Source organism: Geoanaerobacter pelophilus, from assembly GCF_018476885.1.
Taxonomy (GTDB): domain Bacteria; phylum Desulfobacterota; class Desulfuromonadia; order Geobacterales; family DSM-12255; genus Geoanaerobacter; species Geoanaerobacter pelophilus.
Genome location: NZ_JAHCVJ010000008.1, coordinates 1 through 56,722, shown reverse-complemented (window position 1 = coordinate 56,722; position 56,722 = coordinate 1). Strand labels below are relative to the sequence as shown.

Sequence of the window (56,722 nt, the reverse complement as noted above, 5' to 3'; positions counted from 1 at the left end):
ACTGGCTCTCGATAATCACGGTGTCGGACTTCTTCGCCCCCAGCAGCTTGCGCACCTGCCACAGTACTGCCGACCAGATCTCGCCGTCACGATGCTCCTCCCCCTCCATATCCGCCGGGTACATCTTGGGGCTTTCCAGTTTGCGCAGGTACTCCTGCGGCGGCTTGTATCCCTTGGCGTCCCATTCCCCGAGCTTCACCTTGCGGGAAGCCTTCTTGTACTTGTAGTAGAAGGTCCCGGCAAGGTAGTCGCCGAACCCTTCCCCCATGGCCCTTCCTTCGGTCTTCTGGCCGTAACCCGGCACAATGGCGTCCTGAATGGCATGGCCGTACTCATGAACGATGATCTCGGCATCCTCGGCATCGTCCACCCCGCCGGTACCAAAGGTGATATCCTTGCGGCCGGGTGACGGGTCGTAAAACGAATTGTCCTCAAAGGTGCCGCGGGTATTGACCCGGATCGGCCGGTTCAGGGCCCCCTTAGTCCCGGTGAACCCGAGCGACTGGATGTAGCGCTGGATACTGTCGATGTGGTAGTAGGCCATCACCTCTTCGAAATGGTCGTCAAACCTGTTGAACAGGAACTCCAGGCTCGTTGACTGCGCCGAATTCTTGGTCTTGGTGATATCGACGTACGCCCCCTTGAGAAAACCGGAACCATCCAGCTCCTGCAGCTGTACCGTCTTGTACGCCGGAGCCAACACCGGCTGGTCGCTGTCCTTCAGGTCGAGCAGGTCGTCGCGGTCGAGCGTCACCACCGGATTGGGGAGAAACACCTTTCCCTTGCCGGTCGCCTTGTGCAGCACGTTCCGCTCGTCGATGACATGGCCGTTCACCCGGTCAATGAACAGGATCCAGGAACCGGCCGGTTTCTCGGTGCCGAACTTCACCTTGCACACCGGCCGGAAGGTCCCTTTCATGGCATAAACCATGTTCTCCTTGCCGATCTCGGTGGCCAGGGTGCCGTACTCGGCGGCTTTTTTGGCGATAATGGCGTCAATCTCCTTGTCGGAGAGAAAGTCAGCGGCCTTGCGCTTGCCCAGCTTCTTTTCCAGGGTCGGCGCCGGCACCGTATCGTTCATCACCATGAAGATCCGCTTGGCATTGTTGATATGGATGGCGACCCAGGCGCCATGGATCGGCGTCCCCTCGAAATGCTGCTGGAACAGCACCGCCTTACCTCCCAGGCTCTCGGTCACCTGCTCGAACTGCAGATCAGCGAGCGCTGCCGAGATCTTCAGCACCGCCAGGTTTTCTTTCAGGAACGCCTCAGCAACCTTGCGCGGGTCACCCGCCAGCGGTTCGGTCTCAAAATCGTAAACCTTCTTCGGCACGTAGTTGTCCCGGTCCCAGCGGACCTTGCATTTGGTCAGATCGAGCTTCATATCCCCTCCTTCATGATTTCAGAGACTTGAACGCGTTCACATACCCCTCGATCCTCGCCCCGTACACCGGCGTCTGTCCCGAGCCGTTGTAGTAGGAGGCAAAGCGGGTGTAATCCTTCAGTTGCAAGGCATCGATCATCTTCGAGGTGCTGCCTGCGCCGCGGAGAAAATCAAACAACCCCAGCACCTGATAGCGGATGTCGCTGCTGAAGTTGGCAAACATCTCCTGCACCGAACCGTAGCCGAGCGCCGAGCAGTTGAACCCCATGACCTGCGGCCCCCCCATGCTGATGGCGTTCATGGCGGCGTTTTCGCTCAGCTTGCGGGCAAAGTCGAACACCAGCCATTCGTTGTCCTGCTTGCCGTGGAAATCGAGCCAGGCGGCGTTGCTATCCTGCCGGAACTTGTGGCCCAGCCATTTTTTCTGGGCATTGAAGGCAAAATGGGCGTTAAAGGTGTCGTGGTTTTTCTGCCCCCACAGGTTCCAGAAGATATGGTTCTCAAAGCGGATGATCATCCGGTTGTTGGCGTCAAACCCGGCGCCGCCCGACTCCACGCAGAGCACTGCCACTGCCGCGGCCGGTTCCACTTCGATGATGCCACAGAGGATCTCCAGCAGCCCCCCCTGGTCGTTCCAGACCTTGGCCGCCATTTTCTGGCTGGCATTATGCTTGGCCAGCACCGGGATCACCTTGCTCTCCGGCGGCGCCAGTTGCGCGGTGCGCAGCAGCTCCATCTCCCAAAGGTAATCGGCCGTCGGCGTGTTATCCACGACAGTGACGTAATCGCCGGAGACATAGCCGGAAAGGCTGCCTGACTTGATCCGGTACCACCCCTCCAGCTTCTCCAGTATTTCGACCTTTGTCCCCCGCGTCAGCGCGCCCAGCGCCGGTTTGGCAGTGGACGGTTCAGGGCGGACATTAAGGCTGGCAGCGTTGACCAGACCGGTTTTGTTAGCCATTACCACACCTCCATTCAGTTGGTTCTACGGATGTGCAAGCAATTTATCACCACGAAATCATTGCGCAAGTGCGCTATCGGCTATTTATTTCATTAGAGAATAAACTAGTACTGAAGAGCTATCGGTTGTCGATGAAAGTAGTAGCGATAATTAGTGACTTGCGATCTGCCGGGAACGTGAGCTTTTTTCAGAAAACCATGTATACTTGGTTCCGGATATATCTATTGCCATACTCCCTCACCGAAAGAGGCTGACGTGCAGATCCTGGACGTGCGCACCATCGTGTTCGCCGACACCATCAACTTCATCGTATGCACCTGTTTCGTGGCAGCCCTCTGGCGGCAGAACCGCACCCGTTTTGCCGGCCTGCAGTTCCTGGTTGCAGCTTTCTCCTGCCAGACCGTGGCAGTGTTTCTCATCATGCTGCGAGGCGTGATCCCCGACCTGGTTTCGATCTCTTTCGCCAACGCCCTGGTATTTACCACATCCATACTTGCCCTGATGGGATTGGAGCGCTTTGTCGGCAAAGTGCGCTCCCAGTGGCTTAATTTCACCCTGCTCGGGATCTACTCCGTTATTTTCATCTCTTTTGCCATAAACCCGGTAAGCCTGGGCATCCGCAATTATGCAGTTACCATCGGCCTGCTCCTGATCTGGGCACAGCCGATGTGGCTGATGCTGGTCCGCACCGATCGGGAGCTGCGACCGGTCACCTTCAGCGTGGGGCTGGTCTATGCCGGGTTCTGCCTGACCAACCTCATCCGGCTCGGCCACTACCTGACCTCACCGATGGCACAGGGCGACTACATGAAGGCCGGGGCGTTTGAGGTGATTGCCTTGCTGGCATACGATGTGCTGACCGTTGCCCTGACCATAGCCCTGGTAATGATGGTCAACAAGCGACTGGCCATGGAATTGAAAAGCCGGGAGGAGACCTTTTCAGCAGCGTTCCGAGCGGCCCCGTATGGGCTGACGCTCACCAGCCTTGAGGACGGAACCATCTTCGAGGTCAATGAGGGGTTTACGGATCTGACCGGATATACCCGCGAAGAGGTGTTGGGACGATCAACCTTGGAGTTATCGCTCTGGCAGGACAGTGAGCACCGTCAGGAGATTGTTGATGAACTGCTGCAACACGGCAAGATCCGCGATCGTGAGCAGCGGTTCCGCAGGAAATCAGGCGAGATGCAAACCGGGGTGTTTTGTGCCGACATCATCACCATCGGCAACCGTCGCTGCATCCTTACCGGACTCAGCGATATCAGCCGGCGCAAGCAGATGGAAGATGAGATCCGGAACATGTCCCTGCGTGATTCTTTGACCGGACTTCTCAACCGTCGCGGTTTTTTCGTGATGACTGAACAGAAATTCAAGGAGGCAAACCGGACGGGAACCAAGCTGCAGCTGGTTTATATCGACGCCAATGATCTGAAGAAAATCAATGACAGTTTCGGTCATGACGAGGGGGACCGTGCCCTCCAGGATCTTGCCCAGGTACTGACAGCAACATTTCGCGAAATGGATATCGTCGCCAGAATGGGTGGCGACGAATTCACCGTCTGCTTCACCGAACCGCAGGACACCCACCCCGAAAAGGCCCTGGAGCGGCTGCAACACAATATTGCCGATATCAACGAGCAACATGCCAGGCCCTACCATTTGGCCATCAGCTTCGGCACCTCAACCTATGACCCGCTGAACCCACGTTCCATCGACGAGCTGCTGTCACAGGCCGACAAAGAGATGTATCGCCACAAACAGAGCAAGAGTGGCTGATTGCGGCTAGCTCAGCTCGAAAGCCATTAGCGGAAATTTCTTTAACCTACCGGAATCTTTATCCTTGCGGAAGGCCGTGAAAGGCGTTAAAACAAACCAATATTCACGAGGCTCCTCGGTGCAGAAACAGCAAAAACGCCTGAAAACAGCGATTGCTCTACATATAGAAACCTATCAAAACATCATTGAGTCGCATAAGTTTATAGATGTAGAAACAAGTTTCTACATCTATAAACTAATTTCTACATTTAGAAACCGGCTCTAACCGGTCAATAAGTGGTTATGTCGTAGAAATGAAGAAGAACAAATCAGTGGAGTGTCACCGATGAAAAGAAGCTTTATCGCTCGGCAGTACACCTCCCATGGCATGGGACGGAGTTATTATGAAGAAGCTATATTTGAGACGTACGAAGCAGCTAACTCCTTCATTCAGGAAATTAGCGAAGAAGATGATGATTGTTTCTTAAGCGAAATTGTTTCATACCCAACCAACAGCACGGAACCATGGGACGATACCCAGATATGGACGTTTGATAGAAAGGGAAGCCTTCTCCATTTTTATGATGCACGTAAGGAAGAGGCTGAATGCAAGGTCATTGAGGAAGACGGCTGTAAAATAATTCTCCGTGAGCCCCGGCCGCAAACCTACACAGGAAAATATGAAGTCGGTAACATAGTTATTATAAGAGCGTTTCCATGGAATGAAGTATCACCAGTAACAGAGGATACTATAGGCGTAATCGCCACGACCCCGAATCATTTTGAGGAGTGGCTCTCAAAAGGCAAAGATAGGTACGATTGGGATAATTCCTACGTGGTCTATTGTATTCGGTCCGGTTATGTGGACCATATTCATGTAGAAGAGCGTGGAATCGAATTGTACACCAACGAAGTACCCGAAAGACTCACATTTTTAGATGATTTAGCTGAATATTTTAGGGGGAAAGAAATTTTGAAGAAAGAAGTCATGGAGGAAGTATTTGCGGGCAATATCTTTGTTGAAAAGGTGCGCCGCCTTAAAAAATCCGACTACTGTACGTAAAGAGGACATAACCAGAAAAATGCACCTGACCAAAAGGCCGCCAGGTGATTTTCCGAGCCGTTGATCGAATGATAAATATGATTAAAACGAAATTGCTTGTACTGTCTTAGTTCCTAATAACAGGCTGCAGTGCATAAAGGAGTTCACCATGTCATCCATTATCGACGAAGTCAGCCAACGGGCAAACCTGGCGCTGTCAAACCAGATGGAGATGCTCACCTTCTACCTGTCCGATGATCAGCTGTACGGGATCAACGTCTTCAAGATTATCGAGATGGTGGAGAGCCCACGCACTTTCAGCCGGGTCCCCATGAGTCATCCGAGCATAATGGGGGTGATCGATTTTCGGGGCAAGCCGATAACGGTGATCGACCTCTCCATGGCGATAGAGCTGGAGCCGATAAACCCGGAACAGGATATCAGCTATATAATAATCTGCGAATACAACACCATGATTCACGGATTTCTGGTGAAACGTCCTGAACAGCTGCTTACCCGTGGCTGGGACGAGATAAAACGGCCGACCGGCCTCCTGACCCTGTCATCTTCCCTGGTGGCGATTGCCTACGGACCGGATGGCGAAGCGATACAGCTGCTGGATATTGAAAAGGTGCTGGCCGAAGTCCTGGGCATGGAGCACAAGGTCAGTGCAGACAATCCGGAACTCCTCGCGCAGAGCGTTGCCGGCAGTACGGTCCTGGTCGTGGATGATTCGAGGACTGCACGTTCCCTGATATGCATGGTGCTGGACCAGATGGGAATAACGGCAGTTGCCCTGGATTCGGCTCCCAAGGCGTTGTCGTATCTCGGCAAGCTTGTCGAGACGGATGACGTCGCAAGCATCGGGATGGTCATCAGCGATGTCGAGATGCCGGACATGGACGGCTTTACCTTTACCCGCAAGCTCAAAGCCGACCCGGCGCTTGCTGGGCTGCATGTCATGCTGCACACCTCGATGAGCAACCCGTCAAACAAGCAGAAGGCCGACCAGGTAGGTGCCAATGATTTTCTATCCAAATTCTCGCCCGACGAACTGGTGAGGCGGGTTACTGCTGCCCTGTCAAAGGAATAGCCGTTGAGCAATATCGGAATAGAAATGTTCCATTCGCACAGGCTTTGGGCCAGGTCTTGAAAAGTAAGTTTTTTGAGGAGTTGTTGATTGAAAAGTGATTTTTCAAGACTTGACCCTCAGCACCATATAAATTTCTCGAAATTGACAGCAGTTCTCAAATTTGCTAACCTCTCCACATGAACTACACCATCGAATATTTCCATACTCGGGTTCTGGCTGAGATTCAATCCTGGCCTAATGGTATTCTTGCCGACTACGCGCGAATCATTGAACTTCTTATGGAATTCGGGCCAAATCTTCGCATGCCACATTCTCGGGCAATGGGTGGTGGAATTTTTGAGGTACGGCCACGGGGCCGTGAGGGAATTGGTCGTGCATTCTATTGTTTCGTTGTCGGACAAAGGATCATCGTACTGCATGCGTTTGTAAAAAAATCTCAAGCAACCCCAGATCAAGAACTTAAAATAGCTCGAAAACGATTGAAGGAGGTCCAAAATGGCTAATTTGAAATATCAACCAGTAACCCATGACCATACAGCTTTTCTTGAAAAAGCCAAAAAGCGGGAAGAGTTCAAAAAGGCATATGAGGATTTGGAAGAAGAATATGCATTGGCAAAAGAAATGCTTGCAGCTCGTGCGCGAGTAGGCCTCTCACAGGAAGCCGTCGCTGAAATCATGGGAACAACAAAGAGCGCAATATCAAGACTGGAAGCAGCTGGTAAGCACGCCCCATCCTTAACCACCCTCAAAAAATATGCTCACGCCGTCGGCTGTCACCTTGAAATTAAATTTGTTCCAGAGCGTGCCCAACAAGGGAGTTGACAGGGCCTCATAAAACGTCCGATCAACTCCCGGTCCAAGCAAAACAAAAGAAAGGGACGTCATGATTTCATTCAAGGACTTTTCTGACTTGTTTCGCCCGCTCGTAAGAATATTAAATTCCTGGCCAATGTGCGTTCTGGCCATAGGTTTGTCTTGCGGACAGGTATTTGCTGCGGATGCTACACTCGGCCCAGAAGGCGCCAAAACCATCCCGATTGCGGACTCTCACGTTCATGTTTTGAAATGGATGAACGCTAAGACACTGCTGGAAAACATGGACCTTAACTCAATCCGATGGTGTGGAGGTGCCTGGAGCCCGAAACAGGGCGAGGCAAGTTCCGTTCTAGGCGATCGTTACATTGGAGCCACAGGGCAGCGTCAATTTGTTGCACTACACGACAACCTTGACACCGCCTCCTTCGAAAACCCAACTTCACCGCAAGTCAAGAATGCGCTTTCCAGCATTGAAGAAGACCTCCGCGACAAATCAACACGAGTTGTCGGTGAAATCATCGTGAACGCGCTTACGTCGACAAGACAACCTTCTTACCGGTTCAAGCTCAAGGCCGATTCTCCGACATTGAAGGCGTTGTTTGAGCTTGCCTCAAAGTACAAAAGACCAATGAATATCCATGCTCAGTGGGATTCTGATACCGCACAGGAAGTAGAGCGGCTCGCAGCGTCGAACCGCAATGGGCAACTCATTCTCTCCCATTGCGGCAGCACCACGACACCTTCCGATATACGTAGCCTTTTCGAGAGGAATGCAAATGTTTCATGCGACCTTTCAGCTCGCAGTATGCCACCGTTAAAAGGTCAAAAGAATGCCATATTCAATGACAACGGAATTCTCGGCGGTTGGAAGAAACTGATCGAAGACTTTCCCGAGCGATTTGTTGTCGGTCTTGATACTCTGGAGAATTGGGAACAGTACGAAGACTTCTTGCATAAAATACGTTTTGGACTTCTTGCTAATCTGTCACCGGAGACTGCGGAAAAAGTGGCGTACAAAAACGCTCAAGCCTTGTTCCAGCTGAAGTGAAGGGAACAACCGGATATGACGAAAGTATTTCGCAAAATATAGCCTTGACATTATATAACGCGCAAGCTATTTTTTTTATTTAAGGGATGAAATATGGCGTGGGATATCGTAACGGTTGAGCACTTCGATGATTGGTTTCTAAGCTTGGTTGCTTCGGAGCAACAAGATGTGTTGGCCGCCATATTGGTTCTTGAGCAATACGGTCCTACGTTAGGCAGGCCGCACGTTGATAGTCTCAAAGGGACTGACAAGGTAAAGAACCTGAAAGAACTCCGCATACAACACAAAGGCAAACCGTATCGGGTATTTTTCGCCTTTGATCCTCTCCGCCAGGCCGTGATGTTGTGTGGCGGTGACAAAACCGGGAATAAACATTTTTACGAAACAATGATCCCTATTGCAGAGCGTGAATTCCTGAACTATTTGCAAGAACTGGAGTAAGTTATGGCAAAGCAACTTTCTGAATTAATTAAAAAAGTCGACCCTGCTGTAGTCACAGCAGCGCGGGCTAAGGCGGATCAGGAAGTATTTGAACTCCGCCTTGCTCAGTTACGTCAAACGGTTGAGATGTCGCAACATGATCTGGCGGCTGCACTTGGAATATCGCAACCATCCGTCGCCAATCTGGAAAAACGCGGCCACGAAGTTAAAATTTCTTCTCTCAAACGCTACATTGAGGCACTTGGCGGTAAGTTGTCTCTGGACGTGGAACTGGCTGATGGTCGTCACATCGGCATTAACGTCTAGCGCTTGCAGATGGGAATAACAGGTTAAAAGGTCGTGAGTCAGTCTCAAATATTGAGGAAGGCAAACGACCTTTTCATTTTTGAAGGAAAAAGTCCAACGATGCGCAGCAGCGGTGCACCCGCTGTACTCTCTCTCGTTGTAACGAATACGCCTTATGGAAAACAACCTTAAGGGGAAAAGTGGGCGGCGGCTGTTGAATGCCTGCGGTTACTCCGTAGCAGGCATTGGCGCGGCATGGCGTCATGAAGCGGCGTTCCGGCAGGAGCTGCTGATGGCTGCCGTACTGATTCCCATTGCGCTGTTCTCTCAGAAGCCGGGGAGCGACAAAGCGCTGCTGATCGGTTCGGTGATGCTGGTGCTGATCGTCGAGCTATTGAATTCCGCTGTTGAGAGCCTGACTGATCGCGTTTCCCTGGAGATCCATCCCCTTGCCAAAAGGGCGAAAGACACAGGAAGCGCGGCCGTTATGCTCTCCCTGCTCACCATGGCAATTATCTGGGGTTTGATTTTCCTGTAAGCCTCAGCTCGAAATCCCCAACTTCACCGGGCAGTTGCGGCAAAAATCGGGCGGTTCGGCGCTGTTGACGGTTTTCCTGACGGACTGGTAGACATCGCTGTTCCATACCGCATCCAGCCCGTCCTTGGCCAGGTTGCCGGTCACCACCCCGGAACGGCAACAGAGCGAGCAGGTGCCGTCAGTAGAGACCAGCATGTTGCGCCATGGCTCGTAACAGGGGTTGAGCGCCACCGGCTCCTCACTGGCAGCAACTGCGGGTGAACCTCCGTATTTCTCCATCGCCAGATAGTCATGCTCGCCGTAAGGCAGGAAGGTCCCGACCGATATCCCTGCTGCTGCGGCGCGCTCTAACGCCTCGGCGAACAGCTCCCTGACCCGCCCCCCTTCGCTCCCCGCGGATAATGCGCCGAACGAGGCGTTGATATTCATCAAATCCATGAACTGCACATGGCAGGCGCCGAATTCCGCAGCCAGATCGACAAAGGCCGGGATCTCGTGCAGGTTCTCCCTGACCACGACAAAGGAGACGCTGTACTGGGCGCAGCCGCTGGCGCCGCTCCTGAGGCGGCGGCCGAAACCGCGCAGGTTTGTGGCCATCCGGCCGAACAGGTCTACCCCGGTGACCTGGCGGTAGGTGTCACGGCTGGCGGCATTCACCGAGACATTGAGCGAAAAGTTGCCGTAATCGAGAAACTTTCGCTGCCAGGCAGCATCGAAAAGGGTGCCGTTGCTGGAGACGTTGAGCTGGATCCCCGGATAGTTGGCGGTCACGTAATCGAAGATCGCGCCGTATTGCGGGTTGAGCAGCGGCTCGCCCCACCCCCAGAGCTGTACGGTGGAGGCAGTTTCCAGCCCCTGGGCCAGCGGCATGAACTCCTCCAGGCTGAGGTCCCGGTATGCCCCGGCCACAGCCGGGGTCCGGTCGGTGCAGAAGACACAGCGGAGATTGCAGCGGGTGCCGGTAGGGATCTGAACCATAAGCGGCGCCGAAACCAGCCGCTCTTTCTGGAAGATGGTCTCCATCCGGTTCAGTTCCAGGTTCATTGCCCGCAGCCTTGTCAACATGCCGGTGTCAGTCGTCACTTCATCTCCTGGTTGTTTTGCTGGTTCCCGCAATTGAGGTTTTCGTCGCTACTTTTTCAGGAGCTTTTGCCGGTTTATTAACAACTTCCGTAACCGCTAACTTTGGCTCGGCAATGACAGCCCTCGTTTCAGCGATAACCGCCTTCGGCTCGACTATTGCCAGTTTCGGCTCGGCAATGATCGCCTGCGGCTCGACCAGCTTAGGCTCCGTCACAACCAGCTTTGGTTCGGCAATAATCGGGCTTACCGCTAACGGCTGCGGTTCGGCAACAATTGGTTTGATCGTAAGCGGCTGCGGTTCCGCGATCACCGGCTGCGGATCAATCAGTTTCACGTCGATCGGCTTGATATCGATCGGCAAAACCCGGGGCTCGACCGGGATGATCGTGGGCTCGACGGCCACACTGAACGCTACCCCGGTGGGGCTTGCGGCAGTACCGGCCGGGGTCTTGACCGTGAAGCTCCTGGCGCCGGTCGCGGCATCAGCGGCGATGATGAGCGACACCGGGAGTTGTCCGGCAGTGCCGCCGGTCCTGATCTTGGCCGTTATGCCACTGCCGGAGAAGTCAACCGCCGTGGCGCCGGTAAGGTTGGTGCCGTTAATCACCGCATCGACCGTGTTGCCACGGATACCGGAAACCGGGTTAATGCCGGTGATCGTAGGAACCGCCACCTCTTTGCGCACCTCGATTACTATCTGGTCCGGCGCACTGCGCAAACCGGCGCTGTCTTCGACCACCAGTTCGAGGACGTGCCTCCCTACGGGGAGTGTTACCTCGATCTTCGGGTTCGTCGTCTCAATCGGAAATCTGGTGAGTGCCATATCTATTGCTCCTTTCATTTCTGCAGGTATGAAAATTTAAGACAAATTTGCGGGATAAAATGGCGCAGTCACTATTTCTTGTCCCAGATATATTTGACAATCGCTGCCCCAGCCGATGCCTGGGCCCCGGAAGCGTCGAGCAACACCGAGGTCTCGTCGCCGTTGGTGCTGATGGTGGCGCCGCTACCGGCATTGGCAACCGGCGCTGCGATGCTCTCTTTCAGGTTCCAGCGGTACAGGGCAATGGTGCGGCCACCAAAACCGTGCGATGCCGAAGCATCGAGCTTGACCACCCCGTCGTCCCCCACCACTGACACGGTCTGCGATCCGCCGGCCGCAGCCAACGGCACGGTCAGGACCACCTCGGACAGTTCCCGCGCCGCCTCTGCCACCTCGTCCTGCCGGGCGAGAATGTCGGCTGTCAAGCCGCTCAGCACGGCATCTTGCAGGCTGACCACGCTGTCGCTATACCCCTGCCATTCACTGGTGCCGGCCAGCCCCGCATAGATCGCGCCAAGCTCCTGGCCGGTGTCGTGCTCAACGTCAGCCAGCGAAGCAACCAGGGCGGCAAGCTCACCTTCACCCAGCAGTCCGGCGCGACCGAGCATCTCGATGGTGATTGCCGACTGGCGAACATCATCGCAAGAAGGCGACGGGAAGCGGAGGTTGAGAGCGGCAAAATCCTTGCGGGTCCTCCCCATAAGTTGCACCAGCCGCTCCTGCAGGTCCGGGGGGAGTCTCCCGGACGAAGCAGCAGTGGACACTGCACCGGAATAGAGGAGATAGCGGAGGTCGATCTGGTTCGCCCCCGGCGCGGCCGGATCAGCCGCATCAGCCACCGCCGCAGCTCCGGGCTGGAGATCTATCCGAGCCAGCTCAATCGCCGTCAGGTTGTCGGGGCAGCTCTCGGAAACGAAAACCTCCGGTGCCTCCTTGATCCGCTTGAAGCCGTTGTATTCCGGGTTCGCGGTATTGATCACCCGCTCATCCTCGGCCTCCCGGTATCGGAGCCCGACGTAGACCAGCCGCGCCGCGCCGGCAGGGGGCGTCACGCTAAGCAGTCGCGATTGCGGCAGGTAGAGTTCGTTGCCGTCGCCGTCGATTGCCGCTCCGGCCAGCACCTCCAGGTTGAGCCCCCCTGCTGCCCGGACCCGCAGGCATGAGGCGATCCCCCTGATTACGCCGGGGGTGTGGAGCCCCCGGTTGTGCAACCGGAGTTTTTCGCGGTGATAGTTCTGCTCCCCCTGCCAGTCATCCGCTGTGGTGAAGAACCCCTTAAAGTAATTCATCCGCTTGAATTCAGTGAAATCGGTCATAGCTGTCCCCTTCCGGTGATCATCCCAATATTGTCTCTATTTCAATCGTAGATCGTATCGCTATCTGCATCGGGGAGAGGACTCCCCGGATATCCAGGCTGTTCAGCCGCAGGTAGTACAAGGTATGGGCCGGCTTCTCCAGGTCGATAATCCCTTTGATCTTCTCGACCCGAACCTGCTCCAGAACGCTGGACGGCACGGTCACATCGACGATGAACCGGTACGGGATATCCCCCTCGTCCTCGATCAGCACAGTATCCCCGCTATAGACGCCGGACGCGGTTTCCGTGGCGCCGTACGGTATGCCGGTCAGGTCGTACGCCGTGTCGGCCAGCCCGTCGCGACGGGTCACGGTAGCGTTGTTGTGCTCTGTCTGGGTAAATTCGTAGTCACCCGGCTGCTTGTGGAACAGGGTGACCCTTCCGGCGTCGATATCGGCATCGACCCGCTCCACCAGGTCGGCGCGGTAGAGGTACTCGATTCCGCTGGCCAGCTCCGTGACCAGGTACCAGTCGGAGCGGGCCAGCCCCCGCCGCTCGGCGGCGAAAGAGGCAAACCCGGCCGGCGGCTCGAAACCACCGATCATGGAGGCAACGCCGATCTGCATCCCGGCTGGCCAGGCACATTCCCTGATCTCCGGGGTGTGGCCGGTATAGATTTTCAGATACTCTTTCAGCCCTTTGACCGTGCCGCGCAACCGGTACAGTTCCACAGCGCGGCTCAGCACCTCGCGCTGCTTCTGCTCGTCCCATTCTTCGTCCAGCTCCAGCGCCAGCCACCCGGCCAGCCACGGGAGAAACTCCGGGTCGGTGCGATACGAAGGATCGATCTTGTTCAGCGGTATGCAAAAACGGTCAATCTCGGCCAGCAGCTGTTCAAACCCGGCGAAAACCTCGCTGAACGGCCGGAGAAACTGTTCCAGCCAGGGGTCTTCCCGGTAGATGCCGGGGAGATGATCGAGAAGACGCTTCAAGACGCTGTCGCTCATTGGATCTCCTGCAGCAGTGAAGTCACCACGATCTTGCTGACTGCTTCAGAGAAGCGCACCAGGCTGTGGGCCGGTATAGTGATCATCCGCCCGGAGTCTTGCCATACCCCGCCAGCCATCTGACCCAGGGCAAGCGTTTCCAGGTGATCGACCCCGGCAACCCCCTCGATCAGGGCGCAGACCTCGGATTCGTACACCGGTTGACCGAACTCCCAGCCGGTCATGCCGCTGCCGTCCGGAGCAGCGGCAACCGGGGCAAAGAAGCTGCGCAGCGCCGCCATGATCCGTTCCCGGACTATTTCCGGCTGTGCCGCCGGAGTGCAGACCACGGTTACGGAGAGAGCGATGTCACTGAACGTCGGCCCCACGACATGGTGGCAGCAGGTAATCAGCCGCCGTTCGTCGAGAAACCGGTACACCTCATCGAGCAGCGCCGGAGACGGGGCCATCGCGCCGTCGCCATCAGGCTTCGGTACGATGATGACGCTGACATGGCCGATCCGCTCCTCATCCGGGCCGGAACTGTCGAGTGCCCGATCAGCCAGGCAGCATGCCCGGGCAACTGTCGGAAAGGCGCTGACCACCAGGGTCTCGAAATCCTGCGCCGTGACTGCCCGCCAGGGGGCCTGCAAGCCGTTAACGGTCGCGGCGACGGCATCATCAAGCGATCCGGACACCTCAGTGCCGAGCAGTTGCAGAAAGCGGCGGCGGCTCGCCTCAGGGATCCGGTTGGTCCGGTACATGATCCCCTCGGTTAGCCAGCAAAACAGCTCCAGCAGCGTGATGCCAGGGTCGGACAGGTTATGGTTGGTCCATTGCGGCGCCTCCCGGGGAATCAGCCCCCGCAGTTCCTCCATCAGGTCATCGAATGTCCGGTTGTCCAGATTAATGCGCGGTATTGTCATCGGCTCAATCTCCCAGGACCATTTCGATATCGTGACTCCCCGAACAGGCGAGATGCCCAGGGGGAATGGAAATTCGGTCGCGCCGCCGCGCCACGGACAGGACAGCCATGAACTCGAACTCGGGATAACGCTCCCCGCCGGTGACGATGCAGAGCCGGTCTCTCCCCGGCTGCATGGTTACGGTACGGGCCACGGTCACCCCCTCACCCTCCAGCCACTCCGTAAGCGGCAAGCGCACCGTGCCATCCGTTGAGAGGAGCGCCAGAGAATCGACCGGCGGCAAGTTCTCGGTCATATGAAACGGCATCCTGATCGTGACAGCATCGTTCTCCGGGGAGACCCCGATCACGGTCACCGCTTCCAGCAGGTTCCGGTTGGCACTGTCGACGACATGCACCGTTTCACCCACCCTGAAGCCGTAAAGCGAAACCTTCACGCTTCCGGTTGCCGTCGCACCCTGTGGCAACGGGGCAAGCGGATCGGCCAGCACCAACCTCAGCCGGTCGTCAATGGTGCCGACCCGGCTACCGCGCGGGGCGGTGTGGCTCAGGCACTGCCGCGGCAACAGCTCCAGCTCGAACTGCTGGAGCGAGCCATCCAGGGCCAGCTCGGCAACATGGTCCACGCCCGCTACCCCCTCCAGCTCGGCATAGACTTCCGAAAGGTAAACGTCGCGCCCCAGCTCCCAGCCGCTTCGTGCTGTGCCACCGGTGAGCGGGTGCAGGAACTCCTCCAACCGCTTGAGCGCTTTCAGCTTCACCTCATCACCCTTTTCCGGGAGGATCGGCACGATCGCAGCCGTCACCTGTATCTCGATGTAACGGGGACCGGTAACAAGGATATGCCGTTCGCTGGCCAGGTTAGTCAGCGCCCGGCTTTCCAGGTAGGCTTTGACATGGCGCAGCAACGGCGGACGAGGATACGGCCTGGTACCCGCCTCGCCAGGGACGATCACCACCGTCACCCACCCCTCGCTACCGTTGCCGTCCGGATCGCGCGTCGGCAGGCACCAGGCGGCAGCCACTTCACGGCCGGCATCGCGGGCCATCCAGGCGTAATCCTCGATCGTCACTGCCCGGCCCCGATGCTTGATGGTCCTTGGCCCCCGTTCGCGGACCTGCGCCACCGATTCCTGGTCGCCACCCCCCACCGCCAGCTCCAGGTTGGCGACCCGCTTGACCGCAGCGAGTTGACCGGCAGGGTTGCGCACCACTGTCACCGCCCCTGGCGGGACATTACCGGTCCCACCCTGGTGACTGCGGTACCAGGCGGTCTTGATATTGTCCCTGGCAATGGGAGGAATCATGCCCCGAGCCCCATCGCCGAACAGCACCCGTCCCGTGATCTGGTCCAGCACAAAATGCCGGTCCGCTGCGGTCGAGGAGTAAAAATTCTCCACCCGGCGCCAGAGTACCCATACCCCCTGCTCGCCGCTAACGGTCAGCGGAAATTGCTCGAACGGCACGGTGCCGTCTGGGGCCACATGTTCCCTGGCCAGGAGCGCAAGTTCTAGTGCCGGCGGCCGGTCGCACTCCCGGACATAGATCTTCAGCTCCGGCAGCACCGGGACCCGTCCCAGGGTAAAGGCCGCGCCTGGCTTGCCGTTGCCAGACCCGAGCAGCTCTTCGGCCATGCTCGTGCCGTTGACTGCCGGGACCGTATTGCACCGGATCCCCCGCAGATACGGGGTCGGCAGAGGGACGACCGCTTCGGGCAGCACCTTGCGCAGGATGTATTTGCCGATGGCAGCGCCGCCGGTATCGAGGGAGCCGGAGCAGTCGATGGTGACCGTTGCCGTGCCTCCGACTGCCGACACCACCAGGTCGGTGCCGGCCCGCGCAATCAGCCTGCTGGAAGAGACCAACCGCCACGAGTAGCGCACCGGATCGCGGCCGCTGGCGGCAGCAGTGGCTGAGGCGTCGAGCAGCACCTGCGCCTCGCTTGCCGTCGTGGCCACCTGGATATCGGCTCCCGCTTGAGCCTGATGCGGCTTCAGTCGCCAGTAATAGCGAACGAGCCGCTGACCGTCGGCTGCGGAAGAGCCGGAGGCGTCGAGACTTACCGTGGCCTGGTTGCCAGCACCGGGGCTGACGCTGATTCCAGCTGGGGCAACGGCCACCGGGAGCGCCACATGGGCCCTGGCACGCAGCCAGTAAAGCTCGCGGCCAAACTCCCTGCTTAAACTAAGATCGGGCGGCGCATTGAAGCCGAGATAACCCCGCCGGGTAAAACCGGCACTTTCGTCCGAGGCTGGCAGCGGTTGCCACTCCTCTGGCGCCGCACTCCGGTATTCCCAGATCATGAGCGGAAACTCCCGGTCTCCGTTGCGCTCCTCATCCACATCGAGCAGGATCTGGATCCATTCGTTCGCCGGGAACGGGGCGCTGAAGCCGAGATAGAGGGCAGGGAAATCGGCTTCGCCGCTGAACGGAGGGAATTGTCCTGCGGCATCGGCAAAGGAGTGGCGGTCGAGTCGGTTATCCAGGGAGCGGTACAGGGTTGCCAGTGGCCGCAAAGCGGCCGAACTGCTGAAACCGCCGTAAGAGAGTTTCAGGTTACCGATGCTCGGGGCAAGGACTGCAGGAGCGCTCCAGACCGTGGTTCCGGAAGGGTCGGTGCCATACCCCCCTGCCGTGACCCTGGCCCTGAGCCACAAGCCTTCCTGTTCAGCCACGCTGCACTTGGCCCAGAGCGGTCGCGCCCGGTCAGCGCCGGTAGGCACCGCGAAGCTGACCGTAACCCCCTTGCCGCCGGCGGTAAAGCCGAGGCTGTTATCGTCGAACCCGGATAGCGACTGCAGCACTGCTGTCCTGCTGCTCTCGCCGATGGTAATCCACCCCTGCGCCGAGCAATACTCCCAGATAACCCGGAGTTCGCTCAACTCCCGGCCAACTGCGGTCGCCGGCACCCCGGACAGATCGAAAGAGATCAGGACCTCGGCCCCCTGTTTGGCAAACGCCTCGTCACACTTCAGATAAAGGGAATCGAGCCGGCCGGGACGCTGCCCGAGCGGGAAGAACTCGCCCTCGGGTTCGAGCGGGATAAAGGCGGCGCCGCTATGAATGGCGCTGACCGCAGCCTCCACCGGCTTTGCTGGGGAGTTCGGGATCAGGATCTCCCGCCCGGCGGTTATTGTTGCCAGCACCGGCAGATGGTCCCGGCCGGTACCGCCGGTGAGGGAGCAGGCCAGCCAGGCGCCATGTTCCTTGTCGAACTCGAACCTGGCCATCTTCGGCAGGTTGCTGAACATTATCCGGCCATCGCGGGAGAGCGAGTCAGTAGCGTCGGCAACGACCGCGCCCCCCTCATCAACCAGATCGCGCCACTCCTTGCCGTCGTAATAGAGCCATTGCAGGGTCCAGCCGTCGCTATCGGCACTGCCGGCCACGTCAAGGGACACCTCGAGAATGACGGTTCCGTTCAGGCGGCTCGGGTCGTCAGGGAAGTCGAACAGGCCGTCATCGCCGAAATAGAGCAGCCGGGGGCGTTCGCTATCACCCTGACACACTGCGAATGACTCGGTCGCCAGGGCTGCCTGGTCGCCACTCAGGACGCTGATCCGGATCGGATCAATAACGATGCAGGTCTCAAGCCCCCCCTTGATGACGTTCAGGTCGCGCTCGGTTTCGAAGATTACCTCCGGCCGGCTGTCGCTCTTTTTCGCAGCCACCTGGGTGCCGCTTGGCACCCGAAGCGGCGACGGCGCATCCTTGGCTGGGTAAAAGGTGATCTCGCACCTCGCCGGCTGCGGCGGCAGCAGATCCACGCCGGCAGTCTCCAGAAAAGTGCGGAAATGGTTCTCCGGCGCCTGGTTAAGCCTGGTGATAACCAGGTCGGCCAACCGGCCGAACAGCCGCGTCATCCCGGTGCCGACGCCGGGCGTTCCCGGTTGCGGGTGCCACCCCTCCTGCTCCAGTTCGCTCTGCAGGAAAGCGACGACCTCTTCGCCGGAGCTCTTGCACAGCGGCGGAGCAGCGTTGGTCAGGCTGTTTGTTGTTTCCGAAGCTCCCATAGTCAGGCTCCCCTGGCCTTGGTCGTACTATGCACACCTTTGGTTCCGGTCAGATTCGGCTTGGCAGTAAAGACGCCGTACTGGTCACGGTGCTGGTGGTCGTTAAAGATATCGATCAGGCTCTCCTTGACGAGCGCCGCTGCCGCTGCCGCTCCCAGAGTGACCGTGTCGCCGGTTACCGTGACGTTCTTCCCCTGGAGCGTGATATTGTCACCTTCGATCCGGGTCGTGTCGCTCTTGATGGTGACCCCGTGCGGCGCGTTGATGGTGACATTGCCGCCGGTAACGGTTATGGCCACCCCCTGCTGCACATCAACGGTCAGGGTCCGGTTCCTGGCATCGAACACAATGGCGTCGCCCTGATCGTCGCCGATAGCAATGGTCATGGCGCTATCGTCCAGGGTGACGATATGGCCGGTGCTGTTCCTGATCTGCATCCGTCAGCTGCTCACGGCTCGCTACCCCGCTCCAGGTAAAACGGGTAGACCATGTTGAAGCGACTGTCCGTGGCCTTGACCCGGTAGGTGATACTTAGCAAGAGCAGTGACGGTTCGTCGGGAGCGGCCTCGGCGATTACCTCCTGCAGGTCGATGCGCGGCTCCCAGCGTCGCAGCGCCTCCTCCACATGAAAGCGGATCAGTCCGGCTGTCCGGACATTGTTCGGGGCAAAGAGATAATCGTGGATGTTGCAGCCGAAATCCGGGTGCATCAGTCGTTCGCCCGGCGAGGTGCCGAGGATGATCCGGATCGATTCGGCAATCGATTCCTCTTCTGCCGCCAGCGCTATTTCTTGGTCAGCACCCGGCTTGACCGGAAATTTCCAGCCGGTGCCGAGGAATTTGCTCCCCATGGTCAGGCCCCCTTGGTCATGACGGTACTCTGAACCCCCGGAATCGCCGGCACCGTGGGTGGCGACGTGGGAGCACCGAGGTTGCCCACATGGAAGTGGGTATTGAAGGCGGTCAGCATCGTCTCGTTGACCAGTGCCAGGGACGCGCCGGTCCCCAGCTTGACGCTGGCGCTGTCGAGGGTGATCCCGGACGGCGCCGACAGGGTGACAGTGCCGGTGACATTAATCTTCAGGTTGCCCCCCACGGTCTGATCGGTATTACCGCTGGTGCTGATGGTCAGCGAACTACTGGCAGCATCCAGTTCCAGCTTGTTGCCGCCGGAATCGCAGATGGTGATCTTCTGGCCGTCGTCGTCGAGCGTCACCTTGTGGCCGCCAGTGCTCTTCAGCTCGATCTTCCCCTTGGAGTTGGCATCGTCCAGGACGATTTCATGCCCCCCCTGGCTCTTGATGGTCACCTTGGCCTTCTGGTCGTCCTTGCTGTCGTCCATGGTGATAAGATGGCCACTGCGCGACTTGATGGTGCGCAGGTTGTTTTTCCCCTCGCCGTCCATGGTCTCGGGCGGCGTGTCGTCGCTGTTCCAGAGCATGCCGATCACAAACGGGCGGTTTGGATCGCCATGCTCGAACGCCACCAGCACTTCGTCACCCACCTCGGGGATGAAGAAACTCCCCCGCCCTTTGCCGGCCGCCATGGTGGCGATTCGCGCCCAGTTGGAGAGCGATTCCGCCACAGCGCCGATGGACGGGATCTCGACCTTGACCCGGCCGAGGTTGTCCGGGTCGGCGATGTCGTTGACGATCCCGGTAACAACGCCGTAGCGCCGCCCCTGGTCATTGCCTGCTCCGGTCATCAGGTCGCCAATGCTCATCGTCCGTTCCTCTTGACTTCAAAATCGCAGCGATAGCCGGAGCCATCAATGGTGTGGGTCGCTTGAGTGACGTAGTAGTTGCCGCTGAACCTTTGCCCCAGCCCTTTCAGCTCAATCACCGTCCGCGCCCGCAGCTGAGGATTGCCGGTGCAAGCGCCCCTGCCGGAGATCAACTCGATGGAACTCGCCTCCAGCTTTGCCAGCGCCACCTCCATCGCCTCTTCCTGGGAAGCTGCCAGGTGATCTTCGGCCAGCAGCCGGTTTTCACCACAGAGCCGCATGGCAATCTCCGAAGCGCTTTCTCTGCCGAGCTTGGCCCGCTCGTCGCCAGGTCCCGCCTCATGCGCCAGCGGTTCCTTCCCCCGGCCCAGGGTGGTCTGCGAGGCGCGCACCCGGACATGGGTCAGCTTGCGATAGGTGGAGAGCGCCGGGGAAAACGACCGGAGGCTTTTGCCCCATTCAAGGGTCAGCTTCGGTCCCCGCTCCACCAGGTAGCGCGGCTTCTCAAAACAGAGGGTCCGCTCCTTGACCACCACCTCGTAACCGATCCGGTTGGCCCGTTCCTGGAGGATGGCGGCATAGGTGCCGGTGCCTGACGACACCTGGCGATGCTCGGCCCTGGTGTCATCGACCCGCGCATCCAGGCCGACCAGGGTGGCAATCTCCCGGGCGATGCCGCTGTCGGTCTGCTCCCGGAACGGGCGGCTGTCGCACTGCACCAGCAGCTTGCAGTACAGCCCCTGGCCGCGGACCGTCAGGGTCGGCACGCCGCTTTCGGGAAAGGTGGGGTTGATGGCAGTGACCTGGCCGATGAATTTCATGGTGCAGTTCCCCAGGTAGCCGAGTTCGATCTCCACCTCTTTCCCCTCTTCAAAGGTGCCGCTGTCAAGCCACTGCAAGGTCCCGCCCGCCGGAAACCGCCCGCGCTCCGGGTGCCGCTCCCTGACGGTAAAGGTGAAGGAGTCACCCTGATTGCAGCTGTCAGTGACCGAGAGCGAAAGCACATCGAAGTTAAAGCCGTGCCTCAGCTCGGTGCCGTCGATCCTGATGACAAATGCAGGTACGTATTCCAGTGATGCGGGCATTAATTCATAACCTTTTGTAGATTTGTAGGGGCGCAGCTAGATGCGCCCTGCCCCCTAATCGGGGTTCTGAACCCATCATAAGCCAGGCGCATCCAGCTGCGCCCCTACTCTATTGCCGGGATGCTCAGGACCTGGCCCGGTTGCAACGCCAACGGATCATCCATACCGTTGGCCTCGGCAATGGGGCGCCAGTTCTTCGGGTCGCCGTACTCTTTTCCGGCAATACCGGCCAGGGTGTCGCCGCGTCGGACAGTATAACGTTTGTCGAAATTGGCGGAGCGGTGCTTGGCCATCCGAAGCCCGGTGTCGCTGAACTCTTTGAAGGTGACATCGACCGTGGCCCGCGCCGGAATGCCGCTCGGCAGGAACAGCGTAAACCGCTGCTCGGCCCGCTCCAGCACCCCCTGGAAATTGAAGGTGCCCCAGCTGAACAGGCAAACCGGCGGCGCATGCAGCTCCGGGTCGGTGTCGAGCAGCCCTGCAATCCTGCCGGTGTGCTCCCGGACGTCACTCCCCTGCTCATAGGTATCGAAAAAGAGCTGCATTGACAGGGTCCGGATGTTGCCCCGCACATACTGGATCGGCGGTGCCTCCAGGCCGGGAATGGCAATCTCGGCAAACTGGTTGGAAACCGAAAGCCGGTACTCATTCGGGTTAAACAGCACCTCGATGGTTTCCGGTATGCCGAGGATCTTCTGTATGGTCGCCTTTTCCAGTCTCATTTAAAGGCCTCTGCGTTCCTTTTCAATGGTCAGTCTTTGCTCAATGACCGTGTAGACCTGGTCTGCGAGCTGTGACAGCTCTTCCCGCGACAACCCTGTTTGCCGGGACGGCGTCGTGGTGTCGGCAGCTGGAGCGCTGACCGTTGCCGCGGTCGCCGGCTGCTGTTCCGGTGACCGGTTGAGAGCTGGCATCGCCGCCAGCTGCCCGCTTACCGGATACATGTCGGCGGCTGATGACTGCTGGACCAATCCGTGCGGCGCTTCGGCCATCACTGCGGCAGGCGCCGCAGCCGCCCGCCTGCCGATGCCTAACGGCAGGGAAGCTGCGGACAGCGGCACCCCGGCAGCGCCAGCAATAGAGCCCTCGACAGCAGTTACCTCCGGCTGTCGCCGGTTGCCGGTCATCCTGCGCGCCATCTCTGAACCAAAAGATGGCGACGGGGTTTCAGCCATGAGTTGTACCGGCTGGGCAGCGGCGACCTGACTTCCCTGGCTGCGAGCAATCGTAATTACCGGGAGTTCGTGGCTATCGATCCCCTTGACCGGCTCAAGCCCCGCTCCGTCCCGGCCGATGACCGGTGGAAATTGACTGCTTGCCTGTCCGCTATTATTAACCTGGCGGGATGTGCCGATAGGTAAGGCTGCCGGGGTATCACCATCGCGAACCCCTTCGCTACCGCCTGGCGCCAACTTCCTGAGCAGAACTGGGCGTTTCCCATGGCCCGCTTGGCCTGGGAACGACTCCAGCGAGACACTCTCTCCGGTCTTTGCGCTAACGCAACCCGGAGCGCCTGTTAACGGCAGCTCCGCGGTTTCCGGGCGCTCGGGAAGCCGGGTCACTACCGGAACCAACCGACTGGAGCCGCCTGCTTCGGCAACCGGCACAGTATCGCCGGAAAGCGGCGATTGCGAAGCTGCGGCAGCCATCTTCGGTGCATTCTTTACCGCCATCTCTGCCGCCAAGGGGGAAGAGTCACTGCGGCTAGCACCGCTCCGCGGGGCGACAAGTGGCGCGCCTTGTCCCAAAGGAGCATTGCTGTGGTGCGGGGCTTCTTCCAGATTTGTGATGACGTCTGGCGTAACCGGGGGGGAAACAGCGCGAGGCTCCTCAGGAGAAACAGTTTGCAGTTTGCTCAAAACAGCACTGGCCGCGGCGCGCTTTATGTTACCAGCCGGCCCCACCGCCGGGCTTCGAACACCGGCTGCAGAGAGAGACAGCTCGCTCCCGCCTGACGCAGCCGCATCCTGCCTGGCCCGCAGCCGCGGGAGCAGCCCGAAAACCTGTGGAGTAGCCGACCGGTCAACCTCTGAGGGTTCTTCCGCCACGGGGGCACTATCCTGTTCCGCACCGCAACGGGTCACCCCTGCGACAAACGGCAGTTGTTCGCGAGCGCCAGTTGCCTCCCGGCCCCAGCGGCCGAAGATCTCGGCGGCCAGCGTGCCCCGCGATTCTGCCATGGTGCAGAGCGACTCGCCCCGGCTCAGGATCTCCGCAGAACGGCTGAGCGGAGAGAGCTGGGCGTAACGCCCTGCGACGCAACGCTCCAGCGGCGCTTCAGCAGTATTATCAGCAGTTGTCAGGGTCTCGTTGTCAGTCATGGAACCCACAATGGACTAATTCCACCGCTTCAATCGCCACGGCATTGGCTTCGGCCCGCAGCTCAGGTCCGACCCAGCGCAGCGGATAGGCCCGCTCCAGATGCCAGTGCTGCACCGGCGCCCTGGTAGTATCGAGCAGAATGATGGAGACGTTCCGCCTTTGGATGACCCCCCGGCGCACCTCCTGGTGCCAGAGCCAGAGCGACGGGTCGTCGGTCAGGCCATGCCTCAGCACCAGGTTGGACGGGTAACGCGCCGGACCGGCCAGGCGGTGGATGTAGCTGTTCAAGCCGCCTTCACGGTAGTCATGCACCTCAACCTCAGCCTGGAGTCCGGTAACCTCCCGGAACCCGGCTGTCACCAGCCCCTCGATTTCTACCAGGAAATTGAAGCTGAGATATGGATCGCGCCGCTTGTCTAGTGCCATGTTTCACTCGTTTTCGTATGATATCTCAACCGGCGCAGCCCTGATTCACCCGCTCATTTATCCGGGCGATCTCATCCACCCAGCGCCGCCGCTCATGGTGCTCCATCCCCATGATCTCTTCATGGGGCCAGTGGAAGTGATAAGCGATATAGGCTACCTCCCCGGACAACTGCTCCGGGGGGCAGCCTATGCTTCCCCCGAGCCGTTCACCTCCACCTCGAACCGGCCTTCGCAGTGGGGACACCCCACCTCCATCCTGCTGGTGCCGTACTCGTTGATCCTTCGGTAGAAATCCTGGAGAAAGGCGAGGTCGGCCGAGAACAGCCCCTCGACCATCTTCGGGTTGAGGGAGGTGTGGCTGCCGAGCCGCGTTATCACCCGCGACAGCAGGATGATGACCAGATAGGCCGGGTTGGCCTGCACCCGCGGGTCTTTCATCGGAGCGATCTCGTCAAAGGCGGTGGCCAGCCGCATGCTCCCTTCCCGATGCAGGTTCCCTTCCTGATCCACATAGCCCCGCGGCAGGGTAAAGCTGAATTCGGTCTGCAGCGTCATGCCTTGGCTACCCCTTCATGGGCGATTTCCAGCGACTCGATGGCAACCTCGTTGCCGGAGGCGTTGAAGGTCGGGCCGGTCCACTTGTTCGGCCAGGCGTGGACAAAGTTCCAGCGGAGCTTTTCCGCACCGGTGTCATCAAGCAGGATGATGGAGCCGTTTTTCCGCTCAACCTTCCCCTCCATGGCGGTCTTGCGCCAGGCCCAGAGTTCCGCATCATCGGTAATGCCGCGTTTGAGAGTGATATTCGAGAACTTCACCATGCCGGGAAGCTTGCGCGCATGGAGCGGCTCACCCCCCTCACGGTACTCGATCGGGTCCTGGGTGGAATCCAGCCCGGAACACTCCTTGAAACCGGCCCGGGTGATGCCGTCGATCTCAACCAGGAAGTTATACGCGCGAAAAGGGTCTTTGCGATCTCCAGTTGCCATGATTCTCTCCTCCTTGAATTAACCGGCCAACCGGGTTACGGCTGCCGTGTCTTGTTTTTGTTGCGCACGCCTTCATAGGCGAAACAGGCGGCGAGCCGCTCCTGTTCATCGAGCAGATAAGCGGTGTCGCCGGTATTGTTCCAGAGTGGGGCGCGATGCCCCCAGTACAGGTCGTTCAGGGTATCTTCTCCCGGTTTGGTCCAGACCTTGACCTCGGCGCCGGGGTGAATCGTATAGTTAGGGAAGACATAGCGGTGTCCGGCAAGGTCGCGCAGCACCCAACCGGTCAGCTCCACCGCACTCCCCCCGCGGTTGCGCAGCGTGACAAACTCTCCGGCCAGGTCGGCGCCGGGCGGATCGGGATAGATGCTGACGATCTCCACCTCCGCGCCGTTACCCGCAGATGGCATGGACATGGAGGGAAGCAGCCCGGTGTCCGGGGTGACCGTCACCCCGCCGTCGGTCTGGACGATCCGGACAATGATGAATTCCGCCGGGGCTGCCATGGCCAGGCCGATCACCACCACCAGTTTCCCCTGGTCGCGGAGTTCGCTACTGTTGGTTTCGCTGTCGCACTTGACGAAATAGGCTTCTTCCGGCTTCTCTCCCTGAAACGCCCCCTTGCGGTGCAGGGAGCCGAGATAGCTGCCCAGTTCCCGCCTGATCCGCATCCAGAGCGTAGGGTCATTGGGTTCGAACACCAGCTCCGCCATCTTCTGCTCTATGGTCCGGCAGATCGCGAGGAAGAGCCTTCTGACATTGACATAGGTCCAGGCAGGATCGCGGCTGACGGTCCGTGCCCCCCAGACCCTGATCCCCCGCCCCGGAAAGGAGCGGAGGCAGCTGACGTTTTCCGGGTTCAATTCCCCCTGGCCCTGGTCATTCAACACTGTTTCGAGATCGATCGCCTCTTCGACGATCTCATTGGCCGGGGCCTTGTGCACCCCGTACATCTGGTCGCTGCGGGCGTAAATCCCGGCAATATGCCCGCAAGGGGGGACACAGCCGCCGCTGGCCACAGGGCCGTCGCTCACCCGGATCCAGGGATAGTAAAGGGCGCCGTCGTCACCGGTGAGCGCTTGGCGCTGCTGCAGCACGCCGACGGTATCAACCCCTTTGACCGAGTCGAGAATGGCGAAGAGATAGCCGCCGGCCTGACTGGCCCGGGCGCGGCAAAAATCGAGGACCTTCTGCTGCAGCGCCAAAGCCTGGGATGGGAAGAGCTGAATCTCGGGGACACAGATCAGATCGACCGCAGCAAGCAGCTCCCCTTTGGAGAGCTCATCAAAAAGGGCTTCAAGTGCCTGGCTAACCGCTATCCCCCGGTCGATGGCGCAGACATGACAGAGGGAGCCACCATTGGCGAAAAAGCCGCGCACACTATAGGCAAGGTAGCGGTCGGGCGCCGGGTCGCCGAAAACAGTGCGGAACTCGTCCCAACGGCCAACGGCCAAAGGCTCACGAGCCGCACCGTCCGCGGCATACCCGATGAACAGAGGTATCCCGGTCGCCAGCTCCCGTGCCGGAGCCACGGTCAGCTCTCGGATATACACTCCAGGTGTCCTGTATCTCCCCGGCATTGCCACTCCTATTTAGAAGGTCCGGCCCACTGGCTGATTCTGAAAATGACAAATTCAGCCGGCTTCACCACTGCCACGCCGATCTCGGTCACCACCTGGCCTAGGTCGCGGACCTCTGACGGGTTGGTTTCAGCATCGCACTTGACATAGAACGCCTGCTGTGGCGTGCTGCCGAAGAGCGCCCCGGCCCGCCAGACATTGGTAAGAAACGCCGTGATGTTCCGGTTGATCTTGGCCCAGAGCGCCATGTCGTTCGGCTCGAACACCACCCACTGGGTCCCTTCGTCAATCGACTCGCGGAGGTAGTTGATCAGGCGCCGGACGTTGATGTATTTCCATTCCGGATCGCCGTTCGGATCTGAAGCCAGGGTACGGGCGCCCCAGACCTTGATGGTGCCGTTGAATTCACGAATGCAGTTGACGGCAAGCGGATTGAGGCTTGCCTGGAGCGACTTGCTGACCCGGTACTTAAGCCCGAGGGCACCCATTACCACCTCGTTTGCCGGGGCCTTGTGGACGCCACGCTGCGCGTCGGACCTGGCATAGATCCCTGCCAGATGGCCGCTAGGCGGCACCGCTATCCTCGTGCCGGCGCTCTGCAGGGGATCAGCAACCTCGATCCAGGGGAAATAGAATGCCCCGTACCCTTTCGGGTTGGCCGCTGGGCGCCAGATGCCGGAGTCATCGGTTGAGATCACCAGATTGTCGCTGGCAATGTCGCGGGTGCAGTCGAGTATCGCCACCCGGTCCTCCAGTAGCTGGCAATGGGAAACCAGCTTGGAGTGAATGGCATTCAACGCATCCTGGTCGGTATCCGGCGGCAAAGGCGCAGCCACGATGGCGATTTCGTCAAGCTCGTTGAACTTGTCGATGGCGTCGCTGACATCATCCACGGACGCAACCCTGATAACCCAGCAACGGGTGCCGCCGTTATTGAAAAAGCCGTAGACGCTATGGGCCAGGTACTGGTTATCCTCGCAGAAATCGCCAAACTTTTTCCGGAACTCCTCCCAGCCATTGATCGGCTGCGCCACCCCTGCCGTGGCCTGGGTATAATTCCCGCCTGCCGGGTTCAGCGGCATGTCAGTGGCCGCTATGTCTGCGGCAACGCCAACGAATCCGGCCGTGCTCGTACCGACTCCGGCAATCGGCTTAACTGCAGAGGGCACCTCTTCCACATAGACTCCTGGTGCGAAATAATCAGCCATTTTGTCCTCCCCTTTGTGATGAATTAGGTTCCAGCCAGTATGTTAATGCGCGATAGCCAGTTGCATTTCCGCCACGGCCATTTGAATTCGCCCGTCACTGTTGCGGGTGACCGTCACCTGCTTGATCCCGTTGCCATATCCTGCGCCGGGCAGCGACGCCTCAACTTCGTAGGTGCCATTAGCCAGATCGAGAACATGGAAATGTCCGTCCGATTCCGCAGTCAGCTCCATTTTGCCATTTGTGCATGAAACGGAAATCCTGGCACCCGGCAGCGGCCTGCCGGTCACGACATCTGTGACTTTCCCGGCTATTGCCACCTGATGCCTTGTGATCTCCCACTCTCCCTGCGCCATGCGTCACCCCTCCTCAATGCCCTGCCTGAATTTGATAACCTTGTCGGTGACCAGTGGTCCGGTCTCTTCCGGTGCATGCGGCGCAACGCCGATGGTCACGGTATAGTTGAGCGCGGCCTTCGGCTTGCCGCCGAGCGCCTGCCAGAATTCTCCCATGCTTTGCAGCTGCCCCGGCTGCAGGGTCACGGCAGGCAGCCGCGGCTCCTGCCCCTTGAGCCCCCCCTGCAGCAAGGCTTCAGGAATCACCGGGTGGCGCAGCAGCACCTTCATAACCTCTCCCAGGAGCCGGTGTTCGTCAAAGGCAGGGGTGCTTGACGCGCCAGAAGCCCAGGCCGTGATCAGGTAAGAACAGTCCACCCGTACCGGTGGCGGTTTTTTACTGCCAGTTCCGTCGCTGCGCCGCTCCAGCAGCCACTCCTGATCGCGCAGGTCCCGGTTTTCCCGGACATCGTAGAGAAACAGGTCGATGGCCGGCAGCGTCACCGCTGACGGCGGGAAACTGCTGTCAGGCGGCGCAAAGCTGATGGCTACCTGGCTTGCCACGCCAGGCGGCAGACCGGTCTTGAGAAGCTCCTGCAGGGTTTTGTCCAGATCGTCAATCATCTGCTCTCCAGGTTACGTGCTGCGGGTTGTCAGTCGGCGTCTCTCAATCTCTCCAGGACAGCACCGGAAACAGCGTCCAGAGTGACCTGAACAAATCCGGAACCAAGGGTGAGCGGCGCAACCCTCAGGACGAATTTCACGACGTACCGGTTGTCCGTCAGCGAAACCTCTATCTGCGCCAGCTCATCGGCACTGAATGTTCCGTCAACGGCCTGCCGCGCAAGCTCAATTGCCTGCTCTTCTGTCAAGCGGCTCATAACCCTCCCTCCTGCCTACGGCATTATGCCTGTTCACGACCGCCGGGCAGGGCCGCAATCCCACAGCTTCGCTGCCGAGTCCAACGGATGCCCGGACTCGACCCTTCCTCCAACCCCGGTGTAGTCGTACACTACCCCCGGAACCCGCTGTGCATTATGATAGGTGGTATCGACTGCCGACGGTCCCACGTTGCGCTGATACCCCGCAGCCCAGCTAACCGTAGGGGTATGGGTGTGGAACAGACCGACAGTATAATCATTGCCGCTGTCCGCGGGTCTGGCGGCAGGGGCCACCGAGGCGCCTCCGGGCGGCGAGTTCTTGACCCTCGGTCCAACCGAGTGCCCGGTAGCGGAAAAAGCTTTGGTATCGGAATTCCACCGGATCCAGAACGCCTGTTCCCTCCGGTCCTGGGCGGTGTTCGCGGTTTTGGTTTCCTTCCAGGCTTTGTCAGCCTCGGTCTTGATGGTAGCGTCCGCAACAATATCGCTGTAGGTTGGGAACGTGACTCCGTTGCGCTGCACGGCATCGCCGGACTGCGCCAACGATGCCGCCCCCCCCTGTTGCACAACGTGGGTAAGCTCGTGGGCCAGCAGCCAGCGACCGGCGTCGGTGCCGGGGCTGAATCTCCCCTCGCCCATGTAGATATCGTTGCCGTGGGTAAACGCCTGCGCAGCAAGCTCATGATTCATCTGCGCGGCATCACTGCCGGTGTGCAGCCTGACGCCGCTGAAATCAACGCCGAAGCGAGGTTCCATGTAAGACCGGACTTCGTCGGGAAGTCTGCTGCCGCCACCCTTGGAGGCGTTGATCCGGCTCTCGGTCTGGCTGCTCACCTCTGCCCCGACCTCGCGTGCCGGCTCGACGGTCATGTCCGGAACACCGGCCATGTTGCCTTGAAAGATCTCTTCATCCTCGAAACGATGGATCGCCGGACCGGCCTCTCGGGCCGAACCGGTCACACTGTTCGCCATGCTGTCGGCTTCCCGCTCCAGCCGGTCACCCGGCGGGGTGACCGTAAGCTTTGCCTGGATCAGCCCGGCAACGGCACGGTTCCCCGCAAGCCTTTGCAGATTGAGCATGGCAGAGGCAGAGGCGAGAAGGGGGTTCTCGACAGCACGCTGCAACTCCGCAAAGGAACCGGTCGATGCGCAAGACCGGGAGCTGTCTGCAGAAACCGTACTCTGCCCGGGTAGGGACTGGTCTGCCTGCTTGCTGCTGAAATTCCTTGTCATGACTACCTCCTTGGCCGGTCGTCCGACCATTGCCTAGCCGTCATGCCGGTCAAAGTCGCCGTCGCCGACGATCTTGCCGATCTTCTGATATTCACGCCGAGTTGCCTGCATCAGGTGGGTCATGGCAACCCCTCCACCCTCACCTGCTGCCAGGAACGCCGCAGAGATTGCGATATTGCGGATATTCCCACCTGCTATTTCAAAGCGCCGGGCAATCAGCTCCAGGTCGAGCAGCTCGCCGCGCGGCACGTCCTCCGGCCAGATTTTCTGCCAGATCGCCAGCCGCTCCTGTTCCTGAGGAAACGGAAACTCGACGATGAACTGGATTCTCCGGACAAACGCCTCGTCCATATTCCCCCGGAGGTTGGTTGCCAGGATGGCAATCCCCTCGTATTCCTCCATCTTCTGCAGCAGATAGCCGGTCTCGATGTTGGCATAGCGGTCATGGGCGTCCTTGACCTCGGAACGCTTGCCGAACAGGGCATCGGCCTCGTCGAAAAAGAGGATGGCATTGCCGGTAGTTGCCTCGGTAAAGATCCGGTCCAGGTTTTTCTCGGTTTCGCCGATGTACTTGCTCACCACCTGGGAGAGATCGATCTTGTACAGGTCCAGCTGCAGGTCATTGGCGATCACCTCGGCGGCCATGGTTTTGCCGGTGCCGGGCGGGCCGGTAAAAAGGGCGCTCAGCCCCTTGCCGTAGGAGAGCTTCCGGTCAAAGCCCCATTCGCCGTAGACCACATGGCGATATTTGGAATGACGGCACAGCTCTTCCAGCTGGCTGATCCGGTCAGGCGGCAGCACCAGGTCATCCCAGCCGTATTTGGGAACGATCTTGCACGCCAGCTCGCTGAGCTTCGGGTTGGAGTGCCGGCGACAGGCGGTGTAGAGGTCGTCTTCTGTGATCTGCGGAGATTCGGGGTGCTGCCAGCCAGCAAGGTCTGCTGCGGCAGTAACCGCATGCCGGATCTGCCCCGGTGTGAAGCGGAACCTCCCGGCCAGCGCGCCATAATCAACCCCGGCGGCAACCCTAAGCCCCTTGGCGCCCTCACGCGACCAGAAATCCTTTCTCTGGCCGAGGTCTGGAGTTGGAAACTCGACCGAGAGGAAATGGGCGCCCCGGAACATCCCGACGACCTTCAATGGTGAATTGCCCAGGATAAAGGCCGGCTGTGAGACATTGCCCAGCGCTTCGACCAGGCAGCTCAACCGTCGGCGGTCAGCATCATCCGTCAGGAGCAGATCGAAATTATCGAGACAGAGGCCGGCACTCTGCAGCAGCGCCTCCCGCAAGATCGCAGCAACAGCCTCCTGGAAAGCACTTTCGGAGCTGGGCATCCTGGCAATATCAACCGCCAGCAGCGGAATGCCGAGGTCATGACAGATCCCTTTGGCCATGGCACTCCTGCCGGTGCCTTCCGGCCCGTGGAAATACAGCACCAGGCCTCGGCCATTGCCTTGTTTTCTGCGGGAATGCCGCCAGACATATTTGTGCAGCCGCTTCTGTTCAGCCTGCACCAGCGTGATCAGGTCAAGATTATGATCGTCGCGGCAGAGCTTGGCAAAGCCGCTGATCCGCTCATCCAGGCCTTCGCCACCAAGCAGGAAAGCGGCAATCCGGCCATCAATCCGGAGTGGCCGGGACAGTGACGAATGGCCGGCGTCATCCGGAGAGGCAACATGGGAGAGCAGCCGATGGCGGAACAGTGGCGAGTCAGCGGAGAACGCCTTGCGGCCAGCCAGCTTCTCATCCGGAGAAGCGCTGAGGAGATTGAGGATCAGGCCGGGGGTGGGGAGTTGCCGGGTTATGTCATCGTGGAGATAGCCGTACAGCCGCTGGTAACGGCTATCGACTTCTGGGGCCAGGCAGATGACCAGGGCGCCGACCTCGAACGGAGAAAGCCCGAACTCTGCGGCAATCCGGCATAAGGGTAACTCACTGCCATGACCGGCAGCTGTCGCTACCCTGGCAGCCACCCGCTGTTCCTGCTCGTCGAGCTCCCGAGCCAGCGCCTGGAGTTCCTCGTTCCCTGCCCGGTCATCAATCTCAGGGTCACCGGAGTGCACAGGACACGACAGGATCCGGCTGACCTCGTCATCGCTAATGACCAGCCCCTTGAACTGGCTGAGCTGATCAGATTCACCCCGGAATTTTCGTAACACCAACTGTCGCCGGATAAGCAGATCCAGGCGATTCAGTTCGTCGATGGCGTGTTCGTATGCCTGGCGATATGAAATTTTCTCTCGGGCTAACCCGGCAGGTTTTTTCAAGGATGAGTGACATGCCATATGAGCACCGATCAGGCCCGAACCTCAGATAATCTGAAAAAACGGGCGTGGATAAAAATACACTCATTGAGGTGATGGCACTTTAACATCCTACAATTATTATGCAATTGGGCTACTGGCTATTTATTTCGGCCCAAAACCACTTACTACTATTGAAGTAAAAAAGATAAATGAAAGCAGTAGGAGGGATAGGTAAAACAGCTCCACCCATACGGAGTGAATTGGTTGGGTAACCCTAAGGTTGTACGCAGAGATGGATCAAACGGATCAGAAGCGACGAATATTGATGACGCCGCCGCGCGACAGGCGGCTTTCCAGCCAGCGTCGGAGATACTGCTTTAGCAGGAAGCGTCCGGCAGGGATGATGAAGAAAAGCCCCAGAAAATCGGTAATAAAGCCGGGGGTGAGGAGCAGGATGCCGCCGACCAGGACCAGCAACCCGTCCAGCATCTCACCGGCCGGGATACGTCCGGCAGCGAGTTCGCCCTGGATGCGGGAGATGATGGCAAACCCCTGGTGCCGCACCAGCCAGGCACCGGCAAAACTGACCGCCAGGAGAATGGCGACGGTCTCCCAGGCGCCGATCAGTTTACCGACCTTGATCAGGACGTACAGCTCCAGGACCGGAACCACGGCAAAGATGATGAATAATCTGGCCAGCATTGATGGTAATACCTTTGGATGACTGTTTTGTAAAAGGGTTGGTCGGATATAGCGAGTTTTAGGGCCGTTGTCCAGTAAATTTCAGGATAAGCGGGTCGCTCGGATTGACCAATCTGTCCCAGTCTGATAGGAATAAGATACAATCATGCTCATTGTGACAATGGTCAGGAAAGGAAGACACCATGGATAAATTTTACGATGTGATTATTATCGGTGGCGGACCGGCCGGTGTTGCCGCCGCATATCTCTGTAACCGCGAAGGGCTTAGCTACCTGCTGCTGGAACAGGGCCAGGGGGTGTTCCAGGGAATCGCCAATACCTACCCGGCAGGAAAGAACGTCTATCCCTCCAAACCGAAGGACGAGCCGGAGCCGTTTCTGGTAGAGGAGCTGCGGCCGCCGGACAAACCGGTCACGGTTGAGAAGTACGTCCAGTACGTCCAGCATTTTGTGCAGCATGAAAAGCTGAACGTGCAGACCGATGTGGAATTTCAGGATATTCGCGACATCCGCAATGGTCTGACAGTCCAGACCTCGCGCGGCAACTACAGCGCCCGCAAAGTGATCCTTGCCTTCGGCAGCAGCATCCCCAAGGAGCTGAACGTCTATGGCGACGCCAAGATGGTGGCCAAATCGGTGGACGACCCCAAGAAGTATATCGGCGCCCGGACCCTGGTGATCGGCGGAGGCAACAGCGCCGCGGACGTCATCATCTCCATCCTTGCCGCTAAGCGCGAGGCCAATGACAGCATGCCGGTCTACTGGGCGCATATCTCCGAAAAGTTTGACGTCAACAAAGAGACCGCCCAGAGGCTGGGGGAAGAGATTCTGCTCGGCGGTAATATCCGCCTGTTGACCGGTGCCACGCCGCGCATCGGCGAGGTCGACGATGAGGGCGTGGACCGGCTGGTCATAAGGGTCAGCGAGTACAAACAGCCGGACGGCATAGAAGTCTACAACGCCATGAGCTTCCCGATGCATAATGTCATCGCCTGCATCGGCACCCAGGGGCCGCTACCGATCTTCGACAAGCTGGGGGTCCAGACCATTGCCTGCGCCGAAGGGGTCTGCTCGGTGGCCCGCGAGGGCGACCGGCTGTTGCTGCTTACCGGTGAACACGAGACCACCCGTAAGGGGGTATATGCCATCGGCGGGGCGATCTCGCCATCGTTCATGAAGATCAGCGGGGCCACTATCAAGGAAGAGCGCCACCCTAACCTGATCTACACTGCCATCAACGACGCCTACCGGGTGATTGAGAGCATCAAGGGAAAGCTGACAACGAAATAAGACAGCACACTGAACCAGAAGAGCATATAGCAGTATTGATCTACCGGTCATTATTCCAGCCCCTCAGTCACAAAACGTATATTGATTAAGACTTTTTATCTTGTTTACGCTCCCTAAGTATTATAGTTATTCCCTATAGGTATCATCCCCCCGGCTCAGCCGGGGGATATTTTAGAAATGCTGCAAATGACAGCTGGCTGCCCCTAGAGGGTATTTAAGGCAGCTGTGTATCGAGAATCCACCGTCAATGAGGAACCAACGTGAACCTTCGCAAACAGGAAATCCATCTGAAAGAGTGGCAAACACAGGAAGAATTGGCCGAACAGATGCTCCCCATAATCGGCCATCTCTATCGCAACCACAACATCGTGACCACTGTTTATGGCCGCTCGCTGGTCAACAGTTCGGCAATCGATATTATCAAGGCGCACCGCTTTGCCCGCCTGGTGCTTGACAGCGAGCTCTCAACCTGTGACTCCTTCCCTGTCCTGACTGCCATTGCCAAGCTTAACCTGGCCCCGGCACGCCTCGACATCGGCCGCTTGACCACCCGTTACCAGGCCGAAAAGGACACCATAAGCCTGGACGATTTCATAGCCAGAGAACTTTCCGGGGTCAATACAGGTCGCTCGCCGCTGTTAAGCGAACCGCAGGATATCGTGCTCTACGGATTCGGCCGCATCGGCCGGCTGCTGGCCCGCATTCTCATCGAAAAGGCCGGCAGCGGCGAAAAACTCCGCCTCCGGGCGGCGGTGGTACGCAAAGGGGGGGCCGACGACCTGATCAAACGGGCCAGCCTGCTGCGCCGCGATTCGGTTCATGGACATTTTCACGGCATCATTACCATTGATGAAGAGGAAAACGCCATCATCGCCAACGGCAACATGATCCGGATCATTTACGCCGATGCCCCGGAAAATGTCGACTACACCCAGTACGGCATCAACAACGCCATCCTCATCGACAACACCGGGAAATGGCGCGACCGGGAAGGACTTGGCCGCCACCTGCAAGCCAAAGGGATTGCCAAGGTCGTCCTCACCGCGCCAGGCAAGGGGGATGTACCCAATGTCGTCTCCGGCGTCAACAACGAACTGATCACTGCTGAAGAGACCATATTCTCCGCCGCCAGTTGCACCACCAACGCCATCGTGCCGGTCCTCAAGGCGGTCAATGACCAGTTCGGCATCGTCAGCGGCCATGTGGAAACTTGCCACTCCTACACCAACGACCAGAACCTGATCGACAATTACCATAAGAATAACCGCCGCGGCCGGAGCGCGCCGCTCAATATGGTCATCACCGAAACTGGTGCCGCCAAGGCCGTTGCCAAGGTGGTTCCTGAGCTGGCCGGCAAACTGACCGGTAATGCCATCCGGGTGCCGACCCCCAATGTTTCCCTGGCGATCCTGAACCTGGAACTCTCCAGGCCGGTTGAGGTCAAGGAGCTGAACAGCTATCTGCGCAACATCTCCCTCGATTCGCCGCTGCAAAACCAGATCGACTATACCAATTCACCGGAAGTCGTCTCCAGCGACTTTGTCGGCTCGCGCCATGCCGGCGTGGTCGACTCCCTGGCCACCATCACCCAGGGAAGCCGCTGCGTGCTCTATGTCTGGTATGACAACGAGTTCGGCTACAGCTGCCAGGTGGTGCGGATGGTGCAGAGGATGGCTGGTCTGGAGCTTCCTTCTTTACCGAACTGACGTGAACAAACCTCGGGAAGCAGCGAAACAAGCGGGGCAGATAGATCAAACAGATTCATGGAGGACAAACATGGAATGTGTAGCAACAACAAGCAAGGCGCATTGCAGCTGTAGCTACTCGGCCTGCGACAAGCGGGGCAACTGCTGTAAATGCGTGGAGTATCACCTGAAGAACGGGGAGATCCCAGGCTGTTTCTTCACCCCGGCGGGTGAAAAAAGCTATGACCGCTCAATCCGCAACTTTATAAGTGACAGATCTGGCCAAGCAACCGGCTGAGCCTTTATCAACAGCGGCTTGTGGCCAGGAGATGCCGCAAGCCGCTTAACTTGATCAGGGCGTTTCGGAAAGCGCAACCGGTTGACAGACATTTTTGGGGTTATTGACCTCAGCCCCGCAGGTAAAGCAGACATGGGTGGGGTTCGAGGAAAGACGGGCGATTTCATCGGAAAGCCCGAGCCCTTTGAGCACGCAGATATGCCCATGGTGTCCTTCTTCGTTGCAACATTTCATTGCCTCAGCCATTGGAAACTCCTTTTAAAATTCGGTTTACTGCTGCGATCTGCTCTTCAGTTGCTCGAGGAAACTACATCCCGCCTTGCCCCCCAGAGTGCAGGCATGCCGGTAGTCGGCTGCTGCGCGCTCGGTTTCATGCAGCTGGTCGTAGACCAGGCCGCGGCTCAGGTAGGCACTGGGGTCATCCGGCTGAAGGCCGATAATGTGCGAGAAGTCGGCAATAGCCTGCTGATGCCGGTTCAGCTTGAGGTAGATGAATGCCCGGCTGCTATAGGCATCAATTCGCTCCGGATTTGCAGCGATGATCGTGTCGAGAAATGCCAGAGCCTTGTCGGCACGCCCCTGACTCATATACATCTCGACCTTGCCAAGCTCTTGCCCGGCAGCAGCGAAACCAAAGAGCGGCAGACAGGTCAGCTGCAGCAGAAGAGCGATAATGGCACATCTTAATAGCATCACAGCTCCTGACTATTTCTTCATGTCGATGCCGTAACTTTTAATCTTACGATGAAGATTGGTGCGTTCCAGCGCAATGGCTTCGGCAGTCTTGCTGATGTTCCAGCCGAACTCTTCAAGCTTCTGGAGAATGAACTCTTTCTCGAACTCTTCCCGGGCCGACCTGAGCGAATTGGTTCCTGCCAGACCTTCGAGCTTTGCTGCCGCATCCGCTGATACTTCATGATCCCGGAAATAGTCAGGAAGCTGATCAACACCGATTGATCTGCCGAGGCTCATAATTACCAACCGCTCGACAATATTCTTCAATTCGCGGATATTGCCCGGCCAGTTGTAGCATTTCATCAGGTCAACGGCATCGCTCTGGATCTCGATCCGTTCGCGCCCTTCCTTGCGACAGAACAGGTCCAGAAAATGCTCGATCAGCAACGGGATGTCGTCCTTGCGCTCTCGCAGCGGCGGCACTGTGAACGGCACGACATTGAGCCGGTAAAAAAGGTCTTCGCGGAACGCTCCCTGCTTGATTTCCTCCTCCAGCACCTTGTTAGTGGCAGCAACGATCCGCACATCCACCTCGATGGTCCTGGTGCCGCCAACCCGTTCAAACTTCCGCTCCTGCAGCACCCTGAGTACTTTCGCCTGAGTCCGGAGTGACATGTCTCCGATCTCGTCCAGGAATATCGTGCCGCCGTCTGCCAGGTCGAATTTGCCTTTCTTCTGGGAAACCGCCCCGGTGAAAGCACCTTTTTCATGGCCGAACAGTTCCGACTCGATCAGTTCATCGGGAATCGCCGCACAGTTGATCTCCATGAATGGCTTGGAACTGCGATTACTCTGGAAGTGAACTGCCCGCGCCACCAGCTCCTTGCCGGTGCCGTTTTCGCCCGTTATCAGCACTGACGCGCTGCTCGGGGCAACCAGCCGGATCTGCTCCCTCAGAGAGGCAATGACTGCGGAACTCCCGACCATTTCATGATCATGGAGCACGGCATCCCTTAAGACCTCGTTCTCGTCCTGCAACCGCTGCATATCAAAGGCGTTCTGAATAGTCAGCACCAGTTTTTCCAGGGACAACGGCTTTTCGATGAAGTCATAGGCCCCCATCTTGGTCGAACGCACCGCCGTTTCGATGGTGCCGTGCCCCGACATCATGATGACCAGCAGTGCTGGATGAATCGCTTTGAGCTTCTGGAGCACTTCCAGGCCGTCAAGGCCGGGCATCCAGATATCGAGCAATACCAGATCGGGGAGGTCTTGCTGCACCATGGTCAATGCTGTCACCCCGTCTTCGGCAAGTTGCGGTCGGTATCCCTCGTCTTCGAGGATCCCCTGCAGCGAGGTACGGATGCTTGCCTCGTCGTCAACAACAAGAATAGTTTTCGCCATGAAACACCTTATGCAAAAGGAGTGGATTGCTTGCTTGAATCTGTCAACCCTTGAGACCCAACTCGACAGCCAGAGCCTTCCAGGCATCGAAACTCCGCTCGATCATAGCCCGATCGACGCAGTAGGCAATCCGGAAGTACCCCGGCGCCCCGAACCCGGCCCCAGGGACCAGGAGCAGATGGTGTTTCTGCGCCACCTTGACAAAAGCCACGTCATCTGCGAGCGGGGATTTGGGAAACAAGTAAAATGCACCGTCCGGCTTGACCATTTTAAAGCCGAGCGACGTCAGGTGAGTATAGAGAAGATCTCTCTTGGACTGGTAATCCTCAATATCCACCGACTCGTGCTGCAGCTTGGCCACCAGCCGCTGCAAAAGGGCCGGGGCATTGACAAAACCGAGGGTCCGGTTGCAGAAAATAGCGCCTTCAATAAACAGCTCGCAGTGAGTCATATTGGGATTGGCGGCCAGGTAGCCGATCCTCTCACCGGGAAGCGCCAGGTCCTTTGAATGCGAGGTAACAATGACCGAGTTATCAACGTATTTGAAGATGTTCGGTACTGACTTGCCTTCGTAGGCGATGCGGCCATACGGCTCGTCGGATATTACATAGATATGGCGATCAAGCTCGCGCTCCTTGCGGCTGATCAGTTCTCCAAGCTTCTGCAGGCTTTCTGCCGGATAGATCACGCCGGTCGGGTTATTCGGGGTATTGATGATGATTGCCCGTGTTTTGTGGTTTATTGCCGCCTCGATAGCCGGGAACTGCAACTGGAAGGTCTCCTGATCGGTCCAGACCTCCCTGGGGACCCCGCCATGGTTGTCGATGTAAAACTTGTACTCCACAAAGTGCGGCGTCAGGATGATTACCTCTTCGCCTGGGTTCAAAATGGTTTTCAGCACCACGTTCAACGCCCCGCTGGCGCCGCAGGTCATGACCACACAGGAAGAAGGAACCGCGATCCCGGCAGTCTCGCTAAGCAACCCGGCAACTGCGGCGCGGGTCTCTTCGTAGCCTGCATTGCTCATATAGCGGTGCATGCCCGGTATCGGATTTTCCGCAAGCTTACGGAACTCCTGGTCAAACCGTGCGGGCGGCTCAATGTTGGGATTACCCAGGGTAAAGTCGTAGACCTTGTCAGCCCCATGCACGGCCCTGAGACGCTCTCCCTCCTCGAACATCCTGCGAATCCACGAAGCGCCTTCAATGAAGGTCTGAACTTTCGACGCAATGGCCATTATGAAAAACCTCCGAAATACATTTTGGCTCGTTGTACCATTTCCGGCATTGTCGCGCAAGACTGAAGGGCAACATGGCTATTCTGCAAACGAAACAGTGAACGTTTACCACATGCCGCAGTCAATTTGAAGTCAAGGGGGGATAACAGTTACAGCCAAAGGAGATCTTAGTTGGTGGGCTACATGATATGAAAATTGGTGTGAATGGTCTTCTGCAATTCCTCGATCTTGAGCAGCGCGTGACGGATTCTTTCCCGCTCGTCCGTAGTCAGCTGATACGGGTTCAGGTAATAGGATTCCCGCTGGATCCCCTTGATCACCTTGATCTGCAGGAGAATGCGGTGACGGGTCAGGATATGGTAGGCATCGGAGAGGCCGGAGGCAGTATTGCGGGAAAAACTCCCTTCCTTTTCCAGGTGTTCGATCCGCTTCAGGGTGCTGGTGGCCGGGATCCCCTGATTGATCGACAAAATCCTTACATTCATTACCAACGGCGCCCAAGCCAGTAGCTTGATGTTGAATTCCCCTTTGTGCTCGCCAGAGCCTTCGGTCCAGAGCCGTTTCATGAAACCGAGCGCCAGTTTCATCTCTGTCGCAGCCTTGGCCATTCCCCACAGCACCGAGAAATAATCCCGTTCAAGCCCGCGAATCAGGTCGATAAGATCATTGGCCAGTTCTTTGTTGCCGGCGACATAGCGGGCATCAGAAAGAACGATCAGGTCCATCAGGTTTTTGCCATAGTCCTCGTATTCGTAACGAACAATAGCCAGTAGTTTTTTGCGCCACTGGGAATAAGAGCCGCGCCAGGTCGGATTAGAAGGCATGATATCGCCGGTACATTTTTTAAAACCGATATCCGCCAGCCGCTCCACCAGAAGTTCCGCAAACTCTTTGAAGTAAAGGTCCGCCTCTTCGCCACCGTCATCGGCATAAACAATCAGATAATCCTGGTCGGTTATGAGCGTCTGCTCCTCACGACCGTCGCTCCCCATGCTAATCAGGGCATAGGCAAGCGGCGGCAGACCTTTACCGGCCGCATCCATCTCTGCCTCTACCAGTTCAAGAGTGCGCCGGGCCAGGATATCTCGGTATTCGGTGCATGAGGCGTGAAGCGTCGGCACCGACTGCACTTTCAGGAACCGCTCCATCTCAAGGCTGTTAAGCTCTTCATGCCGCTGCTTCAACTCCGGATAAAGTGAGGTCGCCTGAACGTCCCGTGAGAGGCTGGTCTCACGACCAGACACTGAATCCAGCCAGACCTTTTCCCCATTAAAGTGATTGTATAAGGATCCCAGCAGGTCAACAGTCTCCTGGGTGTCCAGAAACGGCAATACCCCGCGGACACGGAGCAAAATCTGCTCCTGCAGCAAGGCAGGGGGTACTTTTATGACGATCTCTTGTTCCATGTTGATTACTCAAAAAAATGGGGAAGGCAAAGCCTTCCCCATATTTTATCACAGTGTAGCGCTAATGTTAGTGGTCGATCGCCTTGGCCATACCGATGCCGGTATTCTGGCGAACATAGATCTCGTCGAACATCTCTTCCGAACGACGGCTCGGGAATGCCAGGGTGCCGAGGATAGCAGCGATGAAGCCGATCGGGATCGAGAGGATGCCCGGGTTCTTCAGGGTGAAGAGCGGCTTGTCAAGGCCCATTACGGACTTGCCACCACGGTTCTTGGCTTCTTCTGCCTTCTTTTCAGAGATGGTCTTCATGGTCTTATCCATTGCCTCAGGCTTTATTTTGCCGTCTGCAATGTTCTTCTCAAGCAGGGTGTAGGCTTTTTTCGCATCATCGGCAACCTTGTTGGGGTAGGTCATGTTCGGAGATACCATAACCAGGCCGATGGAAGCAATGGTACCGACCAGCAGGCCGGAGATGACGCCAGCAGTGTTGAACTTACGCCAGAAGAGCGACATGACAACAACCGGCAGGTTACCTGAAGAGGCAACTGCGAACGCCAATGCAACCAGGTGGGCAACGTTCTGCTTCTCAGCTGCGATACCGATAACAATACCCATAACGCCAACAACAAGAGAGGTGATTCGAGCTGCCATAACCTGCTCGTGCTGGTCGGCATGGCCGTCCTTGATGACGTTAACATAGATGTCGTGGGCAATAGCTGCGGAAGCTGCCAGAACCAGGCCGGAAACAACCGCGAGGATCGTAGCGAAAGCAACGGCGCAAAGGAAAGCAAGGAGGAGGTCGCCGAGGAACGGCGAGATGTCGCTGCCGAGCTGTTTGGCGAGCATCATTGCTGCCATGTTGCCGCCTTTGTCAACCTTCTGGATACCCTGCGGAGTTACGTGGATAGCAGCACCGAAACCGAGCAGCGTGGTCAGGATGTAGAACGAACCGATGATCCACATGGCAACGATAACAGACTTACGTGCAGCCTGTGCCGTCGGAACGGTGAAGAAGCGCATAAGGATGTGCGGCATCCCGGCAGTACCGAGAACAAGGGCCATACCGAGGGAAATCTGGTCAAGCGGGTTGGTGAGGAACAGGCCAGGCTCAAGGAAACGCTGCCCGGCAAGTTCTGCGGTGACCTTTCCGGCTTCCATTTCCTTGATGAAAATCGGCAGAAGCTTGACATGGTCGATAATGTTCTGGCTGCCCGCGATGTCAGTGAAGAACTGGATCGGATTCATGTTGGACTTGAGCGCAACAAGAATGGAGAGAACACCGGCACCAGTCATGAGCAGACCGGCCTTGATGATCTGTACCCAGGTAGTTGCAGTCATACCACCGAAAACAACGTAACCAACCATCAGGATACCAACGCCGATAATTGCATAAGTATAAGGGATGCCAAGAAGGAGCTGCATCAGTTTACCGGCACCAACCATCTGAGCGGTGAGGTAGAAAGTCGATACGGCAACAACCGAAATAGCGGCAACAGCGCGCACCGGTTTCGGCTCGGTCCTGAAGGAAAGGATATCGCCCAGGGTGTACTTGCCTGCATTCCGACACGGCTCGGCAACGATCAGGAGCACGGTGATGTATGCCACCAGCCAGCCGACCGAGTACATGAACCCGTCATACCCGTAGAGGGAGATCATCCCGGAAATACCGAGGAACGAGGCAGCAGACATATAGTCGCCTGCAATTGCCCAACCATTCTGGGTTCCGGTAATGCCACCGCCGGCAGTGTAGAAGTCAGCAGCCGACTTGGTCTTCTTGGCTGACCAGACAACAACAGCCATGGTACAGGCAATAATGATCAGGAAGATCGGGATGGTGACTTTCGGATTGGCCTTGAGAGTACCCTTGTCGACCGGCGCTGCGGCAGGAGCTGCTGCGGGAGCAGGAACGGCCTGCATTGCTGCAGGAGCAGCCGCAGGTGCCGTTGTGGCTGCAGGGGCAGAGGCTGCCGGTGCGCCAGGAGCGGCGGCAGGAGCCTTCGGTTCTTCAGCGAATGCAAATGAGCCCAGTGAGAGGGCTAACGTTAATCCTACGAACAGTTTTTTCATGTTAGATCTCCTCCTTTACTTGAGCTCATCAACCAGTTCACGAGTGAGCCGGTCAAAGTCTTTGTTAGCGACGTGGGCATAGTACATTGCAAGTCCCCAGGATACGAAAAACTGGGAAAGAGCGAAAATGTATCCGAAGTTGATGTTGCTGATAATCTTGATCTTGAACAGACCCGGTGCGTATGCTGCACCAATCGGAAGCAGGAAATAGTAAACGGTGGAGAATATCCACCAACCGAACAAGAACACCGTCTTCTTGCGATGAAGTTCGATAAATTTTGGGTTCTTCGCTATTGCGCCCCAGTCGTATTGCCTTTCTGCCATGGTAGTTACTCCTTTCTTGGTAGATCAAACCTTGATGGAACGGCGTCCCGATCCATACGTTTCCTAAATGTCTGTCAGCTTGCGCAGCCTCCTTTCCGATTTATTGTAATCCTGCTGCATCCTTCCGTTTCAAATCGGTGCATACCCGAACTTCATCGACAACACCTCAGCGCCCTCTTTCAAAGAGGGGATAATTTCATTTTCAACACGGTCAGACAGCATTCTGAATGATGGGCCCAACATGGCGAGGGCGCCGATAACCTTTCCGGCATAATCCTTGATGGTAACAGCCACCGTTACCACACCTTCACCGAGCCCCCCCTGTTCAACGGCAACACCCTTCTCCCGGATGGCGGTCAATTCAGTGCCGAGCACCTCGAAATCCGGCAGATCCTTTCTCCGGCCACGCCTTTTAAAAAGCCTTTCGAGGATCTCCTGGGACTCAAGGGCCTTGAGCACCTTTCCAGCGGCATTGGTAAAGAACGGAAACTTCTTCCCTACCATAGGGGTTGTCTTCACGTTCTGCCAGCAATCAACCATGTCAAGGAACAGGACTTCGTCACCGAGCAACACAGTCAGATAAACCGCCTCATCATGCTTACGAACCAGCTCTTCCATGACCGGATGGGCGTGCCTGATGATACTGGCACTACTGATAAAGCGCTGAGCCAGGGCTACGGAACTCACTCCGAGACGATAAACCCCGCTCCCTTCCTCACGCTCCACCAGACCACGTCCCTCAAGAGTGGCCAGCAGGCGAAAAACCTTGTTTCGACTCAACCCAAGCCGCTCAGTCAGATTCGGGAGAGTTGCCGGCGGAACTTCATCGGCCAAGGCCTCAAGAAGATCAAGAGCCTTATCCACGGTCTGCACCGAATATGTACTTTTTTCTTTGGTCATGGCAGCCTGTGTTTACAAATTATTCAATGCCTGTTTTACAATTTGCAATTCAATTTTAAATATTTTTTAGCACGTCGTTTTATTTGTGTCAAGGGCATTTTTTTTACTCAAAACAGATGCCGATATTTTATCGCAATTCAAACAACTTATACATCAACACAAATACGCACACTTTTTTCAAATAGCGATACAGTCATATTAAAACAGAGTTTACAGTTTTTAGCGTAAAACCCAAACAAGCCTCTACAACCCATCAATTTCACAGGGATAATTTCTCGACAGCTCTTTACTAAAAAGTATATTAAATTTTTGCTAATTTTCAACATTTTAAACAATAAAATAGTTATCAGCCGGACAGTTTGCGACTAAGAGGATCTACAACCAAAACATATTTTCAGTTAAACAGGGATTGGATGGGACAGAAGAACAACCTATAAAGGAAAAGACAGAGGATTATAAATCTGAAATTTTCGCGTCAAACATTCTACCGATTTGGGCTCAATGGAATTTTATGGCAATCCCCTTGGCCCTGATCTTACTTGAAGGAAAAAACAGAAAGGTATCCCGCTCAACCCGAACCTCGGGCAAAACAACGGCATCAGCTCCGAGCCGATATGCTCGTTCACGCAGTGCATTATGGGCCCAGTCGTAGTCTTGGGGCGTAACCCCTTCTATATTGCCGATACGTTCGCTGCTGCACTCAAGAACCGCAATCTTCACATACGGCCTTTTTAGCTCATTCTGGTCCATAATTGGAGGATACAGTTCCGATACATTTCTGAATGTGGCGCACCCCGCCACAGAAAGAACCAAAAATATTGTCAGGAGAATACTGGCAATCGAGCAAACACCACCCTTTAAGCACCGGCCTTGTTTTTTAAAGTTCGCCATGAAATCCATTGGAAGCTCCTTTTCGGGAATACAGTTTAACTTCTTTTTCTGTCTTTACAAGAATGTTTTCTCCGTGCTAATATTTTCCGATTTTTACTCAAGATATTGCTGAAATACTTGTATTTTTCGTAAGGAGTCGAACATGTCGGGCCATAATAAATGGAGCACCATAAAGCACAAAAAAGGTGCTGCCGATGCCAAGCGGGGCAAGATTTTCACAAAGATCATTAAAGAGATTTCAGTTGCTGCCAAGCTTGGTGGTGGCGATCCAGCAGCCAATCCCAGGCTGCGTACTGCTATTGATAAGGCTAAGGGCGAGAACATGCCCAAAGATAATATCGAACGGGCAATTAAAAAGGGAACCGGCGGCATGGAGGGGGTTACCTACGAGGAGACTACCTACGAGGGATACGGGCCGAACGGGGTGGCAGTACTGGTAGAGGTAATGACCGACAACCGCAACCGTACTGTATCGGATGTCCGCAGCATATTCACCAAGTGCAACGGCAATATGGGTGAAACCGGCTGCGTTTCCTGGATATTCGACAAGAAGGGGCTGATCACCTACAGCAAAGCCACTGACTTCGAGAAGCTTTTTGAATGCGCCCTGGAAGCAGGCGCTGACGATGTGGTTGAAGAAGATGAACAAATTGAAGTGCTGACCGATCCTTCCGCTTTCATGGAGGTTCGTGAAACACTTGAGAAAGCCGGTTTCAAGCATGAGTCGGCGGAAATTACCATGATCCCGCAAACCATGGTAAAGTTGGAAGGAAAAGCTGCCGAGAGCATGCTGAAAATGATGGACCGACTGGAAGACAATGACGATGTACAGAACGTCTATGCGAATTTCGACATCTCTGCCGAAGAGATGGAAAAAATGATGTAACCCTTGGGGCGGGCTTGACCCGCCCTTTATTTTTGGACCCCTTCATATGAAAGTCTTAGGCATCGACCCCGGCTCACGCATCACCGGATACGGCATTATCCAGAAGCTTGGGAACCGTCTGCTCCACGTTGACAACGGTGCAATTTTCACTGATACATCCGGCGATTTTCCGCAGCGTCTGCACAAAATATATACCGGGCTTACCGAAGTGATCGAGCGTTACCAACCCGACGCAATGGCGATTGAACAGATCTTTTTCTCTAACAACGTCCAGAGCGCCCTTAAACTGGGACAGGCGCGCGGCGCAGCAATCGTGGCCGGAGTCAATGCCGGTCTCCCAGTTGCCGAATACACCGCTCTTCAGGTCAAGCAGGCCGTGGTCGGTCATGGCAAGGCCGCAAAGGAACAGGTACAGCAGATGGTAAAAATTCTTCTCAATCTCCCGGAAATCGCCCAGGCCGATGCCTCCGATGCCTTGGCAGTCGCGATCTGTCATGCAAACTCGGTTGCTCTCCGCACCGCGGGTAAAATCCGATGATTGCCCTGCTTACCGGCATTGTTGCCCACAAGGGACCGGACATGGTGATCCTGGACGTAGGTGGCGTCGGCTACCGGGTTCAGATTCCGTTCTCAACCTATTTCGATCTGCCGGATGAGGGGGGGAAAACCACACTCCACATCCATACCAATGTTAAAGAAGATGCCATAAATCTCTACGGGTTCCGCTCAGCAACGGAGAAATCGTTCTTTCAGCTGCTGCTCACTGTTTCCGGCGTCGGACCAAAGCTGGCGCGCGATATCCTCTCCAACTGTCAGGTCGCTGATCTAGCTTCAGCCCTGGTTCGCGGCGACATCGCCAGACTGTCCTCGATCCCCGGAATCGGCAAAAAAACTGCCGAACGACTGATCCTCGAGCTCAAAGACAAGGTAGCAAAACTTGATATTGCAGCATCCATCAAGGAAGGGGCAACGTCAACGCCAGCCGCGGGTATTCGCGATGATGTCTCTTCAGCGCTGATAAACCTTGGGTACAAAGAAGCGCAGGTGAACAAGGTCCTGAACGACCTGGAAATACCTGACGGTGCAGCCATGGAAACCGTCCTTAAACTGGCATTGAAACAACTAATGAAGTAAGCCCACCAGGTACCGACAATGGATCGAATAATCACCCCTGACATAACCGAAGACGACCTCTTCCTTGAGACAACACTCCGGCCTAAGGCCCTTGCCGAGTATATCGGCCAGGAAAAGGCAAAAGGAAACCTGAGGGTTTTCATTGATGCGGCCAGAAAACGGGGCGAGGCGCTTGATCATGTCCTGCTCTACGGCCCGCCCGGCTTGGGCAAGACAACCCTGGCCAACATTATTGCCTGCGAAATGGGGGTAAGCATCAAGTCGACCTCAGGCCCGGTGATAGAGCGCCCCGGCGACCTGGCAGCCATTCTCACCAATTTGGAACCGCATGATGTGCTCTTCATCGACGAGATCCACCGGCTCTCGCATGTGGTTGAGGAGATCCTTTATCCAGCCATGGAAGATTTCCAACTGGATATCATTATCGGACAGGGGCCGAGCGCCAGAACCATCAAGCTGGACCTCCCCAAATTCACCCTGGTCGGTGCCACCACCAGGGCAGGACTGCTTTCGTCGCCACTTCGCGACCGCTTCGGGGTCATATCCCGTCTCGAGTTCTACACCCAGGAAGAACTTGCCACTATTGTAACCCGATCGGCCAGGATTCTCGACATCCCGATAGTGCCGGAAGGGTCGCTGGAGCTTGCCCGCCGCTGCCGGGGGACCCCGAGGATCGCCAACCGACTGCTGCGAAGGGTTCGAGACTTTGCCCAGGTAAAAGGTGACGGCGTCATATCCATGCCGGTGGTGGATGATGCCCTGGCGTTGCTGGAGGTTGACCAGATGGGGTTCGACCACATGGATCGCACCATCCTGCTGACCATTATCGACAAGTTCGGCGGAGGCCCTGTTGGTCTTGATACCCTGTCGGCGGCAGTATGCGAAGAAAGCGGCACCATTGAAGATGTCATTGAACCCTTTCTTATCCAACAGGGGTTCCTTAATCGCACCCCGCGCGGCAGGGTCGCCACCCAGGCAGCATTTCTCCATTTCGGCCGACCGGCACCAACTTCATCCCAAGGGAGCATGTTCTGAGATGCAACTCATTCTCGACTTCCCGGTCAAACCACATTACGACTTTGCCAACTTTGTAGTCTGTAGCGGCAACGAAACGGCATTCCGTTTTACCCAGCGGCTGGTCTCCCCTGATGCGGAAGAGACCCTGCTCTACCTGCATGGCCCGGCCGGCTCCGGGAAAACCCACCTTCTGGAGGCTTGCGCCGCGGCAATCGGGAGACACCTGGACATTGCTGCGCCAGCACCAATATTTTCGTTCAAGGAGACTCCGGGGATGGCATCCAGCGCTATTGCCGCCCTTCTGCAGAGGCGCTTCCTGGAGGCGCCGGCGCTCCTCGTTGACGACCTCCATCTGGCACCACCCGACCAAACCATGAAGGGCGCGGTCTGGCAACTGTTCAACGACTTTCATGCCATGGGCAAGCCGATAGTCACAACAGGTCTCACCCCACCGAAGGAGCTTTCCAACCTGGATGACCACTTGGCGTCTCGTCTCTTATGGGGGCTGGTGGCGCGAGTCGATGTTTCTGACGATGAATCGCGGCAGATGATCATCAAAAAACTGGCTGCAGACCGCCAAGTCACCTTCCCTGACGATGTCAGCGAATTCCTGCTCCGCCAGCTTCCCAGAGACATTCCTACTCTTATCGGAACCCTGGACCGCATCATCCGCCATGCCATTGCTACGGCCCGCAAGGTGACCCCACGGCTGGCAGCCGAGGTGCTGAATAATAAGGGCGACCAACAATGAGAATCCTGCTCCATATCTGTTGTGCCCCCTGTTCAATCGTCCCGTTGCAATCACTCAAGGCCGAAGGCCATGACGTAACCGGCTTCTTTTTCAACCACAACATCCACCCCTACCAGGAATACAAGCGCCGCCTCGATGCCGTCAAAGAGTATGCAGCCATGGTTGATCTAGAAATGACTATCATGGATAACTACCTTGTTGAGGAGTTTCTTGCTGCTGTTGCCGGAGATCCGGCAAACCGCTGCAGCTACTGCTATGCATCCCGGCTTGCAGTCGCGGCCCGCACGGCAGCAGAACAGGGATTCGACGCCTTCACCTCATCGCTCCTATACAGCCGCTACCAGCGTCACGACGAGATCCGTAAAACAGGAGAAGACCTGGCAATGCAACATGGCATCGCCTTTCATTACGACGACTACCGTACCGGCTGGCAGGAAGGGATCCGGATTTCCAAGGAACTGGGGCTCTATCGCCAGCAGTACTGCGGATGCATCTATTCTGAAAAGGATCGTTACTGGAAACCATGATACCAGGTCTTGGCAAATCCCTCATTGTCATCGGCCTTCTGATCGCCCTTGTCGGCGTCCTGCTCACTATTGCCGGAAAGCTCCCCTGGATTGGTCGTCTCCCGGGAGACCTCTATATCAAAAAAGAAAATTTCACCTTCTATTTCCCTCTGGCAACAAGCATCATTGTTTCCCTTATCCTCTCATTCATCCTCTGGCTTTTGAGAAAATAGTCATAAAACACTATCTGTCTTGTCATGACGTGATTTCCTGTTACCTTTTAATCTGTTGATATCCTCAATTAAAGGAGTGAATCATGTTTGAACTTCTCGAAAAGGCGTTTCTGTCTGGGCTTGGCGCAATAGCAATGACTCAGAAAATGGGGGAAGAGCTCGTCAAGGACTTGAAAGACAAGTACAAGATGAGCGAGGAAGAAGGAAAAGCGTTCTTGGATAAAATGCAAACCATGGCCAAAGAGAGCAGGCAAAAAGTCAGCGACCTGGCAGATCAGGAGGTCAAGAAAACGATTGAAAGAATCGGCCTTGTATCAAAAGACGATTACGATCGGCTGCTGAAGCGCATAGAAGAGCTGGAGAACCGCCAGTAAGGAGAGTTGGCACTACCGAATGCTCAATATTATCCAGCTCAATCGAAATATCAGGACCATCAGGCGTTACCGGCAGATCAGCCGTATTCTTTTCAAATACGGGTTCGATCATATTCTGGAATACCTCAACATTCCAAGCAGGTTGGCCCGAGGGAGACGCCTGTTCAGGCAACAGGAAGCCAAGATCGCCACCCTTTCGCCGGCTGAGCGAATGAGGCTTGTTTTGGAGGAACTGGGGCCGACGTTTATAAAGCTCGGCCAGATCCTTTCCACCCGCCCGGACGTGATCCCTCGCCAGTTCGTCAATGAATTTGCAAAACTGCAGGATATGGTGCCAGCATTCAGCATTGACGATGTGCGCAGCCAGGTTCGCCATGAACTTCACGGCGAAATAGAAGAACTGTTCTCGTCATTCGACATTGAGCCGATCGCCGCCGCCTCCATCGCCCAGGTCCACAGGGCTACGATGCTGACAGGTGAGAACGTTGTTGTCAAAATAAGGCGACCCAACATTGAAGAACAAGTTGAGACCGATATCGATGCGCTGTTCTGGCTGGCGCAGCTTATCGAGCGCCATATTGCCAACAAGGAGGTGTACGAACCTGTTGCCCTGGTAAGAGAGTTTGCCCGGACCATCCGCCGGGAGATGGACTTTACCAGAGAAGGCCACACCATTGAAAAAATCGCCGCAAACTTTACCGGCGATCCTACAATGTATTTCCCTAAAGTCTACTGGAATGCATCCTCGCGGGGCATCTTAACGCTTGAATTCATTGATGGAATAAAGGTTTCTGAGCATGAAGCGCTTGCCAATGTCGGGATGGATCTGCAGGAAATTGCTCGTCGCGGGGCAAACGCAATAATCAAGATGGTACTGGAAGACGGTTTTTTCCATGGAGATCCTCACCCGGGAAATGTGTTCATCATGCCCGGCAATGTCATCTGCCTGCTGGATTACGGCATGGTTGGCCGGCTCGATGAACAGCTGAAAAATTACCTGCTTGACGTTCTTGTCGCCATAATCAGAAAAGATGTCGATGAGGTCATTGACCTGCTGCTCCAGTCTGGAGACATCGCAGACACCTTGAACACAAGGCACCTGCGCCGAGACATTTCCGAATTTATCGATAGCTATTATGAAATACCGCTTCGCGAAATAGAAGTTGGCAGGATGTTTTCAGAGTTCATAGAGGTTGCCACAACCCATCAGATCAAGTTCCAGGCAGACCTGATGCTGCTTTCCAAAACACTGATCACCGTCGAAGGCATGGGGCGTGAACTAGACCCTGGTTTTGACATGGTCGAATACCTGCGACCGTTCATCGAAAAAGCTATTAAAGCTCGCATCTCTCCTCGCAATATCGAAGCATTCTTCAAAGAGAATCTCAAGCCATACCTGAAATTGGCCCGTACTATCCCCAGAGACGTAAGAAATTTTCTTGCCAGAGTCAATCGCAACAACTTCAAGATAGACCTTGAGCATCGTGGACTGGACCGGCTCATTGCCGAATTGGACAAGTCGATAAACCGCCTCTCTTCAAGCCTGATCATTGCAGCATTGATCGTCGGGTCTTCTATTGTCATGCAGATCGACAAAGGCCCGAAGCTCATGGGGTTTCCTCTTTTTGCCTTCATGGGTTATTCGATTGCCGGAATGATCGGCTTTCTTTGGCTGATCGCCATCATACGTTCAGGCAGACTTTAACTCGCCGTTATTCCGAATCCTTCCTTTTACAGACCGCAACACTCCGGACTGTCCAGTTTTTTCTTTATTTATGGCGACATGATGATCTATAAACAATGCATTGTTCGCAATGAATGGAGATAAAATGCAGGATCCGGCCAAGAACATCCTCCCAGCACCTGAAAAACGAAAAAGACGGCGGGAATGGCTCATCATTATTGTCTCGCTGGTACTTATACTTGCTTTCACCTATTCAGAGATTCATCTTTCCAAGCTGAGCTCAGATGCGCCATTCAGCAGCAATATCCTGATATTCGGCATCATCAACATTGTAATTTTACTAATAATTCTGCTTATTTACCTCGTAGCAAGAAATGTAGCCAAACTCTTCCTTGAGCGAAAGCAAAATGTCCTCGGCGCAAAACTACGGACAAAGCTGGTCATCGCCTTTGTCGGCCTGTCACTGGTACCGACCATGATGCTGTTCTTCGTTTCGGCCGGATTTATCACCAACAGCATCCAGAACTGGTTCAACACTCAGGTAGAGACATCGCTCAGCGAGTCGATGGAAGTTGCCCAAACCTACTACAAGACGTCCGCTGCAAATGCACTCTATTATGCCAAACAGATAAGCTCGCAAATCAGACAACAGAAACTGCTGAATGATGAAAACCTGCCGTTACTCAAAGAGCTGATTCGCAACAAGCAAAAGGAATACAACCTCGGCGTAGTAGAGGTCTATTCAGCTCAAAGAGAGGAACTGTCACGCGCAACCAACAGCCGTCTGCCCATTGGGGAATTCACTAATCCATCTTCCGAAGATATCAGCGTCGGCCTGCAAGGGAAAGAATTGACCCGTATAAATGCCATCGGCAAAGCGGACCTGATACGGGGCATTGTCCCGGTGTACTCGACGTGGAATCAACGGGATGTGGTCGGGGTCGTAGTAGTTAATTATTACGTTCCCTACTCTCTGGTTAGCAAAATGAAGGAGATCACTAACTCTTACAACGAGTTCAGACAACTAAAAATCCTGAAAAACCCGATCACCACCGGCTACATTCTCACACTGTTCCTGATAACCATGGTAATCGTTTTTCTTGCCGTATGGTTTGGCATATACCTGGCTAAAAACCTGACAAATCCGATACAGGAACTGGCGAGGGCAACAAGAGAGGTTGCCGAAGGGAATCTGGATGTCCATCTAGGAGAAGTGCGCAATGATGAAATAGGAATGCTTATTGATGCCTTCAATAAAATGACCGATGATTTACGCATTAATCAACAGCAGTTGAAGGCAACAACAGACGAAGTTATCAGAAGCAACCAGGAGCTGGAGCAACGGCGTCTGTACATGGAAACCGTTTTGAGAAATGTCACGGCAGGGGTCATTTCTGTAGATAAAGAAGGGAACATAATCACCATCAACAACTCGGCGCAAAGGCTGCTGAACGTTAATGCCCCTGCAGTCTCCGGCAAGAACTTCCGAGAGGTTCTCAAGCCGGTCTATCTGGATATTGTAAAAGATATGCTTAGAGATCTGGTGATCACCAAAAAGGGCGGGGTGAGAAAACAGGTTACTATACCGATGAACGAGGGCCAGATAACCTTACTGATCAGTCTTTCGATCCTGCGCGACGATAGTGACGAATTCATCGGGACAGTTGTGGTTTTCGATGACATGACCCAACTGATAAAAGCCCAGCGCATGGCGGCTTGGCGTGAAGTAGCCCGCAGAATTGCTCATGAAATCAAAAACCCTCTCACCCCAATACAACTATCTGCGCAAAGGCTTCGCAAACGTTATCTGGAGCGTTTCAACGAAAACGAGACCATCTTCGACGAATGTACTCAGATGATTATCAAATCAGTTGATGAGCTGAAAACTCTGGTCAACGAGTTTTCCAGCTTTGCCCGAATGCCGGCCTCGCACCCCACAATTAACAATCTAAACGACCTGATAACTGAATCAATGACCCTTTACGACCAAGCACATAAGGCTATATCATTTACCTTCAAGCAGGACCAGTCACTGCCACCATTTCTGTTTGATCGAGACCAGATCAAGCGTGTATTCATAAACCTGCTTGATAATGCGGTAACGGCAGTCGGTGACTCCGGGGAAATTCTCATAGAGAGCAGTTACAATAAGGATTTGCATATCGCAGTGTGTACCTTCGCGGATACCGGCCACGGCATTGAGCCTGCTGACCGTGACCGGTTGTTTGAGCCGTATTTTTCAACCAAGAAATCAGGTACCGGCCTTGGCCTCGCCATAGTTAACACCATAATATCTGACCACAACGGTTTCATCAGGGTTAAGGACAATTCGCCGAAGGGCACCAAATTTATCATCGAACTGCCGGTAATATTCTCTTAGGCAGGGCTGACATTCGCTAGATAATACTCACAAAGAAAGCAAAACGCCCCGCTCCTCAAAAAAAGAACAGGGCGTTTCGGTAATTAATTCCTAGCAAGCTCAATTAATTGTTATAGAACTCCCAGCACTGGCATTGTTGTTCTCGTCTGATTCTAGCACTACGTTATAAGGATCCACAATCGCTCCGATGTAGTAAGACCCTCTTTTACCTACGGGAATCGTACCATAGGTATCTACGACCTGTTCCGTACCAGCACGCATTTCGTACTTTGGGACCCCCCGCCCAATGTATGTATCATTTTCTGTTATGATACTATCGTCAGAAAGATAGAGCCTAACCTCATAGTTGCCTCCAGCTTTTGACTGCCCCTGATTCTTCACCGTAAATGGTACTAAGATAACCTGGCCTGCATTTGCGGCTAAAGGTGGGTTACTATTGGATATTACAAGATCGGGATAAACGCGTGTAATAGCTATCTGACTTACGGCACTGACATTATTAATCTCGTTAGATTCTGCCACATAGTTAGCATCATCCGCAATCACCCCAATGTAGTAAGTCCCACTAGGGACTACTGGAATAGTTACCCCTAAGGGCAAGATCCGTTCCTCTCCAGGAGCAAGGTTGAAGTTTGGAAACGCGAACCCAATGCGTCTATCTGCAGTAGTAATGAGGTTATCATCTGAAAGGTAGATCCCCACTGGTCGGCTTGCGGTTTCTGCGCGTAACTGTCCCTGGTTCTTCAATGCGACAGTAAAATAAATAGACTGCTCGGTATTTGCAGTTGCTGGGGGTGGGGTGGGCATAGATGGTATGATTAGATCAACACCATATGAGAGCAGTTCTGCAGAGCTTAAAGCTTTATAAAAAGGCATGCCCTCATTATCTCCTCCTACAATAAGCACCCTGCCATCAGACAATAACGTAGAGGTATGGCCAACTCTTCCTGTTTCCAGGAGGCCATCCAACAGCTGAAAAGAATTGTTAGAAGGGTCATAGATTTCAACCGTCCTACTGAAACTCCCGTTAACTAAGCCGCCAATAAGAAGCGTTTTACCACAGCCAACCGTGGTCGAAGTATGCCCGGAGCGCGGGGAAGTCAAGAAATTCCCAATGCTAAACGCTGATGTCGCGGGATCGTAAATCTCCGAAGTACTCAGATTGCTTACGCCATTGTTACCACCAGTGATCAGCACCTTGCCATTAGCAAGCAGGGTAGCAGCGTGACCGGTACGAGAAGATAGCAAGTAAAGATTGGCGAATGAGCCATTATCATGTTCCGCCGGACTTGTAGGATTAGAGTCAGGCGTATACAATTGAGCGTCGTTGGTAACCGTAAGGTCTGAAGTCCTCCCCCCGGCAAGTAGGACTTTGCCGTTATTGAGCAATGTTGCCGTATGTTCTTGTTGCGAAAATCCATTCAATGTCCAAACATATATAAATGTGCGACTGACAGGATCATACGTCTGTGAAAATCCATAATCCCCCCGCACTAAAACTCTGCCATTTTGCAGTAGTGTTGCAGTATTGAGAGTTATTCCGTTTGCCATGGAACCAACCGGTGTGAATTGCCCGGTGCTTGGGTCATAGAGTTCGGCAGTAGAATTGCCTTCTCCGCCGGCTATCAGTACAGTTCCATCATTGAGAAGAGTTGCCGTGTGGTTTCTACGCGGGGAGTTCATTGTTCCTGTTTCAGAAAAGAAACCCGTCAAAGGGTCAAAGATTTCAGCAGTTGCCTGAGGCATGCCGAGACGGTCCTTGCCGCCAGTAACCAGAACTTTATTGTTCTTCAACAAGGTTGCTGTATGACCTGAACGTTGATACTGCATACTGCCCGGCGACTGTGTTATAACGTCAAGCGCCAAGGCAGGACGGCCAACCATACATAACAACACAAAAAACATAACTGCCGATATCACAACTAAATCAAATCTTACAGTAATCCACTTCCTTTCAACATCCTTTGTTTTCATATGCTCCCCTTTTAAATAAATTATTCATTTCGAAGGACATAGAAGATATTGATTAAACCGATTTGGCCTTCGGCTACCAATATATACATCCCCGAAAAGAACATTGAATTAATGAATACAAAAAACAAGTAAGCTAAACAAACCAATAAGCCTTTAACTTTTAGCAACCAAAACTACTTTAAATTATTACATTTTTCAATTTCGAAAAACGGAATGTTTTACATAGGGATACCCCTATCAACTTAATAATCAAATTTTAATTAATTTAAATCTGAAACTGCGTACACTAGCAATTCTAATGCATTAAAACATTAAGCGCGGCGCTCTTGGTAACCTTGTAGCCTTGGAAACAGGCACCATGACCATATATCACAGTGTCAACATGGATAAC

Annotated in this window: 58 protein-coding genes (1 of these 58 cut by a window edge); 22 read left to right on the top strand and 36 right to left on the bottom strand. The window is 55.9% G+C overall.

From position 1 onward, the window contains the following. Both KI809_RS16995 and KI809_RS16990 read right to left on the bottom strand, forming a co-directional pair. Positions 1–1,384, bottom strand: partial view of a M36 family metallopeptidase gene (locus tag KI809_RS16995; protein ID WP_214172791.1) — the 5' portion only. The gene continues 131 nt to the left of window position 1, outside the view; 1,384 of the gene's 1,515 nt are visible here — the first part of the coding sequence; its start codon is at positions 1,382–1,384; the stop codon falls past the left edge of the window. A 10-nt stretch (positions 1,385–1,394) separates the two neighbouring features. Further along, the gene (locus tag KI809_RS16990) at positions 1,395–2,345 is read right to left on the bottom strand and encodes an N-acetylmuramidase domain-containing protein (RefSeq protein ID WP_214172790.1); all 951 of its coding nucleotides are present in this window, start codon (positions 2,343–2,345) and stop codon (positions 1,395–1,397) included. Positions 2,346–2,600: 255 nt separating this feature from the next. Between KI809_RS16990 and KI809_RS16985 the strand changes: the two genes are divergently transcribed. From KI809_RS16985 to KI809_RS16945, 9 genes are all read left to right on the top strand, one after another. Beyond that, on the top strand, positions 2,601–4,121 hold the full coding sequence (locus tag KI809_RS16985; RefSeq protein WP_214172789.1) for a sensor domain-containing diguanylate cyclase: 1,521 nt from the start codon (positions 2,601–2,603) through the stop codon (positions 4,119–4,121). A 325-nt stretch (positions 4,122–4,446) separates the two neighbouring features. Next, positions 4,447–5,163, top strand: coding sequence for a hypothetical protein (locus KI809_RS16980; protein WP_214172788.1), 717 nt, complete (start codon positions 4,447–4,449; stop codon positions 5,161–5,163). A gap of 148 nt (positions 5,164–5,311) precedes the next feature. Then, a complete protein-coding gene (locus KI809_RS16975; RefSeq protein WP_214172787.1) occupies positions 5,312–6,235 on the top strand; it encodes a chemotaxis protein in 924 nt (307 codons plus the stop codon). A gap of 176 nt (positions 6,236–6,411) precedes the next feature. Further along, positions 6,412–6,738, top strand: coding sequence for a type II toxin-antitoxin system RelE/ParE family toxin (locus KI809_RS16970; RefSeq protein ID WP_214172786.1), 327 nt, complete (start codon positions 6,412–6,414; stop codon positions 6,736–6,738). Then, complete coding sequence (locus KI809_RS16965) at positions 6,731–7,057, top strand: helix-turn-helix domain-containing protein (RefSeq protein WP_214172785.1); 327 nt, start codon at positions 6,731–6,733, stop codon at positions 7,055–7,057. Before KI809_RS16970 ends, KI809_RS16965 begins: the two co-directional genes overlap by 8 nt. 61 nt (positions 7,058–7,118) lie before the next feature. Continuing rightward, a complete protein-coding gene (locus KI809_RS16960) occupies positions 7,119–8,099 on the top strand; it encodes an amidohydrolase family protein (protein ID WP_214172784.1) in 981 nt (326 codons plus the stop codon). Between the two features lie 93 nt (positions 8,100–8,192). Then, positions 8,193–8,540 carry a type II toxin-antitoxin system RelE/ParE family toxin gene (locus tag KI809_RS16955; protein WP_214172783.1) on the top strand — a complete coding sequence of 116 codons (348 nt, stop codon included), beginning with the start codon at positions 8,193–8,195 and terminating at the stop codon, positions 8,538–8,540. 3 nt (positions 8,541–8,543) lie between these two features. Then, the gene (locus tag KI809_RS16950; RefSeq protein WP_214172782.1) at positions 8,544–8,846 is read left to right on the top strand and encodes a helix-turn-helix domain-containing protein; all 303 of its coding nucleotides are present in this window, start codon (positions 8,544–8,546) and stop codon (positions 8,844–8,846) included. Between the two features lie 154 nt (positions 8,847–9,000). Then, positions 9,001–9,363 (top strand): diacylglycerol kinase, encoded by a 363-nt coding sequence (locus tag KI809_RS16945; protein WP_214172781.1) that lies wholly within the window; start codon positions 9,001–9,003, stop codon positions 9,361–9,363. Between the two features lie 3 nt (positions 9,364–9,366). Here the strand turns inward: KI809_RS16945 and KI809_RS16940 are convergent, their stop codons facing one another. From KI809_RS16940 to KI809_RS16825, 24 genes are all read right to left on the bottom strand, one after another. After that, positions 9,367–10,446 carry a radical SAM protein gene (locus KI809_RS16940; RefSeq protein WP_214172780.1) on the bottom strand — a complete coding sequence of 360 codons (1,080 nt, stop codon included), beginning with the start codon at positions 10,444–10,446 and terminating at the stop codon, positions 9,367–9,369. A gap of 1 nt (position 10,447) precedes the next feature. After that, the gene (locus tag KI809_RS16935; protein ID WP_214172779.1) at positions 10,448–11,269 is read right to left on the bottom strand and encodes a hypothetical protein; all 822 of its coding nucleotides are present in this window, start codon (positions 11,267–11,269) and stop codon (positions 10,448–10,450) included. Positions 11,270–11,340: 71 nt separating this feature from the next. Next, positions 11,341–12,585 carry a hypothetical protein gene (locus tag KI809_RS16930; protein WP_214172778.1) on the bottom strand — a complete coding sequence of 415 codons (1,245 nt, stop codon included), beginning with the start codon at positions 12,583–12,585 and terminating at the stop codon, positions 11,341–11,343. Positions 12,586–12,604: 19 nt separating this feature from the next. Then, positions 12,605–13,573, bottom strand: a complete 969-nt coding sequence (locus KI809_RS16925) for a phage tail protein (protein ID WP_214172777.1) — start codon at positions 13,571–13,573, stop codon at positions 12,605–12,607. Continuing rightward, positions 13,570–14,478 carry a baseplate J/gp47 family protein gene (locus KI809_RS16920; protein WP_214172776.1) on the bottom strand — a complete coding sequence of 303 codons (909 nt, stop codon included), beginning with the start codon at positions 14,476–14,478 and terminating at the stop codon, positions 13,570–13,572. Before KI809_RS16920 ends, KI809_RS16925 begins: the two co-directional genes overlap by 4 nt. 4 nt (positions 14,479–14,482) lie before the next feature. Continuing rightward, a complete protein-coding gene (locus KI809_RS16915) occupies positions 14,483–18,490 on the bottom strand; it encodes a putative baseplate assembly protein (RefSeq protein ID WP_214172775.1) in 4,008 nt (1,335 codons plus the stop codon). 2 nt (positions 18,491–18,492) lie between these two features. Continuing rightward, on the bottom strand, positions 18,493–18,927 hold the full coding sequence (locus KI809_RS16910; protein WP_214172774.1) for a hypothetical protein: 435 nt from the start codon (positions 18,925–18,927) through the stop codon (positions 18,493–18,495). 11 nt (positions 18,928–18,938) lie between these two features. Further along, positions 18,939–19,340, bottom strand: a complete 402-nt coding sequence (locus KI809_RS16905) for a GPW/gp25 family protein (RefSeq protein ID WP_246559476.1) — start codon at positions 19,338–19,340, stop codon at positions 18,939–18,941. A gap of 2 nt (positions 19,341–19,342) precedes the next feature. Beyond that, positions 19,343–20,212, bottom strand: coding sequence for a phage baseplate assembly protein V (locus KI809_RS16900; protein WP_214172773.1), 870 nt, complete (start codon positions 20,210–20,212; stop codon positions 19,343–19,345). Beyond that, complete coding sequence (locus KI809_RS16895) at positions 20,209–21,297, bottom strand: phage late control D family protein (protein WP_214172772.1); 1,089 nt, start codon at positions 21,295–21,297, stop codon at positions 20,209–20,211. The genes KI809_RS16900 and KI809_RS16895 overlap by 4 nt, the downstream gene beginning before the upstream one ends. A 104-nt stretch (positions 21,298–21,401) precedes the next feature. Continuing rightward, a complete protein-coding gene (locus KI809_RS16890) occupies positions 21,402–22,019 on the bottom strand; it encodes a CIS tube protein (RefSeq protein ID WP_214172771.1) in 618 nt (205 codons plus the stop codon). Then, positions 22,020–23,618 (bottom strand): hypothetical protein, encoded by a 1,599-nt coding sequence (locus KI809_RS16885; protein WP_214172770.1) that lies wholly within the window; start codon positions 23,616–23,618, stop codon positions 22,020–22,022. After that, on the bottom strand, positions 23,611–24,045 hold the full coding sequence (locus tag KI809_RS16880) for a phage tail protein (RefSeq protein WP_214172769.1): 435 nt from the start codon (positions 24,043–24,045) through the stop codon (positions 23,611–23,613). Before KI809_RS16880 ends, KI809_RS16885 begins: the two co-directional genes overlap by 8 nt. A gap of 25 nt (positions 24,046–24,070) precedes the next feature. Then, on the bottom strand, positions 24,071–24,214 hold the full coding sequence (locus KI809_RS16875; protein ID WP_214172892.1) for a DUF6760 family protein: 144 nt from the start codon (positions 24,212–24,214) through the stop codon (positions 24,071–24,073). Positions 24,215–24,231: 17 nt separating this feature from the next. Then, complete coding sequence (locus tag KI809_RS16870) at positions 24,232–24,600, bottom strand: phage tail assembly protein (protein WP_214172768.1); 369 nt, start codon at positions 24,598–24,600, stop codon at positions 24,232–24,234. Then, a complete protein-coding gene (locus KI809_RS16865; RefSeq protein WP_214172767.1) occupies positions 24,597–25,031 on the bottom strand; it encodes a phage tail protein in 435 nt (144 codons plus the stop codon). The genes KI809_RS16870 and KI809_RS16865 overlap by 4 nt, the downstream gene beginning before the upstream one ends. Before the next feature lie 35 nt (positions 25,032–25,066). Continuing rightward, complete coding sequence (locus tag KI809_RS16860; protein WP_214172766.1) at positions 25,067–26,611, bottom strand: lamin tail domain-containing protein; 1,545 nt, start codon at positions 26,609–26,611, stop codon at positions 25,067–25,069. Between the two features lie 8 nt (positions 26,612–26,619). Continuing rightward, on the bottom strand, positions 26,620–27,819 hold the full coding sequence (locus KI809_RS16855; protein WP_214172765.1) for a phage tail sheath family protein: 1,200 nt from the start codon (positions 27,817–27,819) through the stop codon (positions 26,620–26,622). 42 nt (positions 27,820–27,861) lie between these two features. Next, positions 27,862–28,173: a carboxypeptidase regulatory-like domain-containing protein gene (locus tag KI809_RS16850; protein WP_214172764.1), complete on the bottom strand. Its 312-nt coding sequence runs from the start codon at positions 28,171–28,173 to the stop codon at positions 27,862–27,864. Positions 28,174–28,176: 3 nt separating this feature from the next. After that, positions 28,177–28,776 carry a Pvc16 family protein gene (locus KI809_RS16845; protein WP_214172763.1) on the bottom strand — a complete coding sequence of 200 codons (600 nt, stop codon included), beginning with the start codon at positions 28,774–28,776 and terminating at the stop codon, positions 28,177–28,179. Positions 28,777–28,805: 29 nt separating this feature from the next. Next, on the bottom strand, positions 28,806–29,033 hold the full coding sequence (locus KI809_RS16840; protein WP_214172762.1) for a PepSY domain-containing protein: 228 nt from the start codon (positions 29,031–29,033) through the stop codon (positions 28,806–28,808). A 33-nt stretch (positions 29,034–29,066) separates the two neighbouring features. Then, positions 29,067–30,266, bottom strand: coding sequence for an eCIS core domain-containing protein (locus tag KI809_RS16835; RefSeq protein ID WP_214172761.1), 1,200 nt, complete (start codon positions 30,264–30,266; stop codon positions 29,067–29,069). Positions 30,267–30,299: 33 nt separating this feature from the next. After that, positions 30,300–32,552, bottom strand: coding sequence for an AAA family ATPase (locus tag KI809_RS16830; protein WP_214172760.1), 2,253 nt, complete (start codon positions 32,550–32,552; stop codon positions 30,300–30,302). Between the two features lie 267 nt (positions 32,553–32,819). Further along, positions 32,820–33,215 carry an FxsA family protein gene (locus KI809_RS16825; protein WP_214172759.1) on the bottom strand — a complete coding sequence of 132 codons (396 nt, stop codon included), beginning with the start codon at positions 33,213–33,215 and terminating at the stop codon, positions 32,820–32,822. Between the two features lie 182 nt (positions 33,216–33,397). Here KI809_RS16825 and KI809_RS16820 point away from each other — a divergent pair, with 182 nt between their 5' ends. The 3 genes from KI809_RS16820 (at position 33,398) to KI809_RS16810 (ending at position 36,487) form a co-directional block, all read left to right on the top strand. Continuing rightward, positions 33,398–34,504 (top strand): NAD(P)-binding domain-containing protein, encoded by a 1,107-nt coding sequence (locus tag KI809_RS16820; protein ID WP_214172758.1) that lies wholly within the window; start codon positions 33,398–33,400, stop codon positions 34,502–34,504. 260 nt (positions 34,505–34,764) lie between these two features. Then, a complete protein-coding gene (locus tag KI809_RS16815) occupies positions 34,765–36,210 on the top strand; it encodes a glyceraldehyde-3-phosphate dehydrogenase (RefSeq protein ID WP_214172757.1) in 1,446 nt (481 codons plus the stop codon). Between the two features lie 70 nt (positions 36,211–36,280). Then, a complete protein-coding gene (locus tag KI809_RS16810) occupies positions 36,281–36,487 on the top strand; it encodes a DUF6485 family protein (RefSeq protein WP_214172756.1) in 207 nt (68 codons plus the stop codon). A 54-nt stretch (positions 36,488–36,541) separates the two neighbouring features. Here KI809_RS16810 and KI809_RS16805 read toward each other — a convergent pair whose 3' ends face one another. The 9 genes from KI809_RS16805 to KI809_RS16765 form a co-directional block, all read right to left on the bottom strand. Continuing rightward, positions 36,542–36,733, bottom strand: coding sequence for a hypothetical protein (locus tag KI809_RS16805; protein WP_214172755.1), 192 nt, complete (start codon positions 36,731–36,733; stop codon positions 36,542–36,544). A gap of 24 nt (positions 36,734–36,757) precedes the next feature. Beyond that, positions 36,758–37,180, bottom strand: a complete 423-nt coding sequence (locus KI809_RS16800; RefSeq protein ID WP_214172754.1) for a tetratricopeptide repeat protein — start codon at positions 37,178–37,180, stop codon at positions 36,758–36,760. A 12-nt stretch (positions 37,181–37,192) separates the two neighbouring features. After that, positions 37,193–38,566 carry a sigma-54-dependent transcriptional regulator gene (locus KI809_RS16795; protein WP_214172753.1) on the bottom strand — a complete coding sequence of 458 codons (1,374 nt, stop codon included), beginning with the start codon at positions 38,564–38,566 and terminating at the stop codon, positions 37,193–37,195. A gap of 43 nt (positions 38,567–38,609) precedes the next feature. After that, positions 38,610–39,803, bottom strand: a complete 1,194-nt coding sequence (locus KI809_RS16790) for a pyridoxal phosphate-dependent aminotransferase (RefSeq protein ID WP_214172752.1) — start codon at positions 39,801–39,803, stop codon at positions 38,610–38,612. A gap of 179 nt (positions 39,804–39,982) precedes the next feature. Next, on the bottom strand, positions 39,983–41,209 hold the full coding sequence (locus KI809_RS16785) for a putative nucleotidyltransferase substrate binding domain-containing protein (protein ID WP_214172751.1): 1,227 nt from the start codon (positions 41,207–41,209) through the stop codon (positions 39,983–39,985). 67 nt (positions 41,210–41,276) lie between these two features. After that, positions 41,277–43,277: a solute symporter family protein gene (locus KI809_RS16780; RefSeq protein WP_214172750.1), complete on the bottom strand. Its 2,001-nt coding sequence runs from the start codon at positions 43,275–43,277 to the stop codon at positions 41,277–41,279. Between the two features lie 15 nt (positions 43,278–43,292). Then, a complete protein-coding gene (locus KI809_RS16775) occupies positions 43,293–43,601 on the bottom strand; it encodes a DUF485 domain-containing protein (RefSeq protein ID WP_214172749.1) in 309 nt (102 codons plus the stop codon). A gap of 129 nt (positions 43,602–43,730) precedes the next feature. After that, complete coding sequence (locus KI809_RS16770) at positions 43,731–44,501, bottom strand: IclR family transcriptional regulator (protein ID WP_214172748.1); 771 nt, start codon at positions 44,499–44,501, stop codon at positions 43,731–43,733. A gap of 498 nt (positions 44,502–44,999) precedes the next feature. After that, a complete protein-coding gene (locus KI809_RS16765) occupies positions 45,000–45,401 on the bottom strand; it encodes a hypothetical protein (protein WP_246559475.1) in 402 nt (133 codons plus the stop codon). A 133-nt stretch (positions 45,402–45,534) separates the two neighbouring features. Here KI809_RS16765 and KI809_RS16760 point away from each other — a divergent pair, with 133 nt between their 5' ends. The 10 genes from KI809_RS16760 to KI809_RS16715 all read left to right on the top strand — a co-directional run bounded on the left by KI809_RS16760 (position 45,535) and on the right by KI809_RS16715 (position 54,357). Continuing rightward, complete coding sequence (locus tag KI809_RS16760) at positions 45,535–46,278, top strand: YebC/PmpR family DNA-binding transcriptional regulator (protein ID WP_214172747.1); 744 nt, start codon at positions 45,535–45,537, stop codon at positions 46,276–46,278. A 46-nt stretch (positions 46,279–46,324) separates the two neighbouring features. Next, the gene (gene ruvC, locus KI809_RS16755) at positions 46,325–46,816 is read left to right on the top strand and encodes a crossover junction endodeoxyribonuclease RuvC (RefSeq protein ID WP_214172746.1); all 492 of its coding nucleotides are present in this window, start codon (positions 46,325–46,327) and stop codon (positions 46,814–46,816) included. After that, positions 46,813–47,412, top strand: a complete 600-nt coding sequence (gene ruvA / locus KI809_RS16750) for a Holliday junction branch migration protein RuvA (protein ID WP_214172745.1) — start codon at positions 46,813–46,815, stop codon at positions 47,410–47,412. The genes ruvC and ruvA overlap by 4 nt, the downstream gene beginning before the upstream one ends. A gap of 18 nt (positions 47,413–47,430) precedes the next feature. Beyond that, the gene (gene ruvB / locus KI809_RS16745; protein WP_214172744.1) at positions 47,431–48,447 is read left to right on the top strand and encodes a Holliday junction branch migration DNA helicase RuvB; all 1,017 of its coding nucleotides are present in this window, start codon (positions 47,431–47,433) and stop codon (positions 48,445–48,447) included. A gap of 1 nt (position 48,448) precedes the next feature. Next, positions 48,449–49,180, top strand: a complete 732-nt coding sequence (locus tag KI809_RS16740) for a DnaA/Hda family protein (RefSeq protein WP_214172743.1) — start codon at positions 48,449–48,451, stop codon at positions 49,178–49,180. Next, positions 49,177–49,707, top strand: a complete 531-nt coding sequence (locus KI809_RS16735) for an epoxyqueuosine reductase QueH (protein ID WP_214172742.1) — start codon at positions 49,177–49,179, stop codon at positions 49,705–49,707. Before KI809_RS16740 ends, KI809_RS16735 begins: the two co-directional genes overlap by 4 nt. Then, positions 49,707–49,919, top strand: coding sequence for a DUF2905 domain-containing protein (locus KI809_RS16730; protein WP_214172882.1), 213 nt, complete (start codon positions 49,707–49,709; stop codon positions 49,917–49,919). Before KI809_RS16735 ends, KI809_RS16730 begins: the two co-directional genes overlap by 1 nt. An 83-nt stretch (positions 49,920–50,002) precedes the next feature. Beyond that, positions 50,003–50,293, top strand: a complete 291-nt coding sequence (locus KI809_RS16725; protein ID WP_214172741.1) for a phasin family protein — start codon at positions 50,003–50,005, stop codon at positions 50,291–50,293. Positions 50,294–50,312: 19 nt separating this feature from the next. After that, on the top strand, positions 50,313–51,998 hold the full coding sequence (ubiB, locus tag KI809_RS16720) for a 2-polyprenylphenol 6-hydroxylase (RefSeq protein WP_214172740.1): 1,686 nt from the start codon (positions 50,313–50,315) through the stop codon (positions 51,996–51,998). A gap of 124 nt (positions 51,999–52,122) precedes the next feature. Continuing rightward, positions 52,123–54,357, top strand: a complete 2,235-nt coding sequence (locus KI809_RS16715) for a sensor histidine kinase (protein WP_214172739.1) — start codon at positions 52,123–52,125, stop codon at positions 54,355–54,357. Between the two features lie 99 nt (positions 54,358–54,456). Here KI809_RS16715 and KI809_RS16710 read toward each other — a convergent pair whose 3' ends face one another. Next, positions 54,457–56,331, bottom strand: coding sequence for a CARDB domain-containing protein (locus KI809_RS16710; protein ID WP_214172738.1), 1,875 nt, complete (start codon positions 56,329–56,331; stop codon positions 54,457–54,459). Positions 56,332–56,722: the final 391 nt, after the last annotated feature.

Excerpts from the sequence above, each read along its gene's own strand:
- KI809_RS16990 (WP_214172790.1), bottom strand. The coding sequence starts at position 2,345 with ATGGCTAACAAAACCGGTCTGGTCAACGCTGCCAGCCTTAATGTCCGC.
- KI809_RS16980 (WP_214172788.1), top strand. The coding sequence starts at position 4,447 with ATGAAAAGAAGCTTTATCGCTCGGCAGTACACCTCCCATGGCATGGGA.
- KI809_RS16975 (WP_214172787.1), top strand. The coding sequence starts at position 5,312 with ATGTCATCCATTATCGACGAAGTCAGCCAACGGGCAAACCTGGCGCTG.
- KI809_RS16970 (WP_214172786.1), top strand. The coding sequence starts at position 6,412 with ATGAACTACACCATCGAATATTTCCATACTCGGGTTCTGGCTGAGATT.
- KI809_RS16965 (WP_214172785.1), top strand. The coding sequence starts at position 6,731 with ATGGCTAATTTGAAATATCAACCAGTAACCCATGACCATACAGCTTTT.
- KI809_RS16960 (WP_214172784.1), top strand. The coding sequence starts at position 7,119 with ATGATTTCATTCAAGGACTTTTCTGACTTGTTTCGCCCGCTCGTAAGA.
- KI809_RS16955 (WP_214172783.1), top strand. The coding sequence starts at position 8,193 with ATGGCGTGGGATATCGTAACGGTTGAGCACTTCGATGATTGGTTTCTA.
- KI809_RS16950 (WP_214172782.1), top strand. The coding sequence starts at position 8,544 with ATGGCAAAGCAACTTTCTGAATTAATTAAAAAAGTCGACCCTGCTGTA.
- KI809_RS16945 (WP_214172781.1), top strand. The coding sequence starts at position 9,001 with ATGGAAAACAACCTTAAGGGGAAAAGTGGGCGGCGGCTGTTGAATGCC.
- KI809_RS16935 (WP_214172779.1), bottom strand. The coding sequence starts at position 11,269 with ATGGCACTCACCAGATTTCCGATTGAGACGACGAACCCGAAGATCGAG.
- KI809_RS16930 (WP_214172778.1), bottom strand. The coding sequence starts at position 12,585 with ATGACCGATTTCACTGAATTCAAGCGGATGAATTACTTTAAGGGGTTC.
- KI809_RS16925 (WP_214172777.1), bottom strand. The coding sequence starts at position 13,573 with ATGAGCGACAGCGTCTTGAAGCGTCTTCTCGATCATCTCCCCGGCATC.
- KI809_RS16920 (WP_214172776.1), bottom strand. The coding sequence starts at position 14,478 with ATGACAATACCGCGCATTAATCTGGACAACCGGACATTCGATGACCTG.
- KI809_RS16915 (WP_214172775.1), bottom strand. The coding sequence starts at position 18,490 with ATGGGAGCTTCGGAAACAACAAACAGCCTGACCAACGCTGCTCCGCCG.
- KI809_RS16910 (WP_214172774.1), bottom strand. The coding sequence starts at position 18,927 with ATGCAGATCAGGAACAGCACCGGCCATATCGTCACCCTGGACGATAGC.
- KI809_RS16905 (WP_246559476.1), bottom strand. The coding sequence starts at position 19,340 with ATGGGGAGCAAATTCCTCGGCACCGGCTGGAAATTTCCGGTCAAGCCG.
- KI809_RS16900 (WP_214172773.1), bottom strand. The coding sequence starts at position 20,212 with ATGAGCATTGGCGACCTGATGACCGGAGCAGGCAATGACCAGGGGCGG.
- KI809_RS16895 (WP_214172772.1), bottom strand. The coding sequence starts at position 21,297 with ATGCCCGCATCACTGGAATACGTACCTGCATTTGTCATCAGGATCGAC.
- KI809_RS16890 (WP_214172771.1), bottom strand. The coding sequence starts at position 22,019 with ATGAGACTGGAAAAGGCGACCATACAGAAGATCCTCGGCATACCGGAA.
- KI809_RS16885 (WP_214172770.1), bottom strand. The coding sequence starts at position 23,618 with ATGACTGACAACGAGACCCTGACAACTGCTGATAATACTGCTGAAGCG.
- KI809_RS16880 (WP_214172769.1), bottom strand. The coding sequence starts at position 24,045 with ATGGCACTAGACAAGCGGCGCGATCCATATCTCAGCTTCAATTTCCTG.
- KI809_RS16870 (WP_214172768.1), bottom strand. The coding sequence starts at position 24,600 with ATGACGCTGCAGACCGAATTCAGCTTTACCCTGCCGCGGGGCTATGTG.
- KI809_RS16865 (WP_214172767.1), bottom strand. The coding sequence starts at position 25,031 with ATGGCAACTGGAGATCGCAAAGACCCTTTTCGCGCGTATAACTTCCTG.
- KI809_RS16860 (WP_214172766.1), bottom strand. The coding sequence starts at position 26,611 with ATGCCGGGGAGATACAGGACACCTGGAGTGTATATCCGAGAGCTGACC.
- KI809_RS16855 (WP_214172765.1), bottom strand. The coding sequence starts at position 27,819 with ATGGCTGATTATTTCGCACCAGGAGTCTATGTGGAAGAGGTGCCCTCT.
- KI809_RS16850 (WP_214172764.1), bottom strand. The coding sequence starts at position 28,173 with ATGGCGCAGGGAGAGTGGGAGATCACAAGGCATCAGGTGGCAATAGCC.
- KI809_RS16845 (WP_214172763.1), bottom strand. The coding sequence starts at position 28,776 with ATGATTGACGATCTGGACAAAACCCTGCAGGAGCTTCTCAAGACCGGT.
- KI809_RS16840 (WP_214172762.1), bottom strand. The coding sequence starts at position 29,033 with ATGAGCCGCTTGACAGAAGAGCAGGCAATTGAGCTTGCGCGGCAGGCC.
- KI809_RS16835 (WP_214172761.1), bottom strand. The coding sequence starts at position 30,266 with ATGACAAGGAATTTCAGCAGCAAGCAGGCAGACCAGTCCCTACCCGGG.
- KI809_RS16830 (WP_214172760.1), bottom strand. The coding sequence starts at position 32,552 with ATGGCATGTCACTCATCCTTGAAAAAACCTGCCGGGTTAGCCCGAGAG.
- KI809_RS16825 (WP_214172759.1), bottom strand. The coding sequence starts at position 33,215 with ATGCTGGCCAGATTATTCATCATCTTTGCCGTGGTTCCGGTCCTGGAG.
- KI809_RS16820 (WP_214172758.1), top strand. The coding sequence starts at position 33,398 with ATGGATAAATTTTACGATGTGATTATTATCGGTGGCGGACCGGCCGGT.
- KI809_RS16810 (WP_214172756.1), top strand. The coding sequence starts at position 36,281 with ATGGAATGTGTAGCAACAACAAGCAAGGCGCATTGCAGCTGTAGCTAC.
- KI809_RS16805 (WP_214172755.1), bottom strand. The coding sequence starts at position 36,733 with ATGGCTGAGGCAATGAAATGTTGCAACGAAGAAGGACACCATGGGCAT.
- KI809_RS16800 (WP_214172754.1), bottom strand. The coding sequence starts at position 37,180 with ATGCTATTAAGATGTGCCATTATCGCTCTTCTGCTGCAGCTGACCTGT.
- KI809_RS16795 (WP_214172753.1), bottom strand. The coding sequence starts at position 38,566 with ATGGCGAAAACTATTCTTGTTGTTGACGACGAGGCAAGCATCCGTACC.
- KI809_RS16790 (WP_214172752.1), bottom strand. The coding sequence starts at position 39,803 with ATGGCCATTGCGTCGAAAGTTCAGACCTTCATTGAAGGCGCTTCGTGG.
- KI809_RS16785 (WP_214172751.1), bottom strand. The coding sequence starts at position 41,209 with ATGGAACAAGAGATCGTCATAAAAGTACCCCCTGCCTTGCTGCAGGAG.
- KI809_RS16780 (WP_214172750.1), bottom strand. The coding sequence starts at position 43,277 with ATGAAAAAACTGTTCGTAGGATTAACGTTAGCCCTCTCACTGGGCTCA.
- KI809_RS16775 (WP_214172749.1), bottom strand. The coding sequence starts at position 43,601 with ATGGCAGAAAGGCAATACGACTGGGGCGCAATAGCGAAGAACCCAAAA.
- KI809_RS16770 (WP_214172748.1), bottom strand. The coding sequence starts at position 44,501 with ATGACCAAAGAAAAAAGTACATATTCGGTGCAGACCGTGGATAAGGCT.
- KI809_RS16765 (WP_246559475.1), bottom strand. The coding sequence starts at position 45,401 with ATGGATTTCATGGCGAACTTTAAAAAACAAGGCCGGTGCTTAAAGGGT.
- KI809_RS16760 (WP_214172747.1), top strand. The coding sequence starts at position 45,535 with ATGTCGGGCCATAATAAATGGAGCACCATAAAGCACAAAAAAGGTGCT.
- ruvC (WP_214172746.1), top strand. The coding sequence starts at position 46,325 with ATGAAAGTCTTAGGCATCGACCCCGGCTCACGCATCACCGGATACGGC.
- ruvA (WP_214172745.1), top strand. The coding sequence starts at position 46,813 with ATGATTGCCCTGCTTACCGGCATTGTTGCCCACAAGGGACCGGACATG.
- ruvB (WP_214172744.1), top strand. The coding sequence starts at position 47,431 with ATGGATCGAATAATCACCCCTGACATAACCGAAGACGACCTCTTCCTT.
- KI809_RS16740 (WP_214172743.1), top strand. The coding sequence starts at position 48,449 with ATGCAACTCATTCTCGACTTCCCGGTCAAACCACATTACGACTTTGCC.
- KI809_RS16735 (WP_214172742.1), top strand. The coding sequence starts at position 49,177 with ATGAGAATCCTGCTCCATATCTGTTGTGCCCCCTGTTCAATCGTCCCG.
- KI809_RS16725 (WP_214172741.1), top strand. The coding sequence starts at position 50,003 with ATGTTTGAACTTCTCGAAAAGGCGTTTCTGTCTGGGCTTGGCGCAATA.
- ubiB (WP_214172740.1), top strand. The coding sequence starts at position 50,313 with ATGCTCAATATTATCCAGCTCAATCGAAATATCAGGACCATCAGGCGT.
- KI809_RS16715 (WP_214172739.1), top strand. The coding sequence starts at position 52,123 with ATGCAGGATCCGGCCAAGAACATCCTCCCAGCACCTGAAAAACGAAAA.
- KI809_RS16710 (WP_214172738.1), bottom strand. The coding sequence starts at position 56,331 with ATGAAAACAAAGGATGTTGAAAGGAAGTGGATTACTGTAAGATTTGAT.